At 70.8% G+C, this 51094-nt stretch carries 45 protein-coding genes and 2 riboswitches; of the genes, 18 read left to right on the top strand and 27 right to left on the bottom strand.

Features of this window, described 5'->3' with window-relative positions; genetic code table 11:
• The 5 genes from BLW84_RS39770 to BLW84_RS39750 all read right to left on the bottom strand — a co-directional run.
• Positions 1–303 (bottom strand): transposase domain-containing protein (locus BLW84_RS39770; protein ID WP_177226952.1); only part of this gene is annotated, 303 nt, incomplete at its 3' end.
• 50 nt (positions 304–353) lie between these two features.
• Complete coding sequence (locus tag BLW84_RS39765) at positions 354–1250, bottom strand: LysR family transcriptional regulator (protein ID WP_093276693.1); 897 nt, start codon at positions 1248–1250, stop codon at positions 354–356.
• Positions 1247–2434 carry a glycine C-acetyltransferase gene (locus tag BLW84_RS39760; RefSeq protein WP_093276690.1) on the bottom strand — a complete coding sequence of 396 codons (1188 nt, stop codon included), beginning with the start codon at positions 2432–2434 and terminating at the stop codon, positions 1247–1249. Before BLW84_RS39760 ends, BLW84_RS39765 begins: the two co-directional genes overlap by 4 nt.
• Positions 2434–3474 (bottom strand): L-threonine 3-dehydrogenase, encoded by a 1041-nt coding sequence (tdh, locus tag BLW84_RS39755; protein WP_093276688.1) that lies wholly within the window; start codon positions 3472–3474, stop codon positions 2434–2436. The genes BLW84_RS39760 and tdh overlap by 1 nt, the downstream gene beginning before the upstream one ends.
• A 154-nt stretch (positions 3475–3628) precedes the next feature.
• The gene (locus BLW84_RS39750; RefSeq protein WP_093276684.1) at positions 3629–3901 is read right to left on the bottom strand and encodes a hypothetical protein; all 273 of its coding nucleotides are present in this window, start codon (positions 3899–3901) and stop codon (positions 3629–3631) included.
• 480 nt (positions 3902–4381) lie between these two features.
• Here BLW84_RS39750 and BLW84_RS39745 point away from each other — a divergent pair, with 480 nt between their 5' ends.
• Positions 4382–5014 (top strand): antibiotic biosynthesis monooxygenase, encoded by a 633-nt coding sequence (locus tag BLW84_RS39745; protein ID WP_093276681.1) that lies wholly within the window; start codon positions 4382–4384, stop codon positions 5012–5014.
• 226 nt (positions 5015–5240) lie between these two features.
• Here BLW84_RS39745 and BLW84_RS48055 read toward each other — a convergent pair whose 3' ends face one another.
• The 8 genes from BLW84_RS48055 to BLW84_RS39705 all read right to left on the bottom strand — a co-directional run bounded on the left by BLW84_RS48055 (position 5241) and on the right by BLW84_RS39705 (position 20310).
• Complete coding sequence (locus tag BLW84_RS48055; protein ID WP_010304877.1) at positions 5241–5417, bottom strand: DUF6104 family protein; 177 nt, start codon at positions 5415–5417, stop codon at positions 5241–5243.
• 536 nt (positions 5418–5953) lie between these two features.
• The gene (locus BLW84_RS39735) at positions 5954–9583 is read right to left on the bottom strand and encodes a multifunctional oxoglutarate decarboxylase/oxoglutarate dehydrogenase thiamine pyrophosphate-binding subunit/dihydrolipoyllysine-residue succinyltransferase subunit (RefSeq protein WP_245761710.1); all 3630 of its coding nucleotides are present in this window, start codon (positions 9581–9583) and stop codon (positions 5954–5956) included.
• 692 nt (positions 9584–10275) lie between these two features.
• Positions 10276–13932, bottom strand: coding sequence for an ABC transporter ATP-binding protein (locus BLW84_RS39730; protein ID WP_245761708.1), 3657 nt, complete (start codon positions 13930–13932; stop codon positions 10276–10278).
• A gap of 390 nt (positions 13933–14322) precedes the next feature.
• Positions 14323–15180, bottom strand: a complete 858-nt coding sequence (locus tag BLW84_RS39725; RefSeq protein ID WP_245761707.1) for an ABC-2 transporter permease — start codon at positions 15178–15180, stop codon at positions 14323–14325.
• Positions 15177–16145 (bottom strand): ABC transporter ATP-binding protein, encoded by a 969-nt coding sequence (locus tag BLW84_RS39720; protein ID WP_093276675.1) that lies wholly within the window; start codon positions 16143–16145, stop codon positions 15177–15179. The genes BLW84_RS39725 and BLW84_RS39720 overlap by 4 nt, the downstream gene beginning before the upstream one ends.
• A 152-nt stretch (positions 16146–16297) precedes the next feature.
• Positions 16298–16831, bottom strand: a complete 534-nt coding sequence (locus BLW84_RS39715; RefSeq protein ID WP_093276672.1) for a hypothetical protein — start codon at positions 16829–16831, stop codon at positions 16298–16300.
• A gap of 424 nt (positions 16832–17255) precedes the next feature.
• On the bottom strand, positions 17256–18371 hold the full coding sequence (gene ald, locus BLW84_RS39710) for an alanine dehydrogenase (RefSeq protein ID WP_093276671.1): 1116 nt from the start codon (positions 18369–18371) through the stop codon (positions 17256–17258).
• Between the two features lie 379 nt (positions 18372–18750).
• Positions 18751–20310: a PucR family transcriptional regulator gene (locus tag BLW84_RS39705; protein ID WP_093276668.1), complete on the bottom strand. Its 1560-nt coding sequence runs from the start codon at positions 20308–20310 to the stop codon at positions 18751–18753.
• A gap of 112 nt (positions 20311–20422) precedes the next feature.
• A riboswitch (glycine riboswitch) is annotated at positions 20423–20527 on the top strand.
• Positions 20528–20627: riboswitch (glycine riboswitch) on the top strand. It begins immediately after the preceding riboswitch.
• A 50-nt stretch (positions 20628–20677) separates the two neighbouring features.
• On the opposite strand from BLW84_RS39705, the gene gcvH reads away from it, so the two are divergent.
• On the top strand, positions 20678–21049 hold the full coding sequence (gene gcvH / locus BLW84_RS39700) for a glycine cleavage system protein GcvH (protein ID WP_093276666.1): 372 nt from the start codon (positions 20678–20680) through the stop codon (positions 21047–21049).
• Between the two features lie 29 nt (positions 21050–21078).
• The gene (locus tag BLW84_RS39695) at positions 21079–22434 is read left to right on the top strand and encodes an L-serine ammonia-lyase (protein ID WP_093276663.1); all 1356 of its coding nucleotides are present in this window, start codon (positions 21079–21081) and stop codon (positions 22432–22434) included.
• Positions 22435–22851: 417 nt separating this feature from the next.
• Here BLW84_RS39695 and BLW84_RS39690 read toward each other — a convergent pair whose 3' ends face one another.
• The 5 genes from BLW84_RS39690 to BLW84_RS39670 form a co-directional block, all read right to left on the bottom strand.
• Positions 22852–23718: an NAD-dependent epimerase/dehydratase family protein gene (locus tag BLW84_RS39690; RefSeq protein ID WP_093276662.1), complete on the bottom strand. Its 867-nt coding sequence runs from the start codon at positions 23716–23718 to the stop codon at positions 22852–22854.
• Positions 23719–23728: 10 nt separating this feature from the next.
• On the bottom strand, positions 23729–24586 hold the full coding sequence (locus BLW84_RS39685; RefSeq protein WP_093276659.1) for an NmrA family NAD(P)-binding protein: 858 nt from the start codon (positions 24584–24586) through the stop codon (positions 23729–23731).
• Complete coding sequence (locus tag BLW84_RS39680) at positions 24583–25698, bottom strand: NAD(P)/FAD-dependent oxidoreductase (RefSeq protein ID WP_093276656.1); 1116 nt, start codon at positions 25696–25698, stop codon at positions 24583–24585. Before BLW84_RS39680 ends, BLW84_RS39685 begins: the two co-directional genes overlap by 4 nt.
• A gap of 420 nt (positions 25699–26118) precedes the next feature.
• On the bottom strand, positions 26119–26436 hold the full coding sequence (locus BLW84_RS39675) for a DMT family transporter (RefSeq protein WP_093276653.1): 318 nt from the start codon (positions 26434–26436) through the stop codon (positions 26119–26121).
• A 38-nt stretch (positions 26437–26474) separates the two neighbouring features.
• Positions 26475–27215, bottom strand: a complete 741-nt coding sequence (locus BLW84_RS39670) for an SDR family NAD(P)-dependent oxidoreductase (protein WP_093276651.1) — start codon at positions 27213–27215, stop codon at positions 26475–26477.
• Positions 27216–27330: 115 nt separating this feature from the next.
• On the opposite strand from BLW84_RS39670, the gene BLW84_RS39665 reads away from it, so the two are divergent.
• Positions 27331–27969 carry a TetR/AcrR family transcriptional regulator gene (locus tag BLW84_RS39665; protein ID WP_093276649.1) on the top strand — a complete coding sequence of 213 codons (639 nt, stop codon included), beginning with the start codon at positions 27331–27333 and terminating at the stop codon, positions 27967–27969.
• Between the two features lie 73 nt (positions 27970–28042).
• Here BLW84_RS39665 and BLW84_RS39660 read toward each other — a convergent pair whose 3' ends face one another.
• Positions 28043–28528, bottom strand: a complete 486-nt coding sequence (locus tag BLW84_RS39660; RefSeq protein ID WP_093276646.1) for a cupin domain-containing protein — start codon at positions 28526–28528, stop codon at positions 28043–28045.
• Between the two features lie 438 nt (positions 28529–28966).
• Here BLW84_RS39660 and BLW84_RS39655 point away from each other — a divergent pair, with 438 nt between their 5' ends.
• The 4 genes from BLW84_RS39655 (at position 28967) to BLW84_RS39640 (ending at position 35425) form a co-directional block, all read left to right on the top strand.
• Positions 28967–31747 (top strand): ATP-binding protein, encoded by a 2781-nt coding sequence (locus BLW84_RS39655; RefSeq protein WP_093276644.1) that lies wholly within the window; start codon positions 28967–28969, stop codon positions 31745–31747.
• Positions 31748–31862: 115 nt separating this feature from the next.
• Positions 31863–32237 carry a VOC family protein gene (locus tag BLW84_RS39650; protein WP_245761706.1) on the top strand — a complete coding sequence of 125 codons (375 nt, stop codon included), beginning with the start codon at positions 31863–31865 and terminating at the stop codon, positions 32235–32237.
• Between the two features lie 373 nt (positions 32238–32610).
• On the top strand, positions 32611–34290 hold the full coding sequence (locus tag BLW84_RS39645) for a class I adenylate-forming enzyme family protein (protein ID WP_093276639.1): 1680 nt from the start codon (positions 32611–32613) through the stop codon (positions 34288–34290).
• A 79-nt stretch (positions 34291–34369) separates the two neighbouring features.
• Positions 34370–35425, top strand: coding sequence for a methyltransferase (locus tag BLW84_RS39640; protein ID WP_093276634.1), 1056 nt, complete (start codon positions 34370–34372; stop codon positions 35423–35425).
• 47 nt (positions 35426–35472) lie between these two features.
• On the opposite strand, the gene BLW84_RS50210 is transcribed toward BLW84_RS39640, so the two are convergent.
• The 3 genes from BLW84_RS50210 to BLW84_RS50200 are packed head-to-tail and all read right to left on the bottom strand — an operon-like array spanning position 35473 to position 36314.
• On the bottom strand, positions 35473–35730 hold the full coding sequence (locus tag BLW84_RS50210) for a helix-turn-helix transcriptional regulator (RefSeq protein WP_342743219.1): 258 nt from the start codon (positions 35728–35730) through the stop codon (positions 35473–35475).
• A gap of 30 nt (positions 35731–35760) precedes the next feature.
• Positions 35761–36072 carry a cupin domain-containing protein gene (locus tag BLW84_RS50205; protein ID WP_093276628.1) on the bottom strand — a complete coding sequence of 104 codons (312 nt, stop codon included), beginning with the start codon at positions 36070–36072 and terminating at the stop codon, positions 35761–35763.
• Positions 36042–36314 (bottom strand): cupin domain-containing protein, encoded by a 273-nt coding sequence (locus BLW84_RS50200; RefSeq protein WP_093276695.1) that lies wholly within the window; start codon positions 36312–36314, stop codon positions 36042–36044. The genes BLW84_RS50205 and BLW84_RS50200 overlap by 31 nt, the downstream gene beginning before the upstream one ends.
• Positions 36315–36429: 115 nt before the next feature.
• On the opposite strand from BLW84_RS50200, the gene BLW84_RS39620 reads away from it, so the two are divergent.
• The 3 genes from BLW84_RS39620 to BLW84_RS39610 all read left to right on the top strand — a co-directional run bounded on the left by BLW84_RS39620 (position 36430) and on the right by BLW84_RS39610 (position 39845).
• On the top strand, positions 36430–36780 hold the full coding sequence (locus BLW84_RS39620; protein WP_218157654.1) for an SDR family oxidoreductase: 351 nt from the start codon (positions 36430–36432) through the stop codon (positions 36778–36780).
• A 247-nt stretch (positions 36781–37027) separates the two neighbouring features.
• Complete coding sequence (locus BLW84_RS39615; RefSeq protein ID WP_093276623.1) at positions 37028–38644, top strand: FAD-binding oxidoreductase; 1617 nt, start codon at positions 37028–37030, stop codon at positions 38642–38644.
• Between the two features lie 319 nt (positions 38645–38963).
• On the top strand, positions 38964–39845 hold the full coding sequence (locus BLW84_RS39610; protein WP_177226951.1) for a DUF559 domain-containing protein: 882 nt from the start codon (positions 38964–38966) through the stop codon (positions 39843–39845).
• A 78-nt stretch (positions 39846–39923) separates the two neighbouring features.
• Here the strand turns inward: BLW84_RS39610 and BLW84_RS39605 are convergent, their stop codons facing one another.
• Positions 39924–41309, bottom strand: a complete 1386-nt coding sequence (locus BLW84_RS39605) for a lyase family protein (RefSeq protein WP_093276616.1) — start codon at positions 41307–41309, stop codon at positions 39924–39926.
• The gene (locus BLW84_RS39600; RefSeq protein WP_093276613.1) at positions 41306–43249 is read right to left on the bottom strand and encodes an FAD/NAD(P)-binding protein; all 1944 of its coding nucleotides are present in this window, start codon (positions 43247–43249) and stop codon (positions 41306–41308) included. Before BLW84_RS39600 ends, BLW84_RS39605 begins: the two co-directional genes overlap by 4 nt.
• A gap of 249 nt (positions 43250–43498) precedes the next feature.
• Between BLW84_RS39600 and BLW84_RS39595 the strand changes: the two genes are divergently transcribed.
• The 5 genes from BLW84_RS39595 (at position 43499) to BLW84_RS39575 (ending at position 47838) form a co-directional block, all read left to right on the top strand.
• Entirely contained in the window at positions 43499–44734 is a 1236-nt protein-coding gene (locus tag BLW84_RS39595; protein WP_093276609.1) for an aspartate kinase, read from the top strand.
• Positions 44735–44747: 13 nt separating this feature from the next.
• Entirely contained in the window at positions 44748–45560 is an 813-nt protein-coding gene (locus BLW84_RS39590; RefSeq protein WP_093276606.1) for a 2-amino-3,7-dideoxy-D-threo-hept-6-ulosonate synthase, read from the top strand.
• A gap of 88 nt (positions 45561–45648) precedes the next feature.
• Positions 45649–46752 (top strand): 3-dehydroquinate synthase II, encoded by a 1104-nt coding sequence (locus BLW84_RS39585; protein WP_093276602.1) that lies wholly within the window; start codon positions 45649–45651, stop codon positions 46750–46752.
• Between the two features lie 196 nt (positions 46753–46948).
• Positions 46949–47422: a MarR family winged helix-turn-helix transcriptional regulator gene (locus BLW84_RS39580; protein ID WP_245761705.1), complete on the top strand. Its 474-nt coding sequence runs from the start codon at positions 46949–46951 to the stop codon at positions 47420–47422.
• A complete protein-coding gene (locus BLW84_RS39575; protein WP_093276598.1) occupies positions 47419–47838 on the top strand; it encodes an organic hydroperoxide resistance protein in 420 nt (139 codons plus the stop codon). Before BLW84_RS39580 ends, BLW84_RS39575 begins: the two co-directional genes overlap by 4 nt.
• A 1-nt stretch (position 47839) precedes the next feature.
• Here BLW84_RS39575 and BLW84_RS39570 read toward each other — a convergent pair whose 3' ends face one another.
• The 3 genes from BLW84_RS39570 to BLW84_RS39560 all read right to left on the bottom strand — a co-directional run bounded on the left by BLW84_RS39570 (position 47840) and on the right by BLW84_RS39560 (position 49069).
• Positions 47840–48169 (bottom strand): DUF202 domain-containing protein, encoded by a 330-nt coding sequence (locus tag BLW84_RS39570; RefSeq protein WP_093276596.1) that lies wholly within the window; start codon positions 48167–48169, stop codon positions 47840–47842.
• 1 nt (position 48170) lies between these two features.
• Entirely contained in the window at positions 48171–48563 is a 393-nt protein-coding gene (locus BLW84_RS39565) for a YidH family protein (protein WP_093276595.1), read from the bottom strand.
• 98 nt (positions 48564–48661) lie between these two features.
• The gene (locus tag BLW84_RS39560; RefSeq protein ID WP_093276593.1) at positions 48662–49069 is read right to left on the bottom strand and encodes an SSI family serine proteinase inhibitor; all 408 of its coding nucleotides are present in this window, start codon (positions 49067–49069) and stop codon (positions 48662–48664) included.
• A gap of 287 nt (positions 49070–49356) precedes the next feature.
• On the opposite strand from BLW84_RS39560, the gene BLW84_RS39555 reads away from it, so the two are divergent.
• Together BLW84_RS39555 and BLW84_RS39550 are read left to right on the top strand one after the other, a co-directional pair.
• A complete protein-coding gene (locus tag BLW84_RS39555) occupies positions 49357–50667 on the top strand; it encodes an MFS transporter (protein ID WP_093276591.1) in 1311 nt (436 codons plus the stop codon).
• Between the two features lie 161 nt (positions 50668–50828).
• Positions 50829–51094: transposase (locus tag BLW84_RS39550; protein ID WP_143061266.1), on the top strand; the 266-nt coding region annotated here is incomplete at its 3' end.

Raw genomic sequence — 51094 nt, 5'->3', positions numbered from 1 at the left:
CAACCGACGGCGAGCGGCTCCGATCGACCCGGTCGTGGGCACCCGATAACCCTGCCCGCCCCGCCCGAACACCGACATGAGGATCTTCATTGCCGACCGGTAGGACTCGTGCGGAAACAGGCACAAGGCAAGCGTGAAGTAGAACATCAGCCGGGCAGGCAGTGCGCGAGTCCGCTGTTCTCTACGCCAATACTGATCAATAACTCGATCGACCAATTCCACAGGGAACGTTCGGGTCAGCACACCGATGGCAGCCTGATCGGCCACGCTGACACCCGCGCCCGCCCCTACCTCAAGATCCACAAGCACGCAGGCTACCGGCCACGCGATGACCTAAACGACCGGCATTGGGCCTAGCCGGCCTTGCTCGACAGCAGCGCGTCCAGCACGACGCGGACCAGCGGGTGCTCCTCCCGTCCGCACTGGACGGCGGCGAAGACCCGGCGAGTCGGCGGCTTGCCCGCGACCGGCAGCGCGACCACGCCCACGCCGGCCGCGATGGCCGTGCGGGGCACCAGCGAGACACCGGTGCCCGCCGCGACCAGCGCCACCACCGCGTGGAAGTCGTCCGAGGTGTGCGTGATGTTCGGGACGAATCCCGCGTTCTCGCAGGACACCTGGGCCACCGCGCGGCACGGGTTGCCCGGCAGCGGCGCGATCCAGTCGTCGTCGCGCAGCTCGTCGAGCGCGATCTCCGCGGCAGAACCGAGCGGGTGGTTCGGCGGCAGCACCACGTCGAACGGCTCGGCGTACAACGGGAACCGGCTCACCCGCCGGGCGTCCGCCTGCAGCGTCGAGGTGTACTCCATCGAGATCGCGATGTCGATCTCCCCGGCCAGCAGCATCATCAGGCTGTTGTGCGCCTCGGCGTCGCGCACCAGCACCCGCACGTCCGGCGCGTGCTGCCGCAACGCGACGATCGACGGCGCCACGACCTGCGTGATCGCCGAGGCGAACGACGCGACCTCGACCGTGCCGACGGTGCCCGCCGCGCACGCCGCCAAGCTCGCCTCCGCGCGCTCCAGCTCGGCCAGCACCGCCTTGGCGTGCTCGACCAGCAGCTCACCGGCCGCGGTCAGCCGCACCCGGCGGCCCTGCCGGACCAGCAGCGGCTGCCCGACCTCGTTCTCCAGCGCGGTGAGCTGCTGCGACACCGCCGACGGCGTCAGGTAGAGCTTCTCCGCCGCCGCGCGCACGGTGCCGTGGTCGGCGAGCGCGCGCAGCACCTGGAGCCGCCGGGGGTCAATCACCGGGCGATGGTACCCATCCGATCGCGGGCCGCCACGAACGCCGACACCGCCCGTTCCACGTCCTCGGCGCTGTGCGCAGCCGACATCTGGGTGCGGATGCGGGCCTTGCCCTTGGGCACCACCGGGTAGGAGAAGCCGATGACGTAGATGCCCTCCTCCAGCAGCAGGTCCGCCATCCGCGCCGCCTCCGCCGCGTCGCCGATCATCACCGGGATGATCGGATGCTCGCCGGGCAGCAGGTCGAAGCCCTCCTCGGCCATCCGGCGGCGGAACAGCGAGCTGTTGTCCCGCAGCCGCTCCCGCAGCTCCGGCTGCGCGGCGACGAGGTCCAGCGCGGCAAGCGACGCGGCCACGATCGACGGCGCGAGGGAGTTGGAGAACAGGTACGGCCGGGAACGCTGCCGCAGCAGCTCGACGATCTCGGCGCGCGCGGACACGTAGCCGCCGCTGGCGCCGCCGAGCGCCTTGCCGAGCGTGCCCGTGACGATGTCGACCCGGTCGGCGACGCCGAACAGGTCCGGCGTGCCCGCGCCCTTCGGGCCCGTGAACCCGACCGCGTGCGAGTCGTCGACCATCACCATCGCCTCGTACTTCTCGGCGAGCGCGCAGATCTCGTCCAGCGGCGCCAGGTAGCCGTCCATCGAGAACACGCCATCGGTGACGACGAGCTTGCGCCGCGCGTCGGAGTTCTCCTTGAGCAGCCGCTCGAGATCGGCCATGTCCCGATTCCGGTACCGGCCGCGGCGGGCCTTGGACAGCCGGATGCCGTCGATGATGCTCGCGTGGTTGAGCTCGTCGGAGATCACCGCGTCCCGGTCGTCGAGCAGCGTCTCGAAAACCCCGCCGTTGGCGTCGAAGCACGAGCTGTACAGGATCGTGTCATCGGTGCCCAGGAACTCCGAGAGTCGCCGCTCCAACTCCTTGTGCGGGGCCTGCGTGCCGCAGATGAACCGCACCGACGCCATCCCGAAACCCCACTTCGCCAGCGCCTCCTCGGCGGCGGCGAGCAGCGCGGGGTGATCGGCCAGCCCCAGGTAGTTGTTCGCGCAGCAGTTCAGCAGCTCGGCACCGCCGACACCCACCCGCGCGCTCTGCGGCGAGTCCAGCACCCGCTCGTCCTTGTACAGCCCGGCGGCGCGGATCTCGGCCAGCTCGGCGCGGACGTCGTCAGCGATCGTGTACATCAGGCGGGCCCCTTCGTTGTCCAGTCGAGGATGACCTTGCCGCAGCGCCCGCTGCGGGCCGTCTCGAACGCCTCGGCGTGCTGCGTGTACGGGAAGCGGTGCGTGATCACCGGGCTCAGGTCCAGCCCGGACTCCAGCAGCACCGACATCGAGTACCAGGTCTCGAACATCTCGCGGCCGTAGATGCCCTTGACGGTGAGCATCTTGAACACGACCGCGCTCCAGTCGAGCGGGAAGTCCTCGGCGGGCAGGCCCAGCATCGCGATCCGGCCGCCGTGCGCCATGTTCGCCACGGCCTCCCGCAGCGCATCGGGCTTCCCGGAGACCTCCATCGCCACGTCGAAGCCCTCGCTCATGCCCAGCTGCTGCTGCGCGTCGGCGACCCGGGTCTGCGAAACGTCCACGGCCAGATCCACCCCGACGCGGCGGGCCAGCTCCAACCGGTGCTCGCTGACGTCGGTGATCACCACGTGCCGGGCGCCCGCGTGCTTGGCCACCCCAGCGGCCATCAGCCCGATCGGTCCGGCACCGGTGATCAGCACGTCCTCGCCGACGACGGGAAAGCTCAGCGCGGTGTGCACCGCGTTGCCGAACGGGTCGAAGATCGCCGCCACGTCCGGATCGATTTCGCCGCGGTGCACCCAGACGTTCTGCTCGGGCAGCACCGCGAACTCGGCGAACGCGCCGTTGCGGTGCACCCCGAGGCCCTGCGTGTGCGCGCACAGGTGCCGACGGCCGGCGAGGCAGTTGCGGCAGCGGCCGCACACCAGATGTCCCTCGCCGCTGACGAAGTCGCCGACCGCTGCTCGCGTGACCGCGGCGCCGGTGGCCACCACCTCCCCGGCGAATTCGTGGCCGACCACCAGCGGCGTCGGCACGGTGCGGGCGGCCCACTCGTCCCACGACGCGATGTGCAGGTCCGTACCGCAGATACCGGTGCGCATCACCCGCACCACGACTTCGTCGGGGCCCGGGGTCGGGTCGGGGAGCTCGGCCAGTTCCAGGCCGGGCGCGGGTGAGGTCTTCACCAGAGCGCGCAAGGTTCCTCCGCTCTCGATGCTTGTCGCAGTGGAGTCTGGCCCGGTGCCGCGGCGTAGGTCCATCGCGACTTTCTGCACTGGCTGGTTAGCGGCGCTGCACAGCGCACCGCGCCCCACCCGCCTTCGACGAATGGGGCGCGGCGCTGGCGGCTGGTCAACCGTTCGACGACTGCTCGTGCGTGTGCGAGTAGCTCTTCTGCCCCTGCGGGGAAGAGGACTTGACGTGGTGCTGGCTCACGCGTTGGGACTTGTGCTGCTCGTTGTGGCTCACCTGGGTTTGCTGGTTCGGTCCCTGCGGGCTACCGACGATCGCGGCGAGGAACGGGTCCGACGCCGACGATTGGGGGCCGTCGGCGGCAGCGGCCGTTCCGGCGGCGCCCAGCACGGCGATTGCGGTGAGCAGGGTGCTGGCAAGCAGACGTCGCATCGATTCCTCCGTAGTGCGTTGGCATTGCCAGCGCCGAGGCGATCACACATCGGCCCCGGGCGCCGTCCACGTCACTCCGTGGGGGATCACCCCGCATGCCCGGCCACCCGGCCAGGGGAGCCGCCCGCCCCAACCGCCCAGAAGGCCCGCCGAATGCGGGGCGAAAGCAAGGGAACCTTTCTGTCACCAGCCGTCGTGGCGGCGGTGCGAGCAAGGGAACTTTCCTGTCACGACGAGGCCCGCGCCTGCTGCCGTGAGGTGTGGAAGGGAACCTTCCTGCCACCCCGGGCGCCAACGGGCGGGGCTGCGAGCAAGGGAACCTTTCTGTCAGCGGCCCCGGGGTTCCCTGGTCGCGCGGGTGCGAGCATGGGAACTTTCCTGTCACGCGCGGCGGCCGGTGGGCTAGGCGGCGACGACTTGACTTCTATCTAGGTGGAGGTTCGAGGATCGTGTCGCAGCCGATGATCACGAGGAGGCCCGATGACGACCGGCCACATCGAAATGCCCGATATCACCCGATCCGACGTCGGCACGATCCTGGTCAGCCCGTGGCTCGTGGGCACGCCGCAGCGGCAGCGCGACGCGGTGGATTCGACGATCGCGGAATGGCGCGTCGCGCCCTGGCCGCCGGCATTCCTGTCGTTGAACTGCTTCGTGAGCGACGACGGCACCAAGGTGCTGAACTACGCGCAGTGGACCGACGACGACGCCCACCGCGAGTTCGTCCGGACCTACCGGCCGACGCTGGTCCGCGGCATCGACGAGGCCGTGCCGGGCATCGAACGCCCCGGTCTCGTCAGGTACCGCCTGCACAGCAGCGTCGTCGCGCCAGAGCCTCGACGCGGCGATCTGGTCGCGGTTTTCACCTACGACACCGAGGACATCGAGCAGGCGCGGCAGCTGGCCGACGCCGCGCGCGGCCGGATCACGCCCGAGCTGCCGCCGGGGCTCGTCGCCGCGCACTTCCACATCAGCGTCGACGGCACCCGGGTGCTGATCTACGAGGAGTGGGCCGATGAGGCCGCGGTCGCCAGCAGCACACACCACCCGGAAACCGTTGCCGCCGGCGATCTCTACCGGCTGCACCGCAGCCTGACCCGCTACCGGGCCTGACCGGGGAGAGCAAGGGAACCTTCCTGTCACCAACGTGCGGGACGCGCGGTGGGGGCGGCAGGCAGGGAACCTTTCGATCATCCGCCGACCCGGCGGCCGTGGCAGGAGGGGAACTTTCCTGTCACCGGCAGGCCGGCGCTTGCCTCTGGAACGGTCCGGGGCGAGGGGATGGGAACCTTCCTGTCACCAACCGGTCGCCCCGGTGCTGGTCGAACCTCGGGGCTGGTTACTCGTCGTCGGCGTCGTCGCGGGCGAGGAACGTGGCGAGGCGTTCGGTGGCGTCCTCGAAGTCGGGGTTGAGGTCGACGAACGCCCGCATTCGGTCGGCGACCCAGGCCAGCGTGACCTCGTCGTCACCGCGACGATCTTCGAGTTCCTCAATGCCGCGGTCGGTGAAGTACACCGTGTCCTCCTAGTTGTTTCCGTCCGTGACCGGTGCGATCGGGGTTGGCAGAACAGCAGAGTACGAAACGCAATTCCGGCGGCGGCGGGAACCGCCCCGAATGGCGAGAAGGTCCTTGTGCTTGCGAAGCTCCGGGGCCGAACGCCACAAGGCCGGAGCAGGACTCTAATCCGACGCGGCCAACCGCATCAGGCCGGGGCTGTGGAGCATGGGAACCTTCCTGTCACCCTCCCCACACCGAGGGGGCTCGCGGTATCAGGCGGTCTCCGCATCGAGTGGGGCGTTGAGCGCCGTCGACCACCAGCTGCCGGGGGAGTGGAAGGCGCGCGGGTCCTGCCTGGCGCCGGCGCGCGTAAAGCGCGTCGGTTTCCGCCCGGGAGCCCTCCGGCGAGTCGAGGCGCACCAGTAGAGGAACTCCAGGAAGTCGCGCAGCGAACTGCCGGCGCGCCCGAGGAGCGTTCGCGGGAATCCGCTGCGGGCGCAAAAAACGGGCCGCCGGTTCCGGGAGGGAACCGGCGGCCCGCTTCAGCCCTGGATCAGGCGAAGGCGTTGCGCACGACCTCGGCCTGCTCGACCTCGTGGACCTTGGCCATACCGGTGGCCGGGGCGGCCATCGGACGGCGCGAGACCCGCTGGAGCTTGCCGACCAGCTGCGGGAACAGCTCCGGCAGTGCCAGGCCGAGGAACGGCCACGCACCCTGGTTGGCCGGCTCCTCCTGCGTCCACCGGATCGACGTGGCGTTCGGGTACCGCTCGAACAGCGCGCCCAGCTTGCGGTGGGGCAGCGGGTAGAGCTGCTCCAGCCGGACGATCGCGGTGTCGGTGATGCCCTCCTTGTCGCGGTGCGCGGCCAGCTCGTAGTAGAGCTTGCCGGTGCACAGCACGACATTGCGCACGTTGGCCGGGTCCGGCTGCGCCGGGTCGTCGATCACCGAGGTGAACTTGCTGCCGTTGGTGAAGTCCTCGACCGGGCTGCTCGCGGTCTTCAACCGCAGCATCGACTTCGGCGTGAACACCACCAGCGGGCGGTGGATGTTGTCCAGCGCGTGCCGCCGCAGCAGGTGGAAGTAGTTCGCCGGCGTCGACGGCATCGCGACGGTCATCGAACCCTCGGCGCACAGCTGCAGCCACCGCTCGATGCGACCCGAGGTGTGGTCCGGGCCCTGGCCTTCGTGGCCGTGCGGCAGCAGCATGACGACGTCGGAGCGCTGACCCCACTTCGCCTCACCGGACGAGATGAACTCGTCGATGATCGACTGGGCGCCGTTGAAGAAGTCACCGAACTGCGCTTCCCACAGCACCAGCGAGTCGGGGTTGCCGACCGAGTAGCCGTACTCGAAGCCCACCGCCGCGAACTCCGACAGCGCCGAGTCGTAGACCAGGAACTTCGCCTGGTCCTCCGACAGGTTCTGCAGCGGCGTGTACTCGGCGTTCTCCTTGCGGTCGATGAGCACCGAGTGCCGCTGGCCGAACGTGCCGCGCCGGCTGTCCTGACCGGTCAGGCGGACCTGGCGGCCCTCCATGACCAGCGAACCGAACGCCAGCAGCTCGCCGAACGCCCAGTCGATGCCGCCCTCGCGACCCATCTTGGCGCGACGCTCCAGCACCGGCTTGACGCGCGGGTGCGGGGTGAAGCCCTCCGGCAGGTTGATCTGCGCCTCGGCGATGTGCTCCAAGGTCTCCCGCGAGATCGCGGTCGCCAGGCCGCGCGGCACCTGCTGCTCGGACTCCACCGACGGGCTCGGCGACGGCGGGTGCTTCTCCAGCTCGCGGACCTCGTTGAACACGTGCTCCAACTGGGCCGCGTAGTCCTTCAGCGCCTTCTCCGCCTCTTCGACGGTGATGTCGCCGCGGCCGATCAGGGCCTCGGTGTAGACCTTGCGGACGCTGCGCATCTTGTCGATCGCGTCGTACATCTTCGGCTGCGTCATCGACGGGTCGTCGCCCTCGTTGTGACCGCGGCGGCGGTAGCACACCATGTCGATCACGACGTCCTTGCCGAACGCCTGGCGGTACGCCACGGCCAGCTTCGCGACCCAGACGCAGGCCTCGGGGTCGTCGCCGTTGACGTGGAACACCGGGGCGCCGATCATCTTTGCCACGTCGGTGCAGTACTTGCTGGAGCGCGAGTGCTCCGGCGCGGTGGTGTAACCGACCTGGTTGTTGACGACCACGTGCACCGTGCCGCCGGTGCGGTAGCCCCGCAGCAGCGACAGGTTCAGCGTCTCGGCGACCACGCCCTGACCTGCGAACGCGGCGTCGCCGTGCAGCAGCACCGGCAGGACGGTGAAGCCCTCCTGGCCCTTGTCCAGGATGTCCTGCTTGGCGCGGACGATGCCCTCGAGCACCGGGTTGACGGCTTCCAGGTGCGACGGGTTCGACGTCAGCGACACCTTCGTCTCGCCGTCGCCGAACATCCGGAAGTACTTGCCCTCGGCGCCGAGGTGGTACTTGACGTCGCCGGAACCGTGCGCCTGCCCCGGGTCCAGGTTGCCCTCGAACTCCCGGAAGATCTGGGAGATCGGCTTGCCGACGATGTTGGCCAGCACGTTGAGGCGGCCGCGGTGCGGCATGCCGATGACGACCTCGTCGAGCTCATGCGCCGCGGAGGTGTCCAGCACCGCGTCCAGCAGCGGCACCACGGTCTCGGCGCCCTCCAGCGAGAACCGCTTCTGCCCGACGTACTTGGTCTGCAGGAACGTCTCGAACGCCTCGGCCGCGTTGAGCTTCGACAGGATGTACTTCTGCTCCGACGGCTCCGGCTTGGTGTGCGGCTTCTCGACCCGCTGCTGCAGCCACTCGCGCTCGTCGGGCTCGAGGATGTGCATGTACTCGACGCCGACGGTCCGGCAGTACGAGTCGCGCAGCACGCCCAGCACGTCGCGGAGCTTCATGTGCTCCTTGCCGGCGAAACCGCCGACCGCGAACTCCCGGTCCAGGTCCCACAAGGTGAGACTGTGCGACAGGACGTCGAGGTCCTCGTGCCGCCGCTGCCGGTAGTTCAGCGGGTCGATGTCGGCCATCAGGTGGCCGCGGGTGCGGTAGGCGTCGATCAGCTCGAGCACGCGGGCGGTCTTGTCCACCGCGCCCTCGGGGATGTCCTGCGTCCAGCGCACCGGCTCGTACGGAATGCGCAGCGAGGAGAAGATGTCGTCGAAGAACCCGTCCCCGCCCAGCAGCAGCTGGTGCATCTTGCGCAGGAAGTCACCGGACTCGGCGCCCTGGATGACCCGGTGGTCGTAGGTGGACGTCAGCGTCACGATCTTGCTGATGCCCATGTCGACCAGCGTCTTCTCGCTGGCGCCCTGGAACTCCGCCGGGTAGTCCATCGCGCCGACGCCGATGATCGCGCTCTGGCCCTTGGTCAGCCGCGGCACCGAGTGGTTGGTGCCGGACGGGCCGGGGTTGGTCAGCGAGATCGTGGTGCCGGCGAAGTCGTCCGCGGTCAGCGCGTTGTTGCGGGCCTTGCGGATGATGTCCTCGTAGGCCTGCCAGAACTGCTGGAACGTCATGTCCTCGCAGCCCTTGATGGAGGCGACCACGAGGTTGCGGGAACCGTCCTTGCCCGGCAGGTCGATGGCCAGGCCCAGGTTGATGTGCTCCGGCGTGACGGCCGCGGGCTTGCCCTTGGCGTCCTCGCCGTAGTGGCGGTTCATGTTCGGGAAGTCCCGGACCGCCCGGACCAGCGCGTAGCCGATCAGGTGCGTGAAGGAGACCTTGCCGCCCTTGTTCCGCTTCAGGTGGTTGTTGATGACGATGCGGTTGTCGAACAGCAGCTTGGCCGGCACCGCACGCACGCTCGTCGCGGTCGGCACGGTCAGCGACTGATCCATGTTCTTGGCGATCGCAGCCGCGGCCCCGCGGAGCGTCTTCACGTCGCCACCGGCCTGGGGTTCCTTCACCGGAGCGGCCTTGGCGGCCTGCTGCGGGGACGGCTTCGGCGCGGCGGCGGGCTTGCTCGCCGGGGGCGCGGTCGCAGCGGCGGCCGGCGGGACCTGACCATTGGTCTCACTCGGGCGCGTCGCGGTGGCCGTGGTCGTCGGGGCCGCTGCAGCGGCGGCAGCAGCGGTGTTCTCGGTGGCTGCCTGGCCCGGCTTGTAGTCGGCGAAGAATTCGTGCCACGCCGAGTCTACGGAAGTGGGATCGTTGAGGAACTGCTCGTACATTTCCTCGATCAACCACTCGTTGGGGCCGAACTGTGACGCAGGGCTGCTGGACACGGCTGGCGTTCGCCTCGATCCATATGCTCGTGATTTACAGACACACTCAGGTACCAGGCTAGCGGTCCGATTCGTGCGGTTGACACACAGTACGGCCGTTCGGCCGACGAGCTCGGTCACAAAATCGATCAGGAAAGCCCAGCTCGCGGGGAGCGGGCCCCATCGGGCTCGGACGAACGATCATCGACCGCACTTCGGCATGCACCACTCAAGATCGGCGTTGCTCGGTACTACTCCATCTGGGTTGTCGTCCGACACCAGTATGACGTTTCACCGACACGCTGTGTTCCTTCTCCATTGGTTGACATCCGCGGAGTTCGGCACTCCGGCCCCACGCGTTCCGGGCAGGTGTGACGGCGGGCGGCACGGTAGCGGAGCGTGTCCGAAATGTTCCTTTCTGTGTGTGCGGGCGGGGGACTTTCTGCGGTTCGGTGGCAGAAAGGTTCCCTTGCTCCGCCTCCTGCCGGGGCGTCTGACAGGAGGGTTCCCTTCCTCACACCGCCAGACCCGGTGATGACAGGAAAGTTCCCTTCCTCTCAATCCGCAGCGGCCCGGCGGGGCTGATGGATGACAGAAAGGTTCCCTTCCTCACGTCGCGGGGCTCGGCGGTGACAGGAAGGTTCCCTTGCTCACATCGGTCACGCGATGTTGGTCGCGTCGATGTCCGGCTCCCGCTCGTCCGACGCGCCGTCCGCCGCCCGCCACAGGCGCGCGTAGTGGCCGTCTTCCGCGAGCAGGCCGGTGTGGCTGCCCTGCTCGACGATCCGGCCGCCGTCGATGACCACGATGCGATCCGCCCGCGCCGCCGTGGCCAGCCGGTGCGCGACGACGAACGTCGTGCGCTGCGCCGCCACCCGGTCGCTGGCCGCGACCACCATCGACTCCGTCGCCGGGTCGAGCGCGGCGGTCGCCTCGTCGAGCAGCAGCACATCGGGGTCGACCAGCTCGGCGCGCGCCAGCGCGACCAGCTGCCGCTGACCGGCCGAAAGGCCCCGTCCGCGCTCTCCCACCTGCTGCCGGAAGCCGCGCGGCAGCATGGCGATCCCCGGCAGCGCCCCAACGGCCCGGGCCGCGCCCTCGACCTCCGTCGGATCGGCGTCCGGCCGCGCGTAGGCGATGTTGCCGGCGATGTCCCCGGTGAACAGGTGGCCTTCCTGCGGGACGACGGCGAGCCGCTGGTGGAACGCCGCGAGGTCGTAGCGGCGGATGTCCTGCCCGTCGATCAGCACGGCGCCGTCGGTGGCGTCGTAGAACCGCGCGATCAACTTGATCAGCGTCGACTTCCCAGCGCCGGTCGCCCCGACCAGCGCCACGGTCTCGCCGGGCCGCACCCGCAGCGCGATGTCGCGCAGCGCGAACTGCTCCGTGCCCGGGTAGCGGAACGACACCGACCGCAGTTCCACGCCGCCTTCGAACCGCTCCGGCACAGGAGCGGGATCGGCTGCGGCGGGCACCGAGGTGGGCGTCCGCAACAGGTCCCCGATCCGCTGCAGCCCCACCCTCGCCTGCTGGTAGCCGTCGAACACCCCGGACAGCTGCTGCACGGGCGAGAAGAACAGGCCGAGGTAGAGCAGGAACGCGACCAGCACGCCGGCGGTCAGGTCGCCCGACGCGACTCGCGTCGCGCCGACGCCCAGCACCGCCGCCTGCGCGATCTCGGACAGCAGCGCGACGAACGGGAAGTAGGTGGCGATGTAGCGCTGGGCGCGCAGCCTGGACCGCCGGTAGGCGTCGCTGCGCTGCGCGAACACCTTCGCGGCGTGCCCCTCGCGGCGGTGCGCCTGCGCCACCCGCATCCCGGAGACGTTCTCCTGCAGGTCGGCGTTGACCGTGCTCACCCGCTCGCGCGCTTCGGCGTAAGCGGTCGACGAGACCTTGCGGAAGATCACGGTGGCCACCAGCAGGAACGGCAGCACCGCCATAGCCACGAGCGCCAGCGAAACGTCCGTGACCAGCAGCGCGCCCGCGATGCCGAACAGCGTCAGCACGCTGACCACGAACGTCGCCAGCCCGGTCTGCAGGAACGTCGACAGCGCGTCGACGTCCGTGGTCATCCGGGTCATGATCCGGCCGGCGAGCTCCCGCTCGTAGTAGTCCAGCCCGAGCCGCTGCAGGTGCGCGAAGCTGCGCAGGCGCAGCAGGTAGAGCAGCGTTTCGCCGGTGCGCGCGGTGATGACGGTCTGCAGCCTGACGACCAGCCAGCCCACCACGACGACCACGACACCCAGGCCGGTGGCGATCCACAGCGCGTCGGTGCGACCCGAGCTCACCCCACCGTCGATGCCGTGGCGCACCAGCGACGGCAACGCGATCGACGTCAGCGCGTCCCCGGCCACCAACAGCACGGTCAGCAGCAGGCCCCAGCGGATCGGCCGCAGCAGCCGGGACAGCCTGAAATCGGGGTCGGGCGCCGTCGGGTCTTCGTCACGCAGATCGGGCTGATCGGTCGCGGGCGGGAGCTTCTGGATGCCTTCGACCAACTCGGGAGTCGGCGGCAGCGTCGCGGCGTCGGCGGTCGCAGACTCGGCGTCGTCCACCGGCGGCCAGAGCTCCGAGGTGATGCCGTCCGGCCCGGCCACGACATGGCCGTCGCTGCGGCTGTCGATCGACTCACCGGGGCCGGCCAGCAGCGACCGGAACAGCTCGCACCGCTGGTTCAGCTCCTCCTCGGTGCCGATGTCGACGACGCGTCCCTCGTCGAGCACCGCGATCCGGTCGGCCAGGGCCAGCGTCGACCGGCGGTGCGCGATCAGCATCGTGGTGCGCTGCGCGGTTACCGACCGCAGGGTGTCGTGGATGGCCGCCTCGGTCGCCGGGTCCACCGCCGACGTCGCGTCGTCGAGCACCAGGATCCGCGGGTTCGAGAGCAGCGCCCGCGCGAGCGCCACGCGCTGGCGCTGCCCGCCCGACAGCGTCAGGCCGCGCTCGCCGACCGCCGTGTCGTAGCCGTCGGGAAGGCTGGTGATGAACTCGTGCGCCTCTGCGGCTTTCGCCGCGGCGATCACATCGGCCTCCGAAGCGTCGGGGCGGCCGTACGCGATGTTGCCGCGAATGGTGTCGGAGAACAGGAACGCCTCCTCGAACACCACCCCGACCGCGGCCCGCAGCGAATCCAGCCGCAGGTCGCGGATGTCGTGGCTCGCGTCGCCGTCCTCGGCCGGCCCGATCCGGATGCTCCCCGCGTGCACGTCGTAGAAGCGCGGCAGGAGCAGCGAAACCGTCGACTTGCCCGACCCTGCCGGGCCGACCAGCGCCACGGTCTCGCCGGGGCTGACGCGCAGCGACGCGTCGCGGAGCACCGGCTGGTCGCGGGTGTAGCCGAAGCTCACGTCGTCGAGCCGGACCTCCAGCGGCCCGTCGGGCAGGGTCGCCGCTTCGGGTTTCTCCTGCACCTCGGGCTGGGAATCGATCAGCTCGTGGATGCGCTCGACACCGGCGCGGGCGAGCTGCGCCTGGATCATCACGCTCGACAACATCCGGGCCGGACCGGCCAGCATCGCCACGTACCCGGCGAAGGCGACGAACGTCCCGAGGCTCACCTGGTCCTGCAGCACCATCCAGCCGCCGAGGCCGAGCACCCCGACCTGCCCGGCGGAGGGCAGCGCGGCCAGGCTCGCCGCCGGTCTCGACGTCATCCTGGCGGCGCGCAGCCGCTCGGCGAACAGCCGCCGCGCGCGGCCCTCCAGCCGCCCGACCTCGCGGTCCTCCTGGCCGAAGCCCTTCACGACCCGGACACCGGTGACGGTCTCCTCGACGTGCTGCGCGATGTCCGCGGCGCGTTGCTGCGCCGACCACGTCGCGGGGAACAAGCTCTTCTTGCTGCGCGCCGAAATCACCGCGATCAGCGGCGCGACGATCAGCGAAACCACCGTGAGCGGCGGCGACAGCCACAACATCGCCGCGATCGCGAACACCGCGAGCACCGCCGTACCGGCCGCCAGCGGCAGCATCGACAGCAGCGAGTTCACCATCTGCAGATCGCTGATGGAGCGGGACACGACCTGGCCGGTGCGCAGCGCGTCCTGCTTCCCGCCGTCCAGCCGCTGCATCGCGGCGAACACCGCCCGGCGCAGGTCGTGCTGCACGTCGAGGGCCAGCCGCCCGGCGCTGTAGCGGCGGACGAACGCCGACGCGAACCGGAACGCGCCGAGCCCGAGCAGCGCGATCACGATCCACCACAGGCGGTCGGTGCTGCGCGCGACGGCGTCGTCCACCGCCAGCTTGGTCAGCAGCGGAACCAGCGCCTCCAAGCCGACCGCCGTGACGGACGCACCCATCGCCAACGTCAGGGCCACGGGGTGCCGGCGACAGGCGGCGAAGAGGCGACGGATCCAACCGCCGGAAGTCGGGCGGGGATTACCGGAGTCGCTCACCTCGCCAGGTTATGCCGCACCACCGACCACGCAGCCCGGCCGGACGGTCGCTGTGACCCCCGCCAAACCGAGGAGGCGGTGCGAGCACGGGAACTTTCCTGTCACCACGACGGCCCAGCCCGCGCCCGGAGTGACAGGAAGGTTCCCATGCTCACGGGCCTCCGCTGCGTGGGGTGACAGGAAGGTTCCCATGCACCACCCACCGGTTCCCGGGCTCGGACGGGCCTGCTGGGTGGCCCGGTGACAGGAAGGGAACCTTCCTGTCACCGGCGCCGCAGTGACAGGAAGGTTCCCTTCCACAGGTGATGCGCGTCAGGCGATGTCGCGCCGGCGGCTGGCCAGCCAGCCGCCGGCGATGAACACGGCGGCGTAGCCGACGAAGGTGAGCAGGCTCGCCCACCATGGGTGGCCGTAGCTGCCGCCGAAGAAGAAGTGCAGGATCTCGAAGATCGCCCGCGGTGTGTCCGGCTCGTCGGGCCCGGCGACCGCGGCGACGAACAGCGGCACCGCCATGTTCGCCACGATGCCGTTGCCGGCCGTCCCGGGCAGGTACGGGCTGACGCCGGACAGCGGCGATCCGATCAGCACCAACGACAGGATGAACTCGACCATGAACTTGTAGATCAGCGGCAGGATGATCGCGAGCACGGCGTTCGCGACCAGCGCACCGAACCCGACGCCCAGCAGCGTCCACAGCACCATCGTCAGCACACCGGCCGCGCCGACGCTGAGCCAGTCGGCCAGGCTGCCGAAGGTGCCGAAGTCCAGGCCCGTGCCCACCAGGCTGCCGAGGCTCGCGAACAGCACGTTCGTCACGCCGTAGATCAGGCCGATGCCCGAGTAGGCGACCAGCTTCGCCGCCAGCACCGCGCCGCGCGGGTTGCCGGTGAGGAACGTCGTCGTGATGGTCTTGCTCCGGTACTCGCCGGCGAACGCCATCGCCCCGAACAGCCCCGCGAAGATGGTGCTGAAGTTCGTCGACATCGACAGCGACAGCAGGCCCAGGGGGACCGGCCGGTCGAGCTCCTCCACCGAGTCGATGAGCGCCGCCATGGGGCCGCCCAGCGAGCCCGCGCCGAAGCCGAGCAGCACCACCGGCGCGAGCAGCCCCCACCACAGGCTCGTGGTGAAGACCTTGCGGAATTCCGCCTTGACGAGCGCGACCATCATGCGGTCCCCCCGAATCCGCGGGCGTCCGGCGCGGCCCACTGCGCGCCGTGCTGCTGGACGCCGGTGTACTGGCCGTGGGTGAGCTGGAAGAACAGCTGTTCCAGGCCGATCCGCTCGTCCTGCATCGCGTACAACGCGATCCCGGCTTCCAGCGCCAGGTCCGCGACCGCGCGGGAGTCCGCGCCGGTCACCGCGAGCCGGCCGTCCGGGAGGTAGTCGACGCTCAACCCGGCCGCGTGCAGCTTCTCGATCAGCTTGCGGGGGTCGGCGGCCTGCACGAGCGTCCGCGATCGCTGCGCGGCGCGCAGTTCGTCGAGGTGGCCGTCGAAGACGCAGCGCCCGCGGCTGATGATCACCAGCTGGTCGACGGTGTGCTCGATCTCCCGGAGGAAGTGGCTGGACATCAGCACCGTGCGGCCGCTCGCGGCGAAGGCCTTCAGGAAGTTCCGCAGCCAGGCGATGCCCTCCGGGTCCAGCCCGTTGGCCGGCTCGTCCAGCACCAGCACCTGCGGGTCGCCGAGCAGCGCGGTGCCCAGCGCCAGGCGCTGCCGCATGCCCAGCGAGAACGTGCCCGCTTTGCGCTTCCCCGCGGAGCCCAGCCCGACGAGTTCGAGGGCCCGGTCGACCTGCGTGTCCGGCACGTTCATCGCGGCGGCGTAGCACCGGAGGTGGTGACGGGCGGTGCGACCTGGGTGGAAGCTCTGCGCGTCGAGCACGGCGCCGACCACGCTCGCCGGGTTCGGCAGCTGGTGGAACGGCAGGCCGTTGATGGTGGCGGTGCCCGAGGTGGGCATGACCAGGCCGAGGAGCATCCGCAGCGTCGTCGTCTTGCCGGACCCGTTGGGGCCGAGGAACCCGGTCACCGCCCCGGGGCGGACCGTGAAACTCAGGTCCTGCACCGCGCTGACCGGGCCGAAGCTCTTGCTGAGACCCTCAACGACGAGCCGACCACTGCCGTCGTGCACACGCCCTCCATCATCACCCGTTCAACAGACGGGGCCCATCCTGCCGGACAGGTCCGGGCGAACAGGTGTGGAGGAGCGTTTTCCCAGCTTGTTCTCAGCGCCGGGCGTGGTCGCGGCCCTGCGGTGTGACGGACATCGCCACCCGCGGGCGCCTAGGGCCAGCGAATGGACCGGTCGATCACGGCGGCCCGGTAGATCGTGCCCCGATCCGCATCGAGGTGACCGATGGCCGGCGGGTTCGGGTCCGTGGCCAGGTCGGGGCGGAGGAATTCGTTGGTGTCCCAGTCGCTGGGCCCGGGGCCGGTCGAGGAGATGATCGGCTCGGGGAGGATCGCGATGTCCTTCGCCTCGTCCTCCCGCCTGCGCCGCAGCCTCCGGCGCAGCGCGTCCAGGCCGGTGCTGCGGGCGTGCGCGGGTTCGCCGGAGTGGTCCCCGATCAGCAGCCGGTGCGCGGTCACCCAGATCGTGCACGGCCACGGTCGGCTGCGTAGCGTGCCCTGGCAGGACCGGCACCTGCCGTCCTCGGCCGGTTCGTGCTCGTCGAGCAGGGCGCGCAGACCCTCGGTGAGCCGGTAGAGCTCGGAGCGGGCGAGCGGCAGCAGCACCTCGGGTGCGTTGCCTTCGGTCGCCAGATCCACCCTGTCGAGTCGGTCGAGGACAGCTTTTCGCAGCGCCGTGTCCGTCACTTCGTCTCCCACCGTCGTGCGAGTGCGTCGGTGTTGCCGGTGGAGATCGCGGAGCGGAGCACCCCGACGACCCCCATCGGGTGACATCGGCAGTCGAGGCGCACGCCTGCACACTCACCACTTCAGGCTCACTCCATCGAGTGGTTATCGATTCGGCCCGAAATTGGCGCCCGAGCGGGGGCTCGCTGCTTCGGCAAATGGGCGATCGTGGCCTACACTGAAAGTGGCGGCCTGCTCCCGGTGACCCCCAGGCTGGTTGAGCGGGCCGCCCCGTTCGGCTGTGTGAGCCCATCACCTGTTCGGTGCATTCGCGGCGACGATCCGAGAACACGTCCCTGGCGGCCTCCTGCATGCGAAAACGCCGCGAGCGGGGGAACCTTCCTGCCGCGCGGTGACAGGAAGGTTCCCCCGCTCGCAAACGCGATCAGGCGAGCACGCTGCTGATCGAGGTGCTCGTCAGGCCGTGCGCCTCGGCGACCGGCTCGTTGACCAGCTTGCCGTCGTGGGTGTTGAGGCCACCGGCGAGCGCGTTGTCCGCGCGGCAGGCCTGCTGCCAGCCCTGGTCGGCGATGCGCAGCACGTACGGCAGCGTGACGTTGGTGAGCGCGTGCGTCGAGGTGTTCGGGACCGCGCCCGGCATGTTCGCCACGCAGTAGAACACCGAGTTGTGCACCCGGTACGTCGGGTCGTCGTGCGTGGTCGGGCGGGCGTCGGCGAAGCAACCGCCCTGGTCGATGGCGATGTCGACCAGCACGCTGCCCGGCTTCATCTCGGAGACCAGGTGGTTGGACACCAGCTTCGGCGCCTTCGCGCCCGGGATCAGCACAGCGCCGATGACCAGGTCGGCGGCGCGCACCGCCTGCTCGACCGAGTAGCGGTTGGACGCCACGGTGCGGATCTGGCCGTGGAAGTCGCGGTCGATCTCGCGCAGCTTGTCGACGTTGGTGTCGAGCAGCTCGACGTCGGCACCCATGCCCAGCGCGACGCGCGCGGCGTTGAGGCCCGCGACGCCACCGCCGATCACCACGACCCGCGCCGGGTGCACGCCGGGAACACCGCCCGGCAGCACGCCGCGACCGCCGCTGGGGCGCATCAGCGAGTAGGCGCCCACCTGCGGCGCGAGGCGCCCGGCGACCTCGCTCATCGGCGCGAGCAGCGGCAGGGCGCCGTCGGCCGTCTGCACCGTCTCGTAGGCGATGCCGGTGACCCCGGACTTCAGCATCGCGTCGGTCAGCTCGGCAGAGGCCGCCAAGTGCAAGTAGGTGAACAGGACCTGGTCCCGGCGCAACCGCGGGTACTCCTCGGCGATCGGCTCCTTGACCTTGAGGACCAGCTCGCCCTCGCCCCACACCTCTTCGGCGGTGGGCAGCACCTTCGCCCCGGCCGCGAGGAAGTCCTCGTCGGGGATGGAGGAGCCGGCGCCGGCGTTCGTCTCGACGAAGACGTCGTGACCACGGGTGGTCAGCTCGTGCACGCCCGCAGGTGTGATCGCGACCCGGTACTCGTTGTTCTTGATCTCGCGCGGCACTGCGATCTTCACGGCGGAATCCTTTCGTCTCCTTGTTGCGCACCACGATCCGCTGCCGCCGAAGGGGACGCATCATTCCTGCAGGATGAGATTGCCCCGCGCGCATTGTGCTCGCAGCACAAAGCCTGCGGCGGCGAAGCCCGCGCACCCACAGGGGCCGAAACGGCGCAGCGAGGACACCGGAGTGACAGAAAGGTTCCCTTGCTCGCAGCCACCCGAGCGGCCGGTGAAAGCAAGGGAACCTTCCTGTCATCCGGTGGCAGGAAGGTTCCCTTCCGCACGTCACCGGGGGTGCATCCCGGGCCTGGCGGTGACAGGAAGGTTCCCCTGCTCGCAGCCGCCGGGGGGTGCGGCTCGGCTGGTGTGGGGTGACAGGAAGGTTCCCTTGCTGTCAGCCGTGTTGGGCCCAGCGGTCGGCGAGGAGTTGCACGAATAGCGCTGCGCGGACGTTGGGGCTTTCCAGGTCTATGTCCACGAGCTGGGTGAGGCGCTTCATCCGGTAGCGGAAGGTGTTCGGGTGCACGCGCAGCTCCCGGCTCGCCTGCCGCGGGTCGCCCGGGTGGCGCAGCCACGCGTGGAGGGTGGCCAGGTATTCGGTGCCCTGCGTTCGGTCGTGCTCGCGCAGCACCGGCAGCGGGCCCAGGGAGCCGACGCCCGCGTCCGTCGACGCGCCGGCCATCCGGCTGAGCACCACCAAGTGCCAGTTGTTCTCGTACACCGCCACCCGGTCGCGCAGCTGGCCGGTGCGCAGCAGGCCCACCAGCTCCTCGGCCTGCGCGCGTGACTGGGGGAGGTCGGCGACCGCCACCGGGTTGCCCACCGCGATCAGCGGGCGCGGCGCAGCGTCGTGGGACATGAGCGCTTCCCGCAGGTCCGGCCAGCCGCCCGCGCCCGCCCGGTCCGGCACCAGGGCGTAGAGCATGGTGCCGATCTCGGTGACCAGCGGGCGCCGACCGATCCCGCGCGTGATCCACTCCCACATCGCCAGCCGGTGCCCCTCCGCCGGCCCGGCGGACGACGGCATTTCGATCGCGACGACCCGATGCGCCTCGTTGGGCACCGCCAGCTCGTTCACGGCCACCCGCCAGCCCTCGCCCCCCTCCAGCAGCAGCCGCACCTGCTCCGCGGACCGGCGGCGTTCGGCATCCGCCACCGCCCGCCACCGCAGCAGCTGCAGCGCGACCAGCGGCGCGGTGTCGGCGAACGCGGTGGAGCGCTCCTCGGAGACCTCTCCGGGCACCACGGCCCACATCGATCCGAGCAGCTCGCCGCCCATCCGGATGGGCACCACCAGGCGGGGCAGGGTGCCGTCCTGCTGGGCGGGCACGAAGATCGCCGAACTGCCCTTGCTGAGCTGGCGGAACGTGCCGCGGGCCCGGAACTTGGCGAGCACCTCGTCGGGCTGCTTCCGGCCCATGATCGTCGACACCCGCGCCGGGTCGGTCAGGTCCTGCCGGGCGGAGTAGGCCAGGACCTGGGAGTGCGCGTCCTCGATCGTGACCGGCGCGTCCACCACGTCGGCCACCGCGTCGGCGAGGCGGAACAGGTCGCCGACCCCGGTGCCGCCGCGCGCGTCGGCCTCCTCGATGCCGGTCCCGCCCAGGGCCGCCCGGATCAGCCACACCAGCTGCGCCCAGCCGGTCCCCGGCCGGACCTCCACCAACGCCACCCCGGCTTCCTCGGCCGCCGCGGCCACCGCGTCGTCCGCCGAGATCGGCGGCTTGAGCAGCACCGCTGCCGCGCCCTGCGCGCCGCAGGCCCTCGCCAGCCGCTCCGCCTGCTCGCGATCCGCGACCGCCACGCCCAGCACGAGGTCGCCGCCCGCCGCGGTCGGCGGCTCATCGGGTTCGGCGATGACGACGTCCCCGACGCAGACCGTCGGCTCCGGGCTGACCACGGTGCGCAGGAGCGTCGGGCCGACCCGCTCGACCAGCGCCCGGATGTCCAGCATCACCGGCCTCCTGAGTGCTTCGGGCCGCCGCCAGTCAGGTGGGGGAGGGCATTGACACCAGGGCTGGCCCGTTTATCGTTGCTGAGCACATCGACAATCGCATACCGGCCGTCGACCCCGTGCGGGAGAGACCTTGATGGCTCGCACAGAGCCGTCAGGGCGCCGAAGGAGCAAGACTCCCCACAAACTCTCAGGCACCCATGACCGTTCGGGCGAGGCAACTCTGGAAAGCGCGCGTCATCGCTGACGCTCCACCCACGGTGCAAGCCGCGAGAAACCGCGGCGAAGCTCTCAGGTTCCGAAACAGAGGGGGAGGCCCAACCCCACTCGGGCATCCCTGCCCCCGAAAGCCTTGGAGCCTCCCGACATGTCGCTGCCTGCGAACCTGCGCTACACCGAAGAGCACGAGTGGATCGAGGACCGCGACGAGCTGGTCCGGATCGGCATCACCCAGCACGCCGCGGACGCGCTCGGCGACATCGTCTTCGTGCAGCTGCCCGAGGTGGGGGAGCAGATCGAGGCGGGCAAGCCCTGCGGCGAACTGGAGTCCACCAAGTCCGTCAGCGACCTGTTCGCGCCGGTCACCGGCGAGGTCGTCGCGATCAACGAGTCCGTCGTGGACGACCCGGCGCTGGTCAACTCCGAGCCCTACGGCGAGGGCTGGCTGCTGGAGGTGCGCACCTCCGACACCAGTGCTCTGCTCACCGCCGAGCAGTACGCCGCGGTGATCGCGGAGTAGCGGGGAATAGGCGAGGGAGGAGACGGTCAATGGCGATCAGCGTCTTCGACCTGTTCTCGGTCGGTATCGGGCCGTCCAGTTCGCACACGGTCGGCCCGATGCGCGCGGCCCGGCTGTTCGTGCAGCGGTTGCACGGCGAGGGCCGGTTGTCGCAGGTCAAGCGGATCAAGGCGGAACTGTTCGGGTCGCTCGGCGCGACCGGGCACGGGCACGGCAGCCCGAAGGCGGTGCTGCTCGGCCTCGAGGGGCACAGCCCGGAGACCGTCGACCCGGCGGCCGTGGAGGGCCGGGTCGCGGAGATCCGGGAGACCGGGCGGCTGCGGCTCGACGGCGTGCAGGAGATCCGGTTCACCGTGGACCGCGACCTGGTGATGCACCGGCGCAAGTCGCTGCCGCTGCACCCCAACGGGATGCGATTCACCGCGACCGGCACCGACGGCGTCGAGTTGGAGAGCGCGGTCTACTACTCGGTCGGCGGTGGCTTCGTCGTCGACGAGGACGCCACCGGCACCGACCGGATCAAGCCCGACGCGACCCCGGTCCGGTACCCGTTCCGGACCGGCGTGGAACTGCTCGCCCGGACCGAGGAATCCGGGCTGCCGATCAGCGGCGTGATGCTGGCCAACGAGCTGTCCTGGCGCGGCGAGGACGCCGTGCACAAGGAGCTGCTGGGCATCTGGCAGGTCATGCGCGAATGCGTGGACAACGGCTGCCGGAACTCCGGGGAACTGCCCGGCGGGCTCAAGGTCCGGCGCCGGGCGGCGGAGCTGGCGGCGTCGCTGACCGAGCAGGACGATCCGCTGGAGTGGGTGACGCTCTTCGCGCTCGCGGTGAACGAGGAGAACGCGGCCGGCGGGCGCGTGGTGACCGCGCCGACCAACGGCGCGGCCGGGATCGTTCCCGCGGTGCTGCACTACTACATGCGGTTCGTGCCGGGAGCCGACGACGCCGGCGTGGTGCGCTTCCTGCTCGCGGCCGGTGCGGTCGGCGTGCTGTTCAAGGAGAACGCGTCGATCTCCGGTGCCGAGGTCGGCTGCCAGGGCGAGGTCGGGTCCGCGTGCTCGATGGCGGCCGCCGGGCTCGCCGAGGTGCTCGGCGGGACCCCGAGCCAGGTGGAGAACGCCGCGGAGATCGCGATGGAGCACAACCTCGGGCTCACCTGCGACCCGATCGGCGGTCTCGTGCAGATCCCGTGCATCGAGCGCAACGCGGTCGCGTCGGTGAAGGCGATCACGGCGGCGCGGATGGCGCTGCGCGGCGACGGCACCCACTTCGTCTCGCTGGACAAGGTCATCAAGACCATGCGCGAGACCGGCCGGGACATGAAGGTCAAGTACAAGGAGACGGCTCGCGGCGGCCTCGCCGTCAACGTCATCGAGTGCTGACCCGCCGCACGCCCGGTGAGTGCATGGGAACCTTCCTGTCACCACCGGGCCGTGCGGTGCGAGCGTGGGAACCTTCCTGTCACCGAGCCGGATCCTGCGGTGAGTGGATGGGAACTTTCCTGTCACTGCCTGATCGCACTGGGGCCGGTGGCGTGCGGATGGGAACTTTTCTGCCACCGGGCGCGCAGCGCGAGCATGGGAACTTTCCTGTCAGCACCGCTCAGCGCAGCCGTGCGTGGATGGGAACTTTCCTGTCACTGCCCGATCGCACTGGGCCCGGTGTGTGGATGGGAAGTTTTCTGCCACCACGGACCCGCAGCGCGAGCATGGGAACCTTCCTGTCACCGGTGAGCCACCGGGCGCCTTTCGTGGAGCCTTCTGGCCGTCGGCTCTGGTGCGAGGATGGGAACCTTCCTGTCACCGCTCCCCGCCGCGCACCGGCCAGATGCCGTGCACCGGGGCCCAGTCGAGGAGGCGCCGCGCCGCTTCGCTGCTGACGCGGTGCGATGGTTCGGCCGTCTCCTCCGGAGCCTGCCCTGGTGCCGGGCTGCCGTCCGCGCGCGCCAGCTCGCGGTAGTAGTCCGCGACCCGGACGGGCTCGTCGGCGATGTTCAGCGTCTCGCCCGTGCAGCCCCGTTCCAGCGCACCGACCACCGCCTCCGCGTAGTCCCGCGCGTGCACCATCGCCGCCCACGAACGCCCGTCGCCCGGGATGGGCAGCCGCCCGGCGCGCAGCCGGGCCCGCTGCTGGTCCTGCACCGTCGCGGGGCCCACGAAGCGTCCGCCGCGCAGGATGCTCCACGCGATCTCGTCGGCGGGCAGTTCGCGGACCGTGGCCTCCATCGCCTGGACCGGGGCGACGATCGTCGTCCGTTCTGGCCGGTTGTCGAAGGGCGCCGCCTCGGTCAGCGGGGTGTCGCCGCCGTCGGCGTAGGCCATCGTGATGCTCATCTGGACGAAGCGCCGCACCCCGGCTTCCTGCAGCGCGTCGGTCACCACCGCGGTTCCGGTGCTGCGCAGCGCCGTGTTCAACGCCCAGCTGCCCGCGGTGGGCGGGACCGCGGTGGCCGCGTTGACCACCGCGTCGACGTCTTTGAACTCCGTCGCCAGCAGTCGGCCGGCGACCGGGTCGAGCAGCGAGGCCCGGATTCGGCGGGCTTCTTCCGGCAGGCGGTCGAGGCGGTCGCCGGGCGCCATGGCGGTCACGTCGTGTCCGCGGCGCAGCAGCATCGGGACGAGGTGGCTGCCCAGGATCCCGCTGGCCCCGATGGCGAATACGTGCATCGGTTCCCCTTCAGTTCCGCAGTTGCTCGGCGAGTCCGGCGGCGAACGACCGGTAGTCGCGCGGCGGTCGGCCGGTGATGTCGGCGATCGCCGTCGTCACCGCCTCGGCTTCGCCGGCCCGGTAGGTGGCGTAGAGCTGGAGGCGCGCCGCCACCGCCCACTCGGGCACTCCCGCCGATCGCATGGCCGCCGCGACCTCGGTGGGCGCGGCGTCCACGTGCCGGATCGGGCGTCCGGCCACTTCGGACAGGATCTCGGCCACCTCCCGGTAGTCGAGGGCTTCCGGCCCGGTGAGGTCGTAGTCCCCGGCCGCCGCGTCCGCGGTCAGCAGGCTCGCCGCCGCGAGGCCGATGTCCTCGACGTCGATCATGCTGACCCGCGCCGCCCCGACCGGCAGCACGATCGCGTCGCGCGCCCGGATGGTCGGCAGCCATTGCAGCGCGTTCTGCATGAAAGCGTTGGGGCGCAGCACCGCGTGCGGAATGCCCGCGGCGCGCAGCTCGTCGTCGCCGACGCCGTGCTGGTGGTGGATGCTCGACTCGGCCCCGCGCTGAGCTCCGAGCGCCGACAGCTTCACCACCCGGCTCACTCCCGCTTCGCCGCTGGCCGAGATGAGATTCCGTTGCAGCACGAGCTGTTCCGGGTGGAACGGGGTGAGCATCAACAACCGGTCCACGCCGCGCAGCGCGGTCAGCGTCGACGCGCGGTCGGTGAGATCGCACTCGACGACAGCCGCGTCGGGCGCGCGGTTCGGCGAGCCGGGGCGCACCAGCGTGCGCGGGCGGTGGCCGAGCCGCACGAGTTCCCGCGTCACCGCGCGCCCGGCGACGCCCGATGCGCCCGCGACGGCGATGACCGGCCCGCTCACGCCGCCCCCAGCGCGCGTGCCCCGGCGAGCTCCAGGTCCGCCGGGAGCCGGTCCTGCACCGCCGAGTCCGCGAGCAGTTCGCCCAGCTCCGGGGCGAACTTGAACAGGTTGTGGCCGGCGATCGCGGTGACTCCGGGGGCGTGCCAGGCGCGCAGCGCGTCGCTGCCCGCGGGCAGTTTGCTCATGATGCACACCCGCACCCCGATCGGCTCCGGGATCAGCCCCGGCAGGGCGCGCTCGACGTAGCCGGTGACCCGGCGGACGTGGTCCTCCATGCCTTCCTCGCCGGTCAGCGCGCCGCGGGCGTCGAACGGCACGTCGACGCCGTCGCCGATGAGGCCCAGCACGTACTGGTCGGTGTAGGGGATCACCGAGCCGTACACCATCTCGCCGAACTGGCCGGACTTGTCCACCCAGCACGGCGTCGGCGCGCCGCGCAGCTCCTCGCGGATCCGGTAGTGCGGGCGGGCGTGCAGCGCGCAGTCCAGCGGGATGTCCCAGCCGAGGCGGGCCGCCAGGCGCGGCGTGTCGACGCCGGCGCAGAGCACGACGTGCCGCGCGTGGTAGATCGCGTCGGCGGTCTGGAACTCGACCTTCCCGTTGTCGAGCACCAGGAGGCTGTGGATGTCGTTGGCGATGATGTGGTCGCCGACCCAGTCGGTCAGCGTCTCGATCACGTGGTTGACGCGGAGCGCCCCGGCGGTCGGGTCGACCAGCAGCGGGCCGTCGATCGGCCCGAGCGCGCCGAACACCTCCGCGCGGTCGGCCGCCGGCGCGTAGTGGTGCGGCACCTGGTGGGTCTTCAGGCCGGTGGTGTCGGCGGGGGTGGTGCCCAGGTACGCGCAGCCCTCGGTGCCCACCATCTCGACGCCGGAGCGGCGCTCCCACTCGCGGTAGCCGGCCAGGCCGCGGGCGGCCAGGTCGACGATGTGCGGATCGTCGTGCCGGTGCCGGAAGGTGCGGGACAGCCCGCCCGACTGGCCCGACCCGGGCCGGCGGCCGTCGAAGCACTTCACGTTCGCGCCCCGCCGCAGCAGGGCCTCCGTGGTGGACAACCCGAGTACCCCGGCCCCGATCACCGCGATGTCCAGTTCCCTCTTGTGCTCAGCCATCTTTCCGCTCCTCCAGCCGTTTGCCGGCGTCTGGTTCTCCTTGCGGCAGCCGGATCCCAGCATGCTTCGCCCGGCCCGGCCGCGACATCACGTGTTCTCGGGAGCCGGTCGCGAAGCGAAGATGCCGCCTCGCTCGGGCGAGGCGGCATCTTCCGGGGAAAGGAAAGGAAATCAGATCGTCTACAGTGGCCTTTCTAGATCTGTTGCGGCAGGGCGGGTTTTGTTCTTGGAAGCGGCGTAGCCGCTTAGCCCACCTACGCAACTCGCACCGCCGCGGGTTCTCAGGTGTCGCCTGGCGAGGCCAGTCCCCGATGCCGCGTATTGGTTCATACGTAAGTCGGGGATCCCACAGCCAGGCGGCGCCTGAGGTTCCGCTACCCGCACCGCTACGCAGAACGGGTTTGGAACAACGAAGTTCGGTCAGCCCTCCACGAACTTGAGGCCGGCGATGCCGACCACTATCAGTGCCAAGAACGCCAGCCTGGAGAACGTCACCGGCTCGCTCAGGAAGATCATCCCCACCGCCGCGACGCCGACGGTGCCGATGCCGACCCAGATCGCGTAGGCGCTGCCCACGGGAAGGTCCTTCAGCGCCACCGAAAGCATGCCGAGGCTGACCATGGCGACGCCGATGCCCAGCACCGCGGGCCACAGCCGCGTCATGCCCTCGGCGTGCTTCAGCGCCAGCGACCAGACGATTTCGAGCAGGCCCGCTGCGACGAGGATGACCCAAGCCATTGCTGTTCCCCTTGTTCCAGGAGGTCGGAGCAACGCCGTCAGGCGTTGGCGCCGCCGTCGACGAGGATGCCGGTGCCGGTGATGTTGCGGCCGCCCTCGCCGGCGAGGAACGCGACCGCCGCCGCGATGTCGGCCGGATCGTTGTAGCGGCCCAGGGCGGTCAGGGCGCGCTCGCCGTCGGCCTCTTCGCCGTCGGCCGGGTTCATCTCGGTGTCGGTGGAGCCCGGGTTCACCAGGTTGACCGTGATGCCGCGCGGACCGAGGTCGCGGGCGAGGCCGCGGGTGAAGCCGGTCAGCGCCGACTTGCTCAGCGAGTACAGGCTCAGGCCGGGGCCGGGGGTCCGGTCGGCGAGGTTGCTGCCGACGCTGATGATCCGGCCGCCCTCGGGCAGGTGCTTGACCGCGGCCTGCACGGCGACGAACACGGCGCGCACGTGGATGCCGACGGTCTCGTCGAACTGCTCCAGGGTCAGCTCGTCGATGGGGGCCCACGGGAAGATCCCGGCGTTGTTGACCAGGATGTCCAGCCGGCCGAACTCGGCGACCGTCTGCTCAACGGCGCTGGTCACCGCCGCGGCGTCGGTGGCGGGGGCCGCGAACGCGGCGCCGCGCCGGCCTGCTTCCTTGATCTTGCCGACCACGCCGTTGGCACGGTCGGCCGAGGTGTTGTACGTGATCGCGACGTCGGCGCCGTCCGCGGCCAGTCGCTCGGCGACCGCCGCACCGATGCCGCGTCCGCCACCGGTGACCAGCGCGACCTTGCCATCCAGACCTGTCATGAGCCCCTCGCTTTTCTGTGTCGAACGATATATAAATGGCTATCATCGCTACTCTCGGGTGTCAACAGGGGAGGGTCCGGTGCGAACCGGTGCCGTCCGGGGAGGAGAGAAGCCGATGTCGCCACGCGGACGTCCGCGCAGCTTCGACCGGGAAGCCGCCCTGCGGACCGCCATGGAGCTGTTCTGGGCACGCGGCTACGAGGCCACGTCGCTGAGCGACCTCACCGGCGCGATGGGCATCAGCTCGCCGAGCCTGTACGCGGCGTTCGGGTCCAAAGAGGACCTGTTCCGGGAAGCCGTCGCGCTCTACAACAGCGCCGACGAGGCGGTCGGCGATCGGTCGCTGCAGCGCCAGCCGACGGCGCGGTGCGCGATCGAGGCGATGTTGCGCGACAACGCCGACGCCTACGTTGATCCGGACACGCCGCGCGGCTGCATGGTGGTGCTCGCGGCCACCAACTGCACGCCGGAGAACGCGCGGATCTGGGATTTCCTGGCGGAATGCCGAAAGGACGACTTCCGCGCCGTGCTCGCGCGGCTGGAGCGCGGCGTCGCCGACGGCGACGTGCCCGCCGATGCGGACCTGGAGAAGATCGCCTCGTTCTACCTGACCGTCCTGCAAGGACTGTCCATTCAGGCCAGAGACGGGAGTTCCCGCGCGGCGGTGCATGCGGTCATCGACTGCGCGATGCTGGCCTGGGACGGGATGGTGGCCGCGCCGGAGGTGCGTCGCGATGACACCGTGCCCGCCTGATCCGATCGCGTCGACCGGGCACCGGCGCAGGCCGGTGCCCGGGGTGCGCGCCCGCCGCGGCGGGCCGGCCGGACTATTCGATGCCGTACTTCTCCGACGCGATGCGCATGGACCGTTCGACGTCGGCCTCGAATTGGCTCGGCGACGGTGCCGGCTGACCGGGCACCACCTCCACGCCGACCTCCAGGAAGAAATTCTCGAACCCGCTCGGAACGAAAAGCATGAGCATTCTCGCGGGCGTATCGGAAATATTTTTGAACCGGTGTGCCGAACCGCGTGGAAGATAAATGAAAGAACCTGGTTCGGCGGTGAATTCACGGTCTTCGTCGAAGACCTGGAGGCGACCTTCGACGAGGTAGAAAGCCTCGTCCTCGTACTGGTGGACGTGCAGCGGCGGGCCACTGCCCGGCGGGATCTCGCCCTCCATGACCCCGATCATTCCGCCCGTTTCCTCGGCGCCGACCTTCAGCGTGTAGCGGTCGCCGCTGAATGCCCAGACGCTTTGGCCCGCGCCGGGCGGGACGTGGATCACCCGGCGGGTGACCTCCGGTGCGCTCATGTTCAGACTCCTCTCGACCAGCGGGTGCGCGCTGTCGAGCCTCGGCGATCGGCCCGGGTGCGGGCATCACGTCATCGCGGGATTCCCATTGATCGGCCGTTCCCAGCCGACCACCCCGTGCGATGTGTCCAAGATCACCCGTCCGCGGGGCGTTCGTGCCGTGCTGGGCCGAACGGTGGCGCACGATTCCGCCGACGGGAATTCATCGGGCGCGTCGCGGCGGATATGCCGTGAAAAGAAAATGGACGGAGGGTTACGGACTTTGATACCAAAAAAGCCCCGCGCGGTAAAGATCTACCGGCGGCATCCTCCTGCGACACACGGGTGAATGCATTCCCTTTGACTCTTTTGGAACAACCGGCCTCGTGCTGATTGTTCGGGTACTGTCGCGTCAGCTATCTGCGTTCGTCCGATGCTGCTCACCGAGGGGAACACACGATGGACACTGATGCGTTACCGCTGATCGGCCGGGAACGTGTCTTAGGTGAATCGCGCGAGCTATTGCTGCAGGTCGCCGAGGGGGCCGGGAACTGCGTCGTCGTGGAGGGGTCGGCCGGCATCGGCAAGAGCCGACTGCTGCAGGAAGTGGAGGCCGAAAGCCACGCACTGGGTCTCGGAGTCATCTCTTCGCAGGCCGTGAAGCTGGACAAGAACACGCCGTTGATCACATTGCGTTCGCTGTTCCGATCGTGCCATCTGCTCGGTCCGCAGATCCCGGCGGGCCCCGAGCTGAACACCTCCACGCTGTGGGCCGTCGACCAGGTCGGCGAGATGATCGCGCAACAGGCCCGGAAGCAGCCGATGCTGATCGCCCTCGACGACGCGCACTGGGCCGACGAAGCGACCGCGCTGGCTCTGCGCGTGCTCGTGCCCGCCCTCCGCTCGGAACCCGTGCTCTGGTACTTCACCCGCCGCCCCTACCCGATTCGCAGCTGCGCGCAGGAAGCGCTGGACTGGCTGATCGGCGACGGGGCCCAGAAGCGGCAGCTCGAACCCCTTTCCGACGGCGCGGTCGCGCAGCTGTGCGCGGAGGTGCTCGGCACCGAACCGGACGAGGCGACCCTGGCCTACGCGGCTCGTAGCGGCGGAAATCCCTTCTTGCTGCGGGAGATGCTGCGCGGGCTGCCGGTCGACGGCCCGCAGGAGCCGCCCGCGGCGATGACGCCGACGTTCTTCGACGCCGTCGGCGAACGGATGCAGGACCTGCCGGAGGACACCCGTCGCGCGCTGGACGCGATGACGGTGTTCGGCCGGCCCTTCGGGGTGCACGAGGTCGCCGCGCTGCTCGGGCGCCCGGCGGTGGACCTGCTGGGCACCGTCGCGATGCTCGTCGACGCGGAGGTGCTGGTCGAGCAGGGCGCGAAGCTGAGCTTCCGGCACGAGCTGATCCGCGAGGCGCTCTACCACCGGATGCCGGAGCCGACGCGGGCGACGCTGCACCAGGAGGCCGCTTCGGTGCTCGCCCAGCACGGCCGGTCGGCCACCGAGCAGGTCAAGCACCTGCTGCTCAGCGGCGGCGGGTGGGTGGACGTGGCGACCGTGGTGAAGCGCGCGGTGCAGGAGATCGCCCCGGCGGCGCCGAACACCGGCGCCGACCTGATCCTCCGCAGCCTGCCGCTGATCACCGAGCGCAGCCCGATCCGTGCGGAACTGGCCGCCGAGGCGGTGCGGCTGCTGGTGCTGGCGGGCCGCCCGGCCGAGGCGATCGAGCTCGGCCAGCGCTTCCGCGGCGGCGGGCTGCCGCCGAACACGGAGGCGATGCTGCTGCTCGGCCTGACCGAAGCGCTGCACACCGTCGGCGAGCACGCCGCGGTCATCGAGCACACGGTGCTCGCCCTGCCCCGCGCCAAGTCGGATTCGATGGTGCGCGCCGAGCTGCTGGCGATGCACGCGCACGGGCTGGTCTCGGTCGGCGACATCGAACCGGCGGCGGCCGCGGCGACCAACACGGTGCACGTCGCCAACCGGGCCCGCACGCACGGCGCGCTGGTTTGCGGCACCGGCGCCCGGAGCCGGGTTTCCCTCGCGCAGGGCGATATCGCATCCGCCATCCGGTACGGGGCCGACGCCGTGCGGCTCGGCGACCGCGCCGGTGACATCGGGCGCACCCGGCATCCCCGGCTGCACCTGGCCGCCGCTCTCACGGCCGCCGACCGCCTCGGCGAGGCGGAGGAAGAGCTGGGCCGGGACGAGCAGGACGTCGCGGAGCTGGAGACGGTGTGGTCGCAGCCGCCGCGCTACCTGTGCCGGGCCGAGCTGCTGTTCGCCACCGGCCGCCTCAACGACGCCGCGGCCGAAGCGGAAGCCGGAATCCTGCTCACCGAACAGCTTTCCGCGGAAGCGCTGGCCGTTCCGCTGCTCGCGCTGCGGGCCGTGGTGGCGCTGCGGGCCGACGGCGTGTCGGCGGCGTGGCGGCACCTCAACCGCGCCCAGGAGATCGTGGAGACCGGGCGGCGGAGGATGCCGGACCTGCTGGTCTGGGCGCGGCTGCTCGCCGAGGGGGCGGAAGGCGATCCGGACCGGATCCGGCTGGAGCTGGTGGAAGTCCTCGACCGGCTCAAGCGCAGCAGGTCGCTGCTGGTCGGCTCGCCCGAACGAATCCCGGTGCTGGTGCGGCTGGCCATGCAGGTCGGCGCCGACGACGCGGCGGCCCAGGTGATCGCCGCGGCGGCCGAGCTGGGCCGCCGCAACCCCGACGTGCACGTGCTCCTCGGCGCCGCGGCGCACGGCGTCGGCCTGCACCGCCGGGACGTGCGGTCGCTGCGCGCCGCCGTCGAGCACTACCGGGCGGGCTCGCAGCCGGTGCTGCTGGCGCACGGGCTGGAAGACCTGGCGGCCGCCGAGGCGGACCTCGGCAACCTCGACCAGGCCACCGAACTGCTCATCGAGGCCGAATCCGGGTACGCGCGGTGTGACGCACTGCTGGACGCGGCTCGGATGCGCGCGCTGCTGGCCCGGACCCCGAACCTCCCGGAGCCGCGGCGGCAGAGCACCCGCAAGACGGGCTGGGGGAGCCTGACCCGTGCGGAGCTGCGCGTGGTGCGGCTGGTCGCCGAGGGGCTCACCAACCGGGAAGTCGCGAACCGGCTGTACCTGTCACCGCACACTGTGGACAGTCACCTCCGGCACAGCTTCGCGAAACTGGGCATCACCAGCCGCGTCGAGCTGGCGCGACGGGTGATGACGCACGACCAGCCGGCAACTCACGCGAACACGTGATGACCGTCGGCGGCCCGGGCGGGGATGCTGGACGCGAGCCGGTCGGAGACCCACCGAAGTAGGCGGAAGTCCTTTCCACCGGCCCCAATCCACCCGATTCCCCTTAGGAGCTGTGGTGTCCACAAACGTAGTCGGACCGGACTTCCTGACCCTGCAGGTGCGCGACCTGGAGCGGGCGCGGCGGTTCTACACCGAGGTCGTCGGATTCTCCACTGTGGAATCCAAGGTGCCCAACGCGGCGGTGCTGGCCGCCGCTCCCATCCGCATCGCGCTGCGCCAGGCCACGATCGACCTCGACGAGGTCGCCAAGGTCGGGCACGGCGTCGTCGTCTGGATCAAGGCGGAGAACCCCGACAAGCTGCACGCGCAGCTCACCGCCGCCGGCGTGCCGATCAGCAAGCCGATCTGCGACGGATCCTGCGGCCGCGAGTTCATCTTCGAGGACCCCGACGGCTACCTGATCACCGTCTACGAAGGTCAGCCCGTCTAGCAGGCCCGTGCGGGTGGCCGAACCTCAGACGCCGTCTGGACTGTGGGAGCCCCGACCAATACGCGGCGTCGGGGCTGTCCTCGCCAGGCGACGTCTGAGAACCCGCGGCGGTGCGAGCTGCGCAGGTGGGCCAAGCGGCTTCGCCGCTTCAAAGAACAAAGCCTGCGGTACCACACCCGACTGCACCACTTCCAAAACCTGAGAACCCGTGGCGGTGCAGGCCTAGTCCCGCGCCGCTCGCGAAACAGGGATTTGTCCCCTGTGGACGATTGTGTTCGTCGGCGCGGCCCCGTTCGCGGTGTGCCGTGCCGTTTCCTCCTGCCGTCCGCCCGGGCCGGTTCGCGCCCCGGGCGGTCCCCGAAGGAGCACCAGCATGATCGCACTCGAGAACATCCGTCCCGACGCGCGCCTTCCCCTACCGGCGCGGCTGAAGTTGCTGATGGACCGCGAACTGGGGATGGGCAACTTCCTGGACCGCGCGGCGGCGCACAACCCCGCCCGGGACCAGGCGTTCCTGTTCGCCCAGCGGCCGGAAGGCGAGATCGAGGCCTACAGCCTGGCCCGGCTGCTGGAGGTGCGCAACGCCTACGCGGCCTGGTACCACGCGCACGGCGTCGGCAAGGGCGACGTGGTCGGCGTGCACGTCCCGGAAGGCGTCGACTCGTTCCTGCACTTCCTGGCGTTGACCTCGCTCGGCGCGATCGCCGCGCTGGTCAACGGCCGGATGAAGCCGGAGGTCGCGGCCGAGTACCTCGGCCGGATCGGCGCGCTCGGCGTGGTGGCCGACGGGCCCCGCCTTGCGCGGCTGCGCGACGCTGGCCTGGACACCGAGCGGCTCACGTTCCACACCGAGCCGACCGCGCTGCCCACCACGCCCGCCGCCGACGCCACCCATCCCGGCGTCTTCCCGTACGTCCACGCCGACGACGACCTGGTGATGGTCTGCCACACCTCCGGCACCACCGGCCCGCCGAAGGCCGCCAGCTTCGGCCACCGCCAGTTCTTCCTCGGCAAGCGCGGGCGGCTGTGGAACTTCCCGCCGGCGGCCCGCAACCGGCTGCTCACCGCGCTGCCCCAATCGCACTCGGCGGGCATCAGCTACCTGATGACCGCGACCCTGCTCGGCCTGCCGACGCTGGTGATGGCCGACACCGGGGGCCCGGCGGTGCGGGCGGCGATGCGCCGGTTCCGGCCGACCATCGTCGCCGCGTTCCCGCAAACCTGGGCCGACCTCGCCGAAATCGGCCTGGACGAGGCCGACGCCCAGCACGTGCACACGTGGATCAACACCGGCGACGCCGCGCACGAGGCGCACATCAAGGCGCTCATCCGGCACGGCCGCCGCCCCGGTCGGTTCCGGTCCCGGCCGGGCAGCCGGTTCATCGACGGGCTCGGCTCGTCGGAGATGGGCATGGCGCTGTTCCGCAAGGTCAGCGAGCTCGGCAGCACCGACTACGGCCGCTGCGTGGGCACGCCGATCAAGGTGGTGCGCCGCGCCGTGGTCCTGGACGACGACGGCCGCGAGCTCGGGCCGGGCCGCGCCGGGCGGCTGGGCGTGCTGACCCCGACCCGGACCCCCGGCTACTGGAACAACACCGAGCAGACGGTGAAGTCGTCGTTCGCCGGCTACTGGCTGACCGGCGACGTCGTCTACCGCGACGAACGCGGCCGGTTCATCCACCTCGACCGGGTACCCGACGTCATCCGCACCTCCGACGGCCCGGTCTACAGCCTGCCGCTGGAGGAGGCGATCCTCATCGGCTGCCGGTTCGCGGCGGACTGCTCGGTGATCGCGGTCGGCGATCCCCGCTCGCCCGGCGCGCAGGTGCCGCTGGCCGTGGTGCGCCTGCACCCCGACGCCGAGCCGGTGGCGGACCTGACCGCGTCGATCAACGCGGCGCTCACCGCCGCCGGACTGTCCGAAGTGCACGGTGCGGTGGTCGCCCGCGACGACGCGGACTTCCCGACCGGCGCCACCGGCAAGGTCCTCAAGCGGCAGCTCCGCGAACGCTTCGCCGACCACCTGATCACCACCAACGCGGGGCGCACCTGAGCGTCCGGGCTACCGCCACGCGAACCGTTTCTCGATCACTGCGCCGGGCGTGCCTGCGCCCGGATGGGGAAGGGGAGTCATGAACGAACCCGGCTCGGCGACGCCCTACGGCGTGCTCTCGGAGGGAACGCAGGCGCCGCCCGCGGTCCGCATGTACGAAATGCTCTACAGCTCGCTGGTCAGCCAGCTGCTGATCGCGGTTGCCGAGCTCGGCGTCGCCGACGCCATCCACGGCGAGCCGACGCACGTCGACGACATCGCCGCGCGCGTCGATGCCGACGCCGACAGCCTCTACCGGGGCCTGCGGGCGCTGGCCAGCGTCGGCGTGTTCACCGAGGTCGAGCACCGGGTGTTCGACCTGACGCCGCTCGCGGCCACGCTGCGCAGCGACGGCGAGGGCTCCATGCGCGCCCTGGCCCGCTACGTCGGGCTGCCGGAGCGGCAGCGCTCCTTCGGTGCGCTCGCCTACAGCCTGCGCAGCGGCCGCCCGGCGTTCGAGCACGTGCACGGCCGCGGGTGGTGGGCGCACTTCGCCGACCACCCCGAGCTGGCGAAGCTGTTCAACGACGCCATGGGCAGCATGGCCCGGATGGTGAACTCGGCGATGCTGGAGGCCTACGACCTGACCGGCGTGCGGCACCTCGTCGACGTCGCGGGCGGGCAGGGGCACCTGGTGGCCACCATCCTGGCGCGCTACCCGGAGATGACGGCGGAGGTCTTCGACCTGCCGCGGGTGGTGCCGGAGGCCGAGGAGGTGTTGCGGACGGCGGGCCTGTCCGACCGCGCGAAGTGCGTCGGCGGCGACTTCTTCGACTCGGTGCCCGCCGGCGGCGACGTGTACGTGCTGTCCTGGACCATCCACGACTGGAAGGACGAGGACGCGATCAGCATCCTGCGCAACATCCGGGCGGCGATGTCGCCGGAGAGCAAGCTGCTGGTGATCGACGAGGTGCTGCCGCCCGGCGACACCCCGCACTTCGGCAAGTTCGAGGACATCGTGATGCTGAGCCTGCTGTCGGGCCACGTCCGAACCGAGCCGGAGCTGACGGCGCTGTTCGAGAAGGCGGGCCTGTGCCACGAGGAGACGCGGGCGACGAGCTCCCCGACCAGCGTGCTGGTGGCGTCCCCCGCCTGACCGTTCGCGAGGTCGTGCCCCACCCGGGCACGACCTCGTTGGGCGTCCTATGTGGATTGCCCGCACCGGGCCGCGCACCAGGCGTCCTGGCGGTACTTGCTGGGGCTGACGCCGTGGAACCGCTTGAACGCCGCGCTGAACCCAAGGGCATCCGCGTAGCCGACCCGATGCGCTATCGCGGCGGCCGATGCGGTGGATTCGGCCAGCTGGCCGGCGGCCAAGGTCATCCGCCAGTCCGTCAGGTACGTCAGCGGCGGCTCGCCCACCAGCTCGGCGAACCGGCCGGCCGGCGTCGTGCGCGGCACCCCCGCCTCGCGGGCCAGGGAGGCGAGCGTTCAGGGCTTCTCCGGCGCGGCGTGCATCGCCCGCAACGCCGAGCCGATCGCGGCGTCGCCCAACGCCCGGAACAGGCTGGGCGGAAAGGATTCCGGCCGGTCGAACCAACCCCGCAGCGTGCATACCAGCAGCCGGTCGAGCACCACTTGCCGACGCGGTGGGCTCGCGGCGATCTGCGAGTCCAGGAAGCCGCGGATCGATGCGCAACCGTCCCCGTCGGGCACCACCAGCACGGGCGGCAGTCGTTGCGACACCTTGCCCCGCACGCGGTACGTCGCGGTCAGCGGCACCGTGCGATCGGCCGGCTCCACGCGCCCCGGTTCGGGCCGGTCGGAGATGGCGAACGGCCCCGGGCCGCGCGCTCGCCGGGCCGCACCAGCCGCGGCTTTTCGCCTTCCCCAAAGGAGATCCAGCCCTCGCCCCGCAGCGGCGCGAGCAGCGTCAGGGATTCCGCGTCCCCGAAGCGCAGCGCCCACGGCGGGGAGAGCTCCGTCCGACTGAAACCGGCGCCGTCCGCGCGGACGCCCCGCAGCAGGTCGTCGAACGGGTCCATGAACTTCACGATAGCGGCGGGCGATCGGACATGTTCCGCGTACGACGAGCCATGGTCGCCCCGCACCGCCGCCGGTTGACTGCTGACCACGACGACACAAGCGGATTCGATCCTGGTGCCGGGAGCGACGGGCAAGACCGGACGCCGGCTGGTGAGCACGCTGCGCGCGGCGGGCGAGCACGTCCGGGCCGCGTCCCGCTCCGGTGAGGTGCGGTTCGACTGGGCCGACCGGGAAACCTGGCCGGCCGCGCCGGACGGGGCCACGGCCGTCTACCTCGTGGCTTCCGAGAACCCTTCCTCAACAAGGGTTTTCGTCGATCGTGCGGTGGCGGCAGGCGTTCGCCGCTTCGTGGCCCTGTCCGGGCGCGGCATCGGGCTCGTTCTCCCGGAGCCACTCAAGAGCGTAGAACCGGCCGACTTCGGCGACTACGTCGCCCGGGCCGCCACGACGGGCGCGTGGTCGTAGTCGCAGGGGCGGCCGGGTCGCGTCATCCGGGTAGGCCGAACGGAGCAGCCACCGAGAGTGAGTCAATCACGTGATCACGTGATGTCTTTCGGCCCAGGGATCTACACGATTGGGTGTAGCCGCCCGTGATCGACGCTGCGGCCGCGACTCTGCGTCATCCGTCCTTGCTCCATGAGGTAGACGCCGGTCCGGCCTGTCCGCGGATCGCGACGGCGCAGGGGACCAAGTCACTCTCGGAGGAGTTCGCATGAGCGCGTTATCGCGCCGCAACCTGCTCACCTGGACTGCGGCGCTCGGCGGCTCGGCCGCCGTCCTCTCCACCACCGAAGCACTCGCGGCACCAACCGTCCCGCAGCAGGTGGGACCGGCCGCCAACCCGGCCATCACCGTCGGCCCCGCGGACGTCCGCTTCGCCGGCCTGACCCGGGGCCAGAACCAGCGATTCGTGAGCAACCCCGAAAGCGTGTGCCTGCCGTCCACTACGGAGCAGGTGGTCGCAGCAGTCGGCGACGCGGCGCGGCGCGGCAAGCGCATCGGCGTGCGCAGCGGCGGGCACTGCTACGAGAACTTCGTCGACAACCCCGACGTGCGGGTCCTCATCGACATGACGCAGATGAACGCGATCGCCCACGACACCAAGATGAACGCGATCATGGTCGAAGCGGGCGCCGAGCTGGGCGACGTCTACGACACGCTCTACAAGCGGTGGGGCATCTGCCTGCCCGGCGGCTCCTGCTACACCGTCGGCGTCGGCGGGCACGTCACCGGCAGCGGCTACGGGCCGCTGAGCCGCCGGCACGGCTACATCAGCGACCACGTGTACGCGGTGGAGGTCGTGGTGGTCGACGCCGGCGGCAACGCGCGGGCGATCGTCGCGACCCGGGACGCCAACGACCCCAACCGCGAGCTGTGGTGGGCGCACACCGGCGGCGGCGGTGGCGCTTTCGGCGTCGTAACGCGGTTCTGGTTCCGCGCCCCGGACGCCACCGGCACCGATCCGACGAAGCTGCTGCCGGCCCCGCCGCGGGAAGCGTGGATCCACCGCCGCGAGTGGGCGTGGGACCAGATGACGCCCGAGCGGTTCGCCCGGCTGCTGCGCAACTACGGCACCTGGATGGAACGCAACAGCGCCCCCGACAGCCCCTACACCGGGCTGTTCTCCCGGCTGGAGCTGACGACTCGCGCATACGGCCCGTTCCACCTGGTCGTGCAGATCGACGCGGGCCTGCCCAACGCGGCGCGGCTGCTCGACGACTTCCTCAACGCGGTCGGCGAAGGCGTCGGCGTGACGCCCACCGTCACCGACCACCGGAAGCTGCCGTGGCTGCACGCGACCGGCTGGCCCGGGATGTGGATGAGCAACCCGACCGACCGCTACAAGTACAAGTCCAGCTACCACCGCAAGGGCTTCACCGACGCGCAGATCGCCGCGCTGTACGACCAGCTGACCAACACCGACTACGCGCAGCTGCCGTTCGTGGTGTCGATCGCGTCCTTCGGCGGCAAGGTCAACACCGTCGCGCCCGACGCGACCGCCAACCCGCACCGCGACTCGGTGATGAAGCTGCTGTGGGGCACGGCCTGGCAGGGCCCCGCGGACGACGACCGCCACGTGGGCTGGCACCAGCGGTTCTACCAGGCCGTCTACCGGGACACCGGCGGAGTGCCGGTGCCCAACGACGTCACCGACGGCTGCTTCATCAACTACTGCGACATCGACATCAGCGACCCGGCGTGGAACGCCTCGGGCGTGCCGTGGCACGACCTGTACTTCAAGGGGAACTACGGGCGCCTGCAGCAGGCGAAGAAGGCCTACGACCCGCGGGACGTGTTCAAGCACGCCCAGTCGATCAGGCTGCCCTGACCGGATGCGCAGCGGCCGCGGGAGGCAACGCCACCCGCGGCCGCTGCGCCATGCGGACCGGGCTGTGCCGGATGGCGATTCCGCGCCGAATCACCACCCGACACGAGGTGCGGCGTTTTCGCGCGAAAACGCCGCACCTCCTCACATGAAACGCCGGTTTCGCGCGAAACCGCCGTCGCACCTCACGTGGAATGCCGGTTTCGCGCGAAAACGCCGTCCCCCGAGAGGGTAAACAAAACTATCCACAGTGGAGCAGGTTGTCCACAGATCTGCGCGACGTCGATGACAGCGGCCGAACTGCGCCCGCATGCTGCGATGCATGACAACTTTGATCAGCGCCACCACGCCAGCGGATTGCGGACTGATGACCTGCGCCCAGGCGCTTTCCCAGGGGATCACCGAGCGGCAGCTGCGGAAGAGCGGCGAATACAGACGAGTGATCCACGGCGTCTACTGCAGCAGCGAGACCGAGGTGACCCATGCGCTTCGCTGCTTGGCCGCAGCTCTCGTCCTGCCGCGGCAGTCGATCATCACCGGTCGGTCCGCCGCCACCCTCCGTGGAGTTCCGCTGGCGAGGACCTATGACCGAGTCGAAGTGCTCGTGAGCGGGCAGAAGTACATGAACAGGCGTGCCGGCCTGCGATGTTGGTCGGTCAAGAGCTCGCCGTTCGAGAGGGTGGAATGGGCGGGGGTACACCTGGCCACCATCGAACGCACGATGCTGGACCTTCTCGCCCGGAATGCGCAGAGGCCGGCGGTTGCGGCCGGTGATGCGCTGATCCGAGCCGGGCTGATCGACGAGAAGACGGCCCAAGCCTTCCTCGTCGGCCGCCACGACCACGGCATAGTCCGCGCGCGAGCCGCGGCTGCGCTCCTGGACGGGCGAGCGGAGTCACCTCCCGAGTCCGAGTTGCGCGTCGCCCTCGTGCAAGCAGGTCTTCGCCCTACGCCGCAGGTGGAGATCCACGACGAGCACGGTTTCGTCGCTCGCGTCGATCTTGCTCTCGAGGATGCGAAGATCGCCCTCGAGTACGACGGCGCTTGGCATGCCGCCCCTGAGCGGTACAGGTTCGATCAGGAGCGGCTGCGCCGGATCCGGGCATGCGGCTGGCACGTCATCGTGGTGACTGCGGAACGCTTGTACCAAGAGCTGCCGGAACTGCTCGCAGAGGTCCGCGCAGCGGTTGCGGCCCGCCGGTGATTTTGGCGCTTTCGCGCGAAACCGTCGCCGGTCCCTCACTGGAACGCCGGTTTCGCGCGAAAGCGCCGCACCACATGATCAGGCGCCGTACTCGTCGAGGGCGCGTTTCACGAACCAGGATGCCGCGCCGAGGTAGTTCTGCGGGGCGAGCAGCTCTCGTACCGCCGCTCCGTCCAGGCCCGACTCTTGGAGCTCGCGCGCGTTCGCGAGCAGTTGGTCGAACGTGCCGCGCCCGGCGGCCGCCTCGGCCGAGATGCGGGCCAGCACCTGCTTCGCTCGGGCCTTGCCGAGCACCGGGGCGAGCGCGACGTTGACCCGCTCGGCGACGATCGCGCCACCGGTCCGGTGCAGGTTCTCCAGCATCCTGTCCGGGAACACCGCGAGGCCCTCCGCCAGTTCGGCGGCCGTGTGCGCCGCGCCGCCCGCCGCGCGCAGGCAATCCCGCAACGGCTGCCACTCGGCGTGCCAGGCTCCCGCCGGGCGTTCGTCCTCGGCGAGCATGCACTGGGCCAGCACCCCGGCCGCCGGGGCGACCTGCCGGGCCGCGGCCACGATCAGCGTCGACAGCACGGGATTGCGCTTCTGCGGCATCGCCGACGAGGCCCCGCGCCCGGCCGGGCCCGGCTCGACGGCCTCGCCGACCTCGGTGCGGCACAACACCTGCACGTCCGCGCCGAACTTGCCCAGCACCCCGGCGACGACGCTGAGCGCCCAGCCGAGATCCGCCAGTGGCACGCGCTGCGTGTGCCACGGCACGACCTGCACCGCGAGCCCTAGTTCGTCCGCCATGCCCTCGACGAGCTCGCCCACGAGATCGGCGCCGGTGGCCGCCTGCGCATACGCCGCGTAGGCGGCGGCGGTGCCGCCCGCGCCGCCGATCGACACCGGCAGCCCCTCGGTGCGCAGCCGGTGCACCCGGCGGCGCGCCTCGCCGACCCCGGCCAGCCAGCCGGCCGCCTTGAGCCCGAACGTCGTCGGCACGGCGTGCTGCGTCAGCGTCCGGCCCGCCATCGGCGTGTCCCGGTGCCGTTCCGCCAGCTCGGCGAAGGCGGCCGCGCAACGGTCCAAACAGGACTCCAGGTCGGCGAGCGCTCGCCCGCTGACGAGCATGGACGCGGTGTCCAGCACGTCCTGGCTGGTGCAGCCGCGATGCACGTGGTCGGCGGCCGCCGGGCTCTCCGCGGCCACCAGCGAGGTCAGCGTCGACACCAGCGGCACCACCGGATTGGCGGCCTCGCGCGCCCGCACAGCCAGCTCGGCGAGGTCGAACCGCTCCGGCCGCGCCACCGACTCGATCACCTCGACCGCGGAATCCGGGATCACCCCGAGCCGCGCCTGCACCCGCGCCAGCGCCACCTCCACCCGCAGCATCGCCGCCAGCCACGCACCGTCGGAGGTCGCGGCGTGCACCGGAGTTCCCGCCCACACCGGGGAGAGCAGGCCCGCGTCCAACCCAGGGCTCATCGGGCCGCCCCCTCACGCGCTCGCCGCGGCGCGCTGGTCGGCAACCAGGCGAGCGGGTTGTGGTAGTCGGCGTACAGCGCGGCCCGCCGCGGGCCGGGTTTGCTGCGCGGCACCGACAGGCACGCCCGCGCGACGCTGTCCGCGTCGGCGAGGCTCACGGAGTTCACGCCGGGCCGCGCCCCGGCCGCGGTCACCCAGTGCACGGCCTCGGTCGGCACCCCGAATGCGAAGCGCCGCGGATGCGGGCGGCCGGCGGCGTCGATCAGGTGGTACGGACGGCGCGTCACCGCCAGCCCACCGGTCCGGAAGGCACCGTCCGGGTCGGCGATCCGGTACGCCACGCACTGCCCGGTCCGGCGCAACCAGCTCAGCAGCGGATCGGCCGAACGCCCCAGGTCCGGCTCCGGCAACCGGGCTTCGATCAGCGTCGTCACCGGCACCGGCGGCGCCGCCACGCCGCGCGCGGAGACCACGAACGACGCGTCCACGGCCGACACCCGCATGCCAGGGCCGAGCACGTGCACCACGCCCGCCTCGATCAGCGCGATCAGCTCGGCGATCCGCCGCGCCGGCGGGCCGATCGACAGGAACGCGTTCTCCCCGGTGTACCAGCGCTGCACCTCGTCCCGGTAGGAGCCGCCGGTGATCCCGCCGTGGTCGATGACCAGCCGGATCTCGTTGCGCAGATCCCGCAGCACGTCCAGCGCCGCCTTCAGCGGCCCGGCGACGTTGCCCAGCTCGGCCTCGACCAGATCGCGCTCCAGGTGCTCCAGCAGCCAGCCGTGGAACTCGTCGCGGTCCGCGAAAACCCGCCCGGCGCAGGGACGCGTCACCCGGTCCCAGTCCCACCACTCGCCCGGCGGCACGCCGTAGCGGCGCAACACCGAGCGCTCGGCGATCTCGTCGTCGATCGCGCGCAGGTAGTCCCGGCGGAAGACCGCGGCGGTGCTCGCGCTGCGGTGCTGCCCGATCCAGGTCGTGTAGTACACCGCGCGGACCTCTTTGGACACCAACGGCCACACGTCGTCCACGAAACCCGGCGCAGCGCCCTCGGCGGCCCGCTGCTGAAGCCCGGCGATCACCTCCGGCGTCAGGAAAAGCGGTTCGTGCCGCCCCGACACGCCCTTCTGGTTCCGCCCGCGCGCGTGGTACGGCACGCCCCGGCGCGAACCGGCGTACAGCACCGGCTCGCGACCCGAGGGAACGTAGCGCAGCTTCCCACCAGCCGGCACGAACCGGCCGCCGCGCCCGGAAGTCAGCAGCGCCAGGTAGTCGAAGAAGTTCAGGCCCAGGCCGCGAAGCCCGACGGGCTCGCCAGGGACGATCGACGAGAGGTCCACTTCGGACGGACTGCTCGGCGGCACGTAGCGCAACCGGTACCGCCGCGCGAATTCCGCGAGATCGCGCGGCGCACCGGCGGACTCGGCGTCGACGTGCCCCTGCGCGAGAACCACGGCGTCCGCGGCCAGCACGCTGCCGTCGGCGAGCCGGACGCGCTGGTGCCGCGCATCGTCCTGCAGCGCGACGGCGGTTTCGGCGTGCAGCCGGATGGTCACGTTGGGCGGCGCGGTCGCGATCACGTGGTCCAGGAACCACGCCAGGTAGCGGCCGAACGCGGCGCGCGTCGGGTAGTCGTCCGGCCCGAGCGGCACCTCGTCCGGATCGGCGCGCGCCCACTCGTGCAAGCTCGGCCCGGTCCGGATCGGCCCCTCGCACTCCACGCTGTCGTCGGTGAACACGGTGACCTGCGAGGCGACCGTGTTCATCAGCAGCAGCGAGCTCTGCCCGGTCCACCACACCCGGCCACCCGCACCCACGCGCGGATCCACCAGGTGGACCTCGACCGGCTCCGCCGGGCCGACGAGTTCGCGGCTGTTGGCACAGATCCGCTCCAGCACCATCAGGCCACGCGGGCCCGCACCGATCACGCAGATCCGCATCGGAGTTCCCCTCGATCGCACGGCATCCTCGAATCTCCCGGCCGACATCGCACCGCCCGATTCAACGCCCGCGGGCACACCCCGCACAGCACGTCTTTCCGGGATATCGCGCGGCAAATCCGGCCGCCACCACGACAATCACGTGTTCCCGCGATGCCCCTCGGCGAAGAGGTCGATTAGAAAGATGTTGCACGACAGAACGTTTCGTCCCGGCGTCGGCTTCGGCGCGCCCCTCGCGATGAGGTGTCGATGAAACCATTGGTGCAGAAGTACGGCGGCACCTCGCTGAGCACCGCCGAACACGTTCGCCGGGTGGCCGAGCGCATCGACGCCGCCCGGCAGACCGGTCGCCCGACGGTCGCGGTCGTCTCGGCCCGCGGCGACACCACCGACCGCCTGCTGGCCGACGCCAAGCAGCTACACCCGCACCCCGCACCGCGGGAAACCGACCAACTGCTGGCCACCGGCGAGGTGGCCTCGGCCGCCCTGATGGCCACCGCCCTGCACCGCCGGGGCACCCGAGCCGTCTCGCTCACCGGCGCGCAGGCGGGCATCCGGACCACCGGGCCGCACGGCGCCGCGCTGATCGACACCATCGACACCCGGGCGGTGCGGGCCCACCTCGAACGCGGCTCCGTCGTGGTCGTCGCCGGCTTCCAGGGCATCGACCCGGCGGGGGAGCTGTTCACGCTGGGCCGCGGCGGTTCCGACACGACCGCGGTGGCGCTGGCCGCCGCGCTCGACGCCCGGTGCGAGATCTACACCGACGTCGACGCCGTCTACACCGCCGACCCCAGGCTGGTGCCGCGGGCGCGGCCGCTGCCGGAGATCGCGGCGCCGCTGATGGCAGAGATGGCCTTCGCCGGGGCGCGGGTGCTGCACGCGCGAGCCGTGGAACTCGCCGCGGTCCGCAACGTGCCGCTGCTGGTGGCGAGCGCCATGCACGACCGCCCCGGCACGACGATCACCGGAGGGAGCCCCATCGGCATGCTGGAGAAGGAAGGCTTCGTCGCCGCGATCACCCACGACGCGGACATCGCCCGGTTCACCATCCGGCTCGCCCCCGACGACCCGGAACGACCGCACCGGGCGCTGCGCGCCATCGCCGACCAGATCATCCCGGTCGACCTGGTGACCTGGGCGGACGACCGGCCGGCGCTGAGCTTCACGGTCGCCGGCGCCGCCGTCCACCAGGCGCGGCGGCAGGTGGAACTGGCCGTGCCCAACGCCGGCCGCGACGTGGCGGTGCAGCGCGAACTCGGCAAGATCTCCTTGCTGGGCACCGGAATGCTCACCCGGCCGGAATACGCCGTGCGAGTGCTGCGCACCCTCGAAGAGCTGGGCATACCCGCGAACTCCTTGCACACCAACCAGTTGCGCGTCTCGGTGCTGGTGCCGGCCGCGCACACCGCGGCGGCGGTGGCCGCGCTGCACGACGAATTCGAACTGGACCGACCCCGCCCCGATCCCGTCCCCACCTCGTGAACAGGAGGACCCGGTGTCCACCACCCGATCGTTCGGCGCGCAGCTGAGGCTCCGGCGGATGTCGCGAAACGGCGACGACCGCCTGCTCCTGGTGCCGATGGACCACTCCGTCACCGACGGCCCGTTACCGACGCCCGGCGGCCCGGCGAACCTCACGCCGCAGCTGGCCGCCAACGGCGTCGACGCGATCGTGCTGCACAAGGGCGCGCTGCGCTACATCGACCCGGCGGCGTTCGTGAACATGTCGCTGATCGTGCACCTCAGCGCCAGCACGGCGCACGCGCCGGACCCCGACGCCAAGTACCTCGTCGCCAGCGTGGAAACCGCGCTGCGACTGGGCGCCGACGCGGTGAGCGTGCACGTCAACCTGGGCTCGGCGGAGGAACGCCGCCAGGTCGCCGACCTCGCGGCCGTCGCGGAGGCCTGCGACGCCTGGAACCTGCCGCTGATGGCGATGATCTACCCGCGCGGCCCGCAGATCACCGACCCGCGCGACGTGCGCCTCGTCGCGCACGCCGCCACCCTCGCGGCCGACCTGGGCGCGGACCTGGTCAAGACCGTCTACCCGGGCACGGTCGAGGCCATGGCCGAAGTGGTGGACTCCTGCCCCGCCCCGATCGTCGCGGCGGGCGGCCCCCGCGTCGACGACGAAGCGAAGGTCCTCGCCCACGTCGAAGGAGTGCTGCGCGCAGGCGCGGCAGGTGTGGCGATGGGACGCAACATCTTCGAGGCCCCGGACCCCGGGGAGCGGGCCCGCCGGGTGGCGGCGCTGATCCACCCCGCCCGCGAGTTCACCGACGACCTGGTGCCGGAACTGGCCTCCTGACCAGCCCGGCCCCACCCAGCGCGGGGGACCGCCTGCGCGAAACCGAGTTCCGCCAAACAGTCACCGAGACCTGACCGAGGAGCGCGTGATGAGACTGACGTGGTTGGACGTCCGAGGTGTCGACGCCGAGATCAAGACCGCCATCGTCGAGGAGGCGGTGCACCAGCGGGTGAGCGCCATCGTGGCCGACGAGCCCGGCGAGCTGGTCGACCTGCCGCCGACGGTGCGCAAGGTGCTGCTGCCGCGCGGCCCGCTGCCCGACGACCTGGGGCCGGCGGACGTGGTGATCGTGGACCCGGAGCGCCACGGCGACCCGGCGGTGCTGGCGGCCCGCCACCCGGGCGTCGAGTTCGGGCCGTTCGTGGAGATCGTCGACGCGCCGACGCTGGAGGTCGCCTGCGAGGCGGCGCGCACCCAGCGGTGGAGCGTGCTGTGGTTCCGCGACCCGACGAAGATCCCGCTGGAGATCGTGCTCGCCGCCGCGGCCGGCGCCTCCGGCAGCATCGTCACGGTCGTCGAGGACGTCGAGGAGGCCGAGATCGTCTTCGGCGTCCTGGAGCACGGCTCGGACGGCGTGCTGCTCAAGCCGCAGCGCGTCGGCGACGCCACCGACCTGGTCGCGGCGTCCGCGGGCGGCTCGGCGGACCTGGAGCTGACCGAGCTGGAAGTGGTGCGCACCGAGCACGTCGGCATGGGCGAGCGGGCGTGCGTGGACACCTGCACCTACTTCCGCGAGGACGAGGGCATCCTCGTCGGCTCGCACTCCAAGGGCATGATCCTCTGCGTCAGCGAAACGCACCCGCTGCCGTACATGCCGACCCGCCCGTTCCGGGTCAACGCCGGGGCGATCCACTCCTACACCGTGTCCCACCAGGGCCGCACCAACTACCTGAGCGAGCTGAAGTCGGGCAGCAAGGTGCTCGCGGTGGACACCAAGGGCCGCACCCGGGTGGTCACGGTCGGCCGCGTCAAGATCGAGAGCCGGCCGCTGATCTCGATCGAGGCGGTCAGCACCACGGGCCAGCAGGTGAACCTGATCCTGCAGGACGACTGGCACGTCCGGGTGCTGGGGCCGGGCGGCGTGGTCCTCAACAGCACGGAGCTCAAGCCGGGCGACCGACTGCTCGGCTACCTGCCTGCGGAGGACCGTCACGTCGGCTACCCGATCAAGGAGTTCTGCCTGGAGAAGTGATCCGACGCAGGTGAAGGGCCCTCGCCACCGGCTCCCGGCGGCGAGGGCCCTTCGCTGTTCGGGGCGGGGTGACAGGAAGGTTCCCATGCTGTCAGGCGGGCCGCGGGCGGGTCTGGTGACAGGAAAGTTCCCATGCTCACAATCGGCAGTGCACAATTTAGTTGTGCACAACTAAATTTCGCGCTACCTTGTCCGTGTGGATGAGTCGAGGTTGGCGTTGGACCGGCAGGTCTGCTTCGCGCTGTACAGCGCTTCGCGGGCGTTCACCGGCCTGTACCGGCCGGTCCTGGAGGAGCTCGGGCTCACCTACCCGCAGTACCTGGTGATGCTGGTGCTGTGGGAGCACGAGTCGGTGACGGTCAAGGAGCTCGGCGCCGCCCTGCGGCTCGACTCCGGCACCTTGTCGCCGCTGCTGAAGCGGCTGGAGGCGCGCGGCCTGCTCACGCGCCACCGCAGCTTCGCGGACGAGCGGTCGGTAGCGGTCGCGCTTACGGAGGACGGTGCGGACATGCGGGCGCAGGCCCGGTGCATCCCGGACCGGATGGTGGCCGCGACCGGACTGCAGATCGACGAGCTCGAACAACTGAAGTCCACATTGGAACGCCTGACGGCCGCCCTGGATTCGGCGGCGCAGCACCAGGCGGAAGACAAGCGAGAGGGTCAGCGATGACAGTGCTCTACACGGCCGAAGCCACGGCGACCGGCGCGGGCCGGGACGGCCGGACCCGGTCCTCGGACGGCGTCCTGGACCTCGACCTCGCGGTGCCGAAGGAGATGGGCGGCCCGGGCGGTGCGTCGACCAACCCCGAGCAGCTCTTCGCCGCCGGGTACGCCGCGTGCTTCCACGGCGCACTCCAGGTGGTGGCGCGCCGCGCCAAGGCCGACATCAACGATTCGTCGGTCACCGCCGAGGTGGGCATCGGCCGCAACGACGCCGGCGGATTCGGCCTCAGCGTCGCCCTGGTCGTCGACCTGCCCGGCCTGCCGCGCGAGCAGGCGCAGGAACTCGTCGCCGCGGCGGACCAGGTCTGCCCGTACTCGAACGCGATCCGCGGCAACGTCGAGATCGAACTCCGGGTCGCCTGACTCAGGAGAACAGCACGTAGATCAGGCCGGAGCTGCCGGCGAGCACCGCCAAGACGGCGACTGCCGCCGGCAGCGCCCCGCCGGGCAACGGGATCTCGGCGTGCAGCCTGCGTTCGCCCCGAAGATGTCGGTGCCAGACGAGCCAGCTGATGGCAAGCCCGAGCGGCAGGGTGAGCGCGCCGCAAACCGCTGCCGCGATGACGCTCTCGTGCGCGAGGAGTCGCAGTAGCACCAGCAATCCGACGACGAACGCGAGCGCGGTGCGAAGCCACGCGAGGGTGGTCCGCTCGACTTGCAGCCCCGGATCCCAGGGCCCGTCGGGGCGCTCCACGTCAGAACCCGGTCACGAACAGGAGCACGCAGGCGGCCACGCCGATCGCGCCCAGCCCGTAGCCGAGGACCGGCGCCAGCCGCGGCGCAGGCAGCGGCCGGCCGAGACGCAGCGCCCGCTCAGTGGTCCACCAGCGCGTGAAAGCCGTTGCGCTACTGAGAACTCCAGCGAGCAGCAGCAGGACCGCCAACGCGGTCCGCAGTGGACTCGGCTGACCGGTGGCCGCGCTCAGCGCCTCGACGCCGACGCCGCCGGCCATCAGCGCCAGCGCGGTGCGGATCCACGCCAGGAAGGTGCGCTCGTTGGCCAGGGTGAACCTCGGGTCGGGATCGGAGCCGTCCCGGTACAGCCGCCGCGGCCAGCGCGCATCGCAGTCTTCTCGGTCGGTCGCCATGGGGTCACGGTAACCCGAACGGCGGTATGGCGAGAGAACTTGTTCCGCAGTTCACGGCACGCGTCGGGCCCCGCACGCGGCGGGGCCCGACGACGGCATCAGAACGAGAACACCTTGCCGGTCGCGACACCGGCGACGCATTCGTTCGAATAGGTCTTCTCGAAGGTGACCGGCCTGCCCTGCCACCTGCCTTGAGCGGTGAGCGTCACCGGTCGGTACACCAGCGGACACGTGGAGTTACCGGTGCTGAGCAGGTTGAAGTCACCGTTGACGTCTCTCAGCGCCTGACACGCGTCCTGCGCGTACGGGTGCGAGCCGCCGGCGGGCTCGCAGGTCAGGAGTGCGTTCCGGACGTCGTCGCGGCCTTCGCCGCGGACCGACAGGTTCATCACGGTGCCGTGCGCGGCCGACGCTGGTTGTGCGTGGGCGAGCGCCGGGGCCAGCGCGGTACCGGCCAGCGTTGCGGCGGCGAGCAAGGTTCGGCCGATGAGCCGTTTTGCAGCCATTTCGTCAATCCTCCTGGGTTGGTGAAGCAGACGATTCGCTTCTCTTTATCGCCGAGGCTGAGCGAAATGCGGCAGATGCGACGGCGGATCACTGAAACGTGGTTCGCCCGAACCGGTTTCCATCACGAGCCGTCACGAAAAGGCGTTGCCCCATAGGGCGGGAAGTCGCCCACAAGCAGTGCGCTGCTCTATAAGGTGGTGGACCTTTTGTCGATCACTGGTCATTGTGGTGCGGAACCACGTGACGCCGGGCGGCTCTCCGGTGTCCGCAACAGACGGGAGGCCTGATGGCGACGGTACCTGCGGGGCCGGACACCGCCACGGTGCGCAAGGCGGCGTTCGCCAGCGCGGTGGGCAACACCATCGAGCTCTACGACTTTCTGATCTACGGCACCGCCGCGGCCGTGGTGTTCAACAAGCTGTTCTTCCCGGCGGGAGACCCCTGGGTGGGGGCGTTGCTCGCGTTCGCCACCTTCGGCGCGGGCTTCCTGGCGCGGCCCCTCGGCGCGGCGGTCATCGGGCACTTCGGCGACGTGGTGGGCCGCAAGCTGATGCTGGTCATCACGCTGAGCGTGACCGGCGTGTGCACCGCGGCGATCGGGCTGCTCCCGACCTACCAGCAGGTCGGGGTCTGGGCGCCGGTGATGCTCGTGGTGCTGAGGCTCGTGCAGGGCTTCTTCCTCGGCGGCGAGCAGGGCGGTGCGGTGCTGATGGCCGTCGAGCACGCGCCGCCGCACCGCCACGGCTGGTACGGCGGGTGGACCTTCCTGGGCTCGCCGAGCGGCATGTTCCTGGCCACCGGGGCGTTCGCCGGCGCGACCGCGATCTCCGGCGACGCGTTCCTGGCCTGGGGCTGGCGGATCCCGTTCCTGGTGAGCCTGGTGCTCGTGGGCGTCGGCCTGTACGTGCGGCTGCGGCTGGCGGAGAGCCCGGAGTTCGCGAAGATCCGGGAACGCGGACAGCGGGCCCGCCTGCCGGTCGCCGAGGCGTTCTCCAGCTCCTGGCGGCAGATCCTGCTGTCGGCGGGTGTCAACCTCGGCTTCAACACGTTCATCTTCATCCTGACGACGTTCCTGCTGACCTACGGAACGGAGAAGCTCGGCGTCACCCGCGACGTGATGCTGCTCGGCAGCCTGTGCGGATCGGCGGCGCAGATCGCCGGAATCCTGCTGTTCTCGCACCTGTCCGACCTGCTCGGCCGCACCAAGGTGATGCTCGGCGGCGGCATTTTCCTGGCGCTGTACGCGTTCCCGATGTTCTTGCTGCTGGACACCGCGAACCCGGCGCTGATCGTGCTGGCGATGACGCTGGGATACGCGGGCTCGGCGGCGGTCTTCGGCCCGATGGCGGCGTTCTGCGCGGAACTGTTCGCGACGAAGGTCCGCTACACCGGCGTTTCCCTGGGCTACCAGAGCGGCTCGGTGCTGGGCGGCGGGCTTTCGCCGGTGGTGGCGACGGCGCTGCTGACCGCTTCCGGCGGAGCGTCCTGGCCGATCGCGGCCTACCTGGTGATCGGCGCGCTGATCACGGTGACGTGCCTGGTCATCACCGGCGAACCGACGCGCTGGGCCCGCGAAGCGGAACCCGCGACGACCTGACCAACCGCCGGGCGACGTCGCGCCGGATGTGCCGGGGACGAGACGAGGACTTGTCGTCACGGTGACGGAAATTCCCGTGTCAAGCCGCCAGGGACTGAGGTTGCCCCTGTGAACCGGACACCCTGATCCCAGGCAGTAGTTGCCTGAGCAAGGATGTCTCTGTGTCAGGTTCGTCGAAGTTTCCCGAGCAGTTCCGCAAGGATGCGGTCGAGTTGGCCCGGTCCTCGGATCGCCCGTTACGGCAGGTCGCCCGCGAGCTTGGGGTGAACCACGAGACGCTGCGGAACTGGGTCCGCACCGCCGAACGCGCTGAGACCGCGTCGCCGGGCAGCGTCTCCACGAGCGAGCAGGAAGAGCTGCGGGCGCTGCGTAAGCGGGTGGCCGAGTTGGAGCTGGAAAAGGAGATTCTCCGCAAGGCAGCCGCCTA

It is taken from the genome of Saccharopolyspora shandongensis (assembly GCF_900106995.1).
Lineage (GTDB): Bacteria > Actinomycetota > Actinomycetes > Mycobacteriales > Pseudonocardiaceae > Saccharopolyspora > Saccharopolyspora shandongensis.
The sequence above is the reverse complement of the archived record's forward strand: the minus strand, read 5'-3'. Positions and strand labels throughout refer to the sequence as shown.

Coding starts and splice junctions, on each gene's coding strand:
- BLW84_RS39760 (WP_093276690.1), bottom strand. CDS start 2,434: ATGTACACGATCGCTGACGACGTCCGCGCCGAGCTGGCCGAGATCCGC.
- BLW84_RS39750 (WP_093276684.1), bottom strand. CDS start 3,901: ATGCGACGTCTGCTTGCCAGCACCCTGCTCACCGCAATCGCCGTGCTG.
- BLW84_RS39745 (WP_093276681.1), top strand. CDS start 4,382: ATGACGACCGGCCACATCGAAATGCCCGATATCACCCGATCCGACGTC.
- BLW84_RS39735 (WP_245761710.1), bottom strand. CDS start 9,583: ATGTACGAGCAGTTCCTCAACGATCCCACTTCCGTAGACTCGGCGTGG.
- BLW84_RS39725 (WP_245761707.1), bottom strand. CDS start 15,180: ATGATGGTCGCGCTCGTCAAGGCGGAATTCCGCAAGGTCTTCACCACG.
- BLW84_RS39705 (WP_093276668.1), bottom strand. CDS start 20,310: ATGCTGGACATCCGGGCGCTGGTCGAGCGGGTCGGCCCGACGCTCCTG.
- gcvH (WP_093276666.1), top strand. CDS start 20,678: ATGTCGCTGCCTGCGAACCTGCGCTACACCGAAGAGCACGAGTGGATC.
- BLW84_RS39695 (WP_093276663.1), top strand. CDS start 21,079: ATGGCGATCAGCGTCTTCGACCTGTTCTCGGTCGGTATCGGGCCGTCC.
- BLW84_RS39690 (WP_093276662.1), bottom strand. CDS start 23,718: ATGCACGTATTCGCCATCGGGGCCAGCGGGATCCTGGGCAGCCACCTC.
- BLW84_RS39680 (WP_093276656.1), bottom strand. CDS start 25,698: ATGGCTGAGCACAAGAGGGAACTGGACATCGCGGTGATCGGGGCCGGG.
- BLW84_RS39675 (WP_093276653.1), bottom strand. CDS start 26,436: ATGGCTTGGGTCATCCTCGTCGCAGCGGGCCTGCTCGAAATCGTCTGG.
- BLW84_RS39670 (WP_093276651.1), bottom strand. CDS start 27,215: ATGACAGGTCTGGATGGCAAGGTCGCGCTGGTCACCGGTGGCGGACGC.
- BLW84_RS39665 (WP_093276649.1), top strand. CDS start 27,331: ATGTCGCCACGCGGACGTCCGCGCAGCTTCGACCGGGAAGCCGCCCTG.
- BLW84_RS39660 (WP_093276646.1), bottom strand. CDS start 28,528: ATGAGCGCACCGGAGGTCACCCGCCGGGTGATCCACGTCCCGCCCGGC.
- BLW84_RS39655 (WP_093276644.1), top strand. CDS start 28,967: ATGGACACTGATGCGTTACCGCTGATCGGCCGGGAACGTGTCTTAGGT.
- BLW84_RS39645 (WP_093276639.1), top strand. CDS start 32,611: ATGATCGCACTCGAGAACATCCGTCCCGACGCGCGCCTTCCCCTACCG.
- BLW84_RS39640 (WP_093276634.1), top strand. CDS start 34,370: ATGAACGAACCCGGCTCGGCGACGCCCTACGGCGTGCTCTCGGAGGGA.
- BLW84_RS50200 (WP_093276695.1), bottom strand. CDS start 36,314: ATGGACCCGTTCGACGACCTGCTGCGGGGCGTCCGCGCGGACGGCGCC.
- BLW84_RS39615 (WP_093276623.1), top strand. CDS start 37,028: ATGAGCGCGTTATCGCGCCGCAACCTGCTCACCTGGACTGCGGCGCTC.
- BLW84_RS39610 (WP_177226951.1), top strand. CDS start 38,964: ATGACAACTTTGATCAGCGCCACCACGCCAGCGGATTGCGGACTGATG.
- BLW84_RS39605 (WP_093276616.1), bottom strand. CDS start 41,309: ATGAGCCCTGGGTTGGACGCGGGCCTGCTCTCCCCGGTGTGGGCGGGA.
- BLW84_RS39600 (WP_093276613.1), bottom strand. CDS start 43,249: ATGCGGATCTGCGTGATCGGTGCGGGCCCGCGTGGCCTGATGGTGCTG.
- BLW84_RS39595 (WP_093276609.1), top strand. CDS start 43,499: ATGAAACCATTGGTGCAGAAGTACGGCGGCACCTCGCTGAGCACCGCC.
- BLW84_RS39585 (WP_093276602.1), top strand. CDS start 45,649: ATGAGACTGACGTGGTTGGACGTCCGAGGTGTCGACGCCGAGATCAAG.
- BLW84_RS39575 (WP_093276598.1), top strand. CDS start 47,419: ATGACAGTGCTCTACACGGCCGAAGCCACGGCGACCGGCGCGGGCCGG.
- BLW84_RS39565 (WP_093276595.1), bottom strand. CDS start 48,563: ATGGCGACCGACCGAGAAGACTGCGATGCGCGCTGGCCGCGGCGGCTG.
- BLW84_RS39560 (WP_093276593.1), bottom strand. CDS start 49,069: ATGGCTGCAAAACGGCTCATCGGCCGAACCTTGCTCGCCGCCGCAACG.
- BLW84_RS39555 (WP_093276591.1), top strand. CDS start 49,357: ATGGCGACGGTACCTGCGGGGCCGGACACCGCCACGGTGCGCAAGGCG.